General features: G+C 68.8%; 55 protein-coding genes (1 of these 55 running past the window's edge). 35 read left to right on the forward strand and 20 right to left on the reverse strand.

The window, feature by feature from the left end:
• Positions 1 to 242 precede the first annotated feature (242 nt).
• Positions 243 to 1,127, forward strand: a complete 885-nt coding sequence (locus MKK67_RS05025; protein WP_243962571.1) for a hypothetical protein — start codon at positions 243 to 245, stop codon at positions 1,125 to 1,127.
• Positions 1,128 to 1,139: 12 nt separating this feature from the next.
• Here the strand turns inward: MKK67_RS05025 and MKK67_RS05030 are convergent, their stop codons facing one another.
• Both MKK67_RS05030 and MKK67_RS05035 read right to left on the reverse strand, forming a co-directional pair.
• Positions 1,140 to 1,358 (reverse strand): hypothetical protein, encoded by a 219-nt coding sequence (locus tag MKK67_RS05030; protein WP_243962572.1) that lies wholly within the window; start codon positions 1,356 to 1,358, stop codon positions 1,140 to 1,142.
• A 223-nt stretch (positions 1,359 to 1,581) separates the two neighbouring features.
• Positions 1,582 to 1,974: a DUF2267 domain-containing protein gene (locus MKK67_RS05035; protein ID WP_243962573.1), complete on the reverse strand. Its 393-nt coding sequence runs from the start codon at positions 1,972 to 1,974 to the stop codon at positions 1,582 to 1,584.
• Positions 1,975 to 2,275: 301 nt separating this feature from the next.
• Here MKK67_RS05035 and MKK67_RS05040 point away from each other — a divergent pair, with 301 nt between their 5' ends.
• The 10 genes from MKK67_RS05040 (at position 2,276) to MKK67_RS05085 (ending at position 14,338) form a co-directional block, all read left to right on the forward strand.
• The gene (locus MKK67_RS05040) at positions 2,276 to 2,875 is read left to right on the forward strand and encodes a cysteine hydrolase family protein (RefSeq protein ID WP_243962574.1); all 600 of its coding nucleotides are present in this window, start codon (positions 2,276 to 2,278) and stop codon (positions 2,873 to 2,875) included.
• Positions 2,876 to 3,211: 336 nt separating this feature from the next.
• Positions 3,212 to 4,942, forward strand: a complete 1,731-nt coding sequence (poxB, locus tag MKK67_RS05045; protein WP_243962578.1) for a ubiquinone-dependent pyruvate dehydrogenase — start codon at positions 3,212 to 3,214, stop codon at positions 4,940 to 4,942.
• Positions 4,943 to 5,008: 66 nt separating this feature from the next.
• Positions 5,009 to 5,752, forward strand: coding sequence for a (Fe-S)-binding protein (locus tag MKK67_RS05050; protein WP_147854375.1), 744 nt, complete (start codon positions 5,009 to 5,011; stop codon positions 5,750 to 5,752).
• The gene (locus MKK67_RS05055; RefSeq protein WP_243962580.1) at positions 5,749 to 7,347 is read left to right on the forward strand and encodes a lactate utilization protein B; all 1,599 of its coding nucleotides are present in this window, start codon (positions 5,749 to 5,751) and stop codon (positions 7,345 to 7,347) included. The genes MKK67_RS05050 and MKK67_RS05055 overlap by 4 nt, the downstream gene beginning before the upstream one ends.
• Complete coding sequence (locus tag MKK67_RS05060; RefSeq protein ID WP_243962583.1) at positions 7,344 to 7,931, forward strand: lactate utilization protein C; 588 nt, start codon at positions 7,344 to 7,346, stop codon at positions 7,929 to 7,931. The genes MKK67_RS05055 and MKK67_RS05060 overlap by 4 nt, the downstream gene beginning before the upstream one ends.
• Before the next feature lie 69 nt (positions 7,932 to 8,000).
• Positions 8,001 to 8,861 carry a transglutaminase-like domain-containing protein gene (locus MKK67_RS05065; RefSeq protein WP_243946509.1) on the forward strand — a complete coding sequence of 287 codons (861 nt, stop codon included), beginning with the start codon at positions 8,001 to 8,003 and terminating at the stop codon, positions 8,859 to 8,861.
• A gap of 64 nt (positions 8,862 to 8,925) precedes the next feature.
• Positions 8,926 to 10,305: an ethanolamine ammonia-lyase subunit EutB gene (locus MKK67_RS05070; RefSeq protein ID WP_243962587.1), complete on the forward strand. Its 1,380-nt coding sequence runs from the start codon at positions 8,926 to 8,928 to the stop codon at positions 10,303 to 10,305.
• Positions 10,302 to 11,087 carry an ethanolamine ammonia-lyase subunit EutC gene (gene eutC, locus MKK67_RS05075; protein WP_243962588.1) on the forward strand — a complete coding sequence of 262 codons (786 nt, stop codon included), beginning with the start codon at positions 10,302 to 10,304 and terminating at the stop codon, positions 11,085 to 11,087. The genes MKK67_RS05070 and eutC overlap by 4 nt, the downstream gene beginning before the upstream one ends.
• A 631-nt stretch (positions 11,088 to 11,718) precedes the next feature.
• Positions 11,719 to 13,449, forward strand: a complete 1,731-nt coding sequence (ilvD, locus tag MKK67_RS05080; protein ID WP_243962589.1) for a dihydroxy-acid dehydratase — start codon at positions 11,719 to 11,721, stop codon at positions 13,447 to 13,449.
• On the forward strand, positions 13,436 to 14,338 hold the full coding sequence (locus tag MKK67_RS05085; protein ID WP_243962590.1) for a tetratricopeptide repeat protein: 903 nt from the start codon (positions 13,436 to 13,438) through the stop codon (positions 14,336 to 14,338). The genes ilvD and MKK67_RS05085 overlap by 14 nt, the downstream gene beginning before the upstream one ends.
• A gap of 116 nt (positions 14,339 to 14,454) precedes the next feature.
• Here the strand turns inward: MKK67_RS05085 and MKK67_RS05090 are convergent, their stop codons facing one another.
• The 4 genes from MKK67_RS05090 to xth all read right to left on the reverse strand — a co-directional run bounded on the left by MKK67_RS05090 (position 14,455) and on the right by xth (position 17,684).
• Positions 14,455 to 15,078, reverse strand: coding sequence for a glutathione S-transferase family protein (locus MKK67_RS05090; protein ID WP_243962636.1), 624 nt, complete (start codon positions 15,076 to 15,078; stop codon positions 14,455 to 14,457).
• Positions 15,079 to 15,202: 124 nt separating this feature from the next.
• Entirely contained in the window at positions 15,203 to 15,826 is a 624-nt protein-coding gene (locus tag MKK67_RS05095; RefSeq protein WP_243962591.1) for a glutathione S-transferase family protein, read from the reverse strand.
• Between the two features lie 143 nt (positions 15,827 to 15,969).
• Complete coding sequence (locus MKK67_RS05100; protein ID WP_243962592.1) at positions 15,970 to 16,476, reverse strand: peptide deformylase; 507 nt, start codon at positions 16,474 to 16,476, stop codon at positions 15,970 to 15,972.
• A gap of 413 nt (positions 16,477 to 16,889) precedes the next feature.
• Positions 16,890 to 17,684: an exodeoxyribonuclease III gene (xth, locus tag MKK67_RS05105; RefSeq protein ID WP_243962593.1), complete on the reverse strand. Its 795-nt coding sequence runs from the start codon at positions 17,682 to 17,684 to the stop codon at positions 16,890 to 16,892.
• 96 nt (positions 17,685 to 17,780) lie between these two features.
• Between xth and MKK67_RS05110 the strand changes: the two genes are divergently transcribed.
• The 3 genes from MKK67_RS05110 to glpX all read left to right on the forward strand — a co-directional run bounded on the left by MKK67_RS05110 (position 17,781) and on the right by glpX (position 21,011).
• Positions 17,781 to 18,467 carry a ceramidase domain-containing protein gene (locus MKK67_RS05110; RefSeq protein ID WP_243962637.1) on the forward strand — a complete coding sequence of 229 codons (687 nt, stop codon included), beginning with the start codon at positions 17,781 to 17,783 and terminating at the stop codon, positions 18,465 to 18,467.
• Between the two features lie 98 nt (positions 18,468 to 18,565).
• Positions 18,566 to 19,882 (forward strand): homoserine dehydrogenase, encoded by a 1,317-nt coding sequence (locus tag MKK67_RS05115; protein WP_243962594.1) that lies wholly within the window; start codon positions 18,566 to 18,568, stop codon positions 19,880 to 19,882.
• Between the two features lie 145 nt (positions 19,883 to 20,027).
• Positions 20,028 to 21,011 (forward strand): class II fructose-bisphosphatase, encoded by a 984-nt coding sequence (glpX, locus tag MKK67_RS05120; RefSeq protein ID WP_243962595.1) that lies wholly within the window; start codon positions 20,028 to 20,030, stop codon positions 21,009 to 21,011.
• 36 nt (positions 21,012 to 21,047) lie between these two features.
• On the opposite strand, the gene MKK67_RS05125 is transcribed toward glpX, so the two are convergent.
• Positions 21,048 to 22,010: a L,D-transpeptidase gene (locus MKK67_RS05125; RefSeq protein WP_243962596.1), complete on the reverse strand. Its 963-nt coding sequence runs from the start codon at positions 22,008 to 22,010 to the stop codon at positions 21,048 to 21,050.
• Between the two features lie 374 nt (positions 22,011 to 22,384).
• On the opposite strand from MKK67_RS05125, the gene MKK67_RS05130 reads away from it, so the two are divergent.
• From MKK67_RS05130 to MKK67_RS05160, 7 genes are all read left to right on the forward strand, one after another.
• Positions 22,385 to 22,579 carry a hypothetical protein gene (locus MKK67_RS05130; protein WP_243962597.1) on the forward strand — a complete coding sequence of 65 codons (195 nt, stop codon included), beginning with the start codon at positions 22,385 to 22,387 and terminating at the stop codon, positions 22,577 to 22,579.
• Positions 22,580 to 23,071: 492 nt separating this feature from the next.
• Positions 23,072 to 24,316: a nitrate/nitrite transporter gene (locus MKK67_RS05135; RefSeq protein ID WP_243962598.1), complete on the forward strand. Its 1,245-nt coding sequence runs from the start codon at positions 23,072 to 23,074 to the stop codon at positions 24,314 to 24,316.
• 483 nt (positions 24,317 to 24,799) lie between these two features.
• Positions 24,800 to 26,092: an MFS transporter gene (locus MKK67_RS05140; RefSeq protein ID WP_243962599.1), complete on the forward strand. Its 1,293-nt coding sequence runs from the start codon at positions 24,800 to 24,802 to the stop codon at positions 26,090 to 26,092.
• 7 nt (positions 26,093 to 26,099) lie between these two features.
• Complete coding sequence (locus MKK67_RS05145; protein ID WP_243962600.1) at positions 26,100 to 27,320, forward strand: CaiB/BaiF CoA transferase family protein; 1,221 nt, start codon at positions 26,100 to 26,102, stop codon at positions 27,318 to 27,320.
• Between the two features lie 17 nt (positions 27,321 to 27,337).
• Complete coding sequence (locus MKK67_RS05150) at positions 27,338 to 28,153, forward strand: enoyl-CoA hydratase/isomerase family protein (RefSeq protein ID WP_243962601.1); 816 nt, start codon at positions 27,338 to 27,340, stop codon at positions 28,151 to 28,153.
• Between the two features lie 58 nt (positions 28,154 to 28,211).
• Positions 28,212 to 28,427 (forward strand): hypothetical protein, encoded by a 216-nt coding sequence (locus MKK67_RS05155; protein WP_243962602.1) that lies wholly within the window; start codon positions 28,212 to 28,214, stop codon positions 28,425 to 28,427.
• A 47-nt stretch (positions 28,428 to 28,474) separates the two neighbouring features.
• Positions 28,475 to 29,059, forward strand: a complete 585-nt coding sequence (locus MKK67_RS05160) for a PIN domain-containing protein (RefSeq protein WP_243962603.1) — start codon at positions 28,475 to 28,477, stop codon at positions 29,057 to 29,059.
• A 23-nt stretch (positions 29,060 to 29,082) separates the two neighbouring features.
• Here the strand turns inward: MKK67_RS05160 and MKK67_RS05165 are convergent, their stop codons facing one another.
• Positions 29,083 to 29,550 (reverse strand): YbaK/EbsC family protein, encoded by a 468-nt coding sequence (locus MKK67_RS05165; RefSeq protein ID WP_243962604.1) that lies wholly within the window; start codon positions 29,548 to 29,550, stop codon positions 29,083 to 29,085.
• A gap of 283 nt (positions 29,551 to 29,833) precedes the next feature.
• Here MKK67_RS05165 and MKK67_RS05170 point away from each other — a divergent pair, with 283 nt between their 5' ends.
• Both MKK67_RS05170 and MKK67_RS32535 read left to right on the forward strand, forming a co-directional pair.
• Complete coding sequence (locus tag MKK67_RS05170; protein WP_243962605.1) at positions 29,834 to 30,046, forward strand: hypothetical protein; 213 nt, start codon at positions 29,834 to 29,836, stop codon at positions 30,044 to 30,046.
• Between the two features lie 59 nt (positions 30,047 to 30,105).
• Complete coding sequence (locus MKK67_RS32535) at positions 30,106 to 30,237, forward strand: hypothetical protein (RefSeq protein ID WP_279594953.1); 132 nt, start codon at positions 30,106 to 30,108, stop codon at positions 30,235 to 30,237.
• 285 nt (positions 30,238 to 30,522) lie between these two features.
• Here the strand turns inward: MKK67_RS32535 and MKK67_RS05175 are convergent, their stop codons facing one another.
• The 4 genes from MKK67_RS05175 to dctP all read right to left on the reverse strand — a co-directional run bounded on the left by MKK67_RS05175 (position 30,523) and on the right by dctP (position 33,922).
• Positions 30,523 to 30,786, reverse strand: coding sequence for a hypothetical protein (locus MKK67_RS05175; RefSeq protein ID WP_243962606.1), 264 nt, complete (start codon positions 30,784 to 30,786; stop codon positions 30,523 to 30,525).
• Positions 30,787 to 30,861: 75 nt separating this feature from the next.
• Positions 30,862 to 32,214: a TRAP transporter large permease gene (locus MKK67_RS05180; protein ID WP_243962607.1), complete on the reverse strand. Its 1,353-nt coding sequence runs from the start codon at positions 32,212 to 32,214 to the stop codon at positions 30,862 to 30,864.
• Positions 32,214 to 32,903: a TRAP transporter small permease gene (locus MKK67_RS05185; protein ID WP_243962608.1), complete on the reverse strand. Its 690-nt coding sequence runs from the start codon at positions 32,901 to 32,903 to the stop codon at positions 32,214 to 32,216. The genes MKK67_RS05180 and MKK67_RS05185 overlap by 1 nt, the downstream gene beginning before the upstream one ends.
• Positions 32,900 to 33,922, reverse strand: a complete 1,023-nt coding sequence (gene dctP / locus MKK67_RS05190; RefSeq protein WP_243962609.1) for a TRAP transporter substrate-binding protein DctP — start codon at positions 33,920 to 33,922, stop codon at positions 32,900 to 32,902. The genes MKK67_RS05185 and dctP overlap by 4 nt, the downstream gene beginning before the upstream one ends.
• Before the next feature lie 195 nt (positions 33,923 to 34,117).
• Here dctP and MKK67_RS05195 point away from each other — a divergent pair, with 195 nt between their 5' ends.
• Together MKK67_RS05195 and MKK67_RS05200 are read left to right on the forward strand one after the other, a co-directional pair.
• Positions 34,118 to 34,768: a GntR family transcriptional regulator gene (locus MKK67_RS05195; protein WP_243962610.1), complete on the forward strand. Its 651-nt coding sequence runs from the start codon at positions 34,118 to 34,120 to the stop codon at positions 34,766 to 34,768.
• Positions 34,769 to 34,882: 114 nt separating this feature from the next.
• Positions 34,883 to 35,824 (forward strand): class I SAM-dependent methyltransferase, encoded by a 942-nt coding sequence (locus tag MKK67_RS05200; protein ID WP_243962611.1) that lies wholly within the window; start codon positions 34,883 to 34,885, stop codon positions 35,822 to 35,824.
• Here the strand turns inward: MKK67_RS05200 and MKK67_RS05205 are convergent.
• From MKK67_RS05205 to MKK67_RS05225, 5 genes are all read right to left on the reverse strand, one after another.
• The gene (locus tag MKK67_RS05205) at positions 35,800 to 36,480 is read right to left on the reverse strand and encodes a GntR family transcriptional regulator (RefSeq protein ID WP_243962612.1); all 681 of its coding nucleotides are present in this window, start codon (positions 36,478 to 36,480) and stop codon (positions 35,800 to 35,802) included. The genes MKK67_RS05200 and MKK67_RS05205 overlap by 25 nt on opposite strands.
• Before the next feature lie 60 nt (positions 36,481 to 36,540).
• Positions 36,541 to 39,504: an FAD-binding and (Fe-S)-binding domain-containing protein gene (locus MKK67_RS05210; protein ID WP_243962613.1), complete on the reverse strand. Its 2,964-nt coding sequence runs from the start codon at positions 39,502 to 39,504 to the stop codon at positions 36,541 to 36,543.
• 138 nt (positions 39,505 to 39,642) lie between these two features.
• Complete coding sequence (locus MKK67_RS05215) at positions 39,643 to 40,377, reverse strand: SDR family oxidoreductase (RefSeq protein WP_243962614.1); 735 nt, start codon at positions 40,375 to 40,377, stop codon at positions 39,643 to 39,645.
• 90 nt (positions 40,378 to 40,467) lie between these two features.
• Positions 40,468 to 41,235, reverse strand: coding sequence for an SDR family oxidoreductase (locus MKK67_RS05220; RefSeq protein WP_243962615.1), 768 nt, complete (start codon positions 41,233 to 41,235; stop codon positions 40,468 to 40,470).
• Positions 41,236 to 41,308: 73 nt separating this feature from the next.
• Complete coding sequence (locus MKK67_RS05225) at positions 41,309 to 42,010, reverse strand: GntR family transcriptional regulator (RefSeq protein WP_243962616.1); 702 nt, start codon at positions 42,008 to 42,010, stop codon at positions 41,309 to 41,311.
• 118 nt (positions 42,011 to 42,128) lie between these two features.
• On the opposite strand from MKK67_RS05225, the gene MKK67_RS05230 reads away from it, so the two are divergent.
• From MKK67_RS05230 to MKK67_RS05260, 7 genes are all read left to right on the forward strand, one after another.
• The gene (locus MKK67_RS05230; RefSeq protein ID WP_243962617.1) at positions 42,129 to 43,388 is read left to right on the forward strand and encodes an ABC transporter substrate-binding protein; all 1,260 of its coding nucleotides are present in this window, start codon (positions 42,129 to 42,131) and stop codon (positions 43,386 to 43,388) included.
• Between the two features lie 7 nt (positions 43,389 to 43,395).
• Positions 43,396 to 44,271, forward strand: a complete 876-nt coding sequence (locus MKK67_RS05235; protein ID WP_243962618.1) for a branched-chain amino acid ABC transporter permease — start codon at positions 43,396 to 43,398, stop codon at positions 44,269 to 44,271.
• Positions 44,272 to 44,285: 14 nt separating this feature from the next.
• Positions 44,286 to 46,844 (forward strand): branched-chain amino acid ABC transporter ATP-binding protein/permease, encoded by a 2,559-nt coding sequence (locus MKK67_RS05240; protein WP_243962619.1) that lies wholly within the window; start codon positions 44,286 to 44,288, stop codon positions 46,842 to 46,844.
• Positions 46,841 to 47,764, forward strand: coding sequence for a 3-hydroxyacyl-CoA dehydrogenase (locus tag MKK67_RS05245; RefSeq protein ID WP_243962620.1), 924 nt, complete (start codon positions 46,841 to 46,843; stop codon positions 47,762 to 47,764). Before MKK67_RS05240 ends, MKK67_RS05245 begins: the two co-directional genes overlap by 4 nt.
• 2 nt (positions 47,765 to 47,766) lie before the next feature.
• Positions 47,767 to 48,696, forward strand: a complete 930-nt coding sequence (locus MKK67_RS05250) for a 3-keto-5-aminohexanoate cleavage protein (RefSeq protein WP_243962621.1) — start codon at positions 47,767 to 47,769, stop codon at positions 48,694 to 48,696.
• A 69-nt stretch (positions 48,697 to 48,765) separates the two neighbouring features.
• Positions 48,766 to 48,996 carry an antitoxin gene (locus MKK67_RS05255; protein WP_243962622.1) on the forward strand — a complete coding sequence of 77 codons (231 nt, stop codon included), beginning with the start codon at positions 48,766 to 48,768 and terminating at the stop codon, positions 48,994 to 48,996.
• Positions 48,993 to 49,430, forward strand: a complete 438-nt coding sequence (locus tag MKK67_RS05260; protein ID WP_313899000.1) for a type II toxin-antitoxin system VapC family toxin — start codon at positions 48,993 to 48,995, stop codon at positions 49,428 to 49,430. The genes MKK67_RS05255 and MKK67_RS05260 overlap by 4 nt, the downstream gene beginning before the upstream one ends.
• A gap of 16 nt (positions 49,431 to 49,446) precedes the next feature.
• Here the strand turns inward: MKK67_RS05260 and MKK67_RS05265 are convergent, their stop codons facing one another.
• From MKK67_RS05265 to MKK67_RS05275, 3 genes are read right to left on the reverse strand one after another with little or no spacing between them, the layout of a single operon-like run.
• Positions 49,447 to 49,761: a DUF167 domain-containing protein gene (locus MKK67_RS05265; RefSeq protein WP_243962623.1), complete on the reverse strand. Its 315-nt coding sequence runs from the start codon at positions 49,759 to 49,761 to the stop codon at positions 49,447 to 49,449.
• Positions 49,762 to 49,772: 11 nt separating this feature from the next.
• A complete protein-coding gene (locus MKK67_RS05270) occupies positions 49,773 to 51,143 on the reverse strand; it encodes an FAD-binding oxidoreductase (RefSeq protein ID WP_243962624.1) in 1,371 nt (456 codons plus the stop codon).
• A 35-nt stretch (positions 51,144 to 51,178) separates the two neighbouring features.
• Positions 51,179 to 52,372: a fumarylacetoacetate hydrolase family protein gene (locus MKK67_RS05275; protein ID WP_243962625.1), complete on the reverse strand. Its 1,194-nt coding sequence runs from the start codon at positions 52,370 to 52,372 to the stop codon at positions 51,179 to 51,181.
• Between the two features lie 367 nt (positions 52,373 to 52,739).
• On the opposite strand from MKK67_RS05275, the gene MKK67_RS05280 reads away from it, so the two are divergent.
• The 3 genes in view from MKK67_RS05280 to MKK67_RS05290 are tightly spaced (at most 39 nt apart) and all read left to right on the forward strand, a layout consistent with a single transcriptional unit that may run on beyond the window.
• A complete protein-coding gene (locus MKK67_RS05280; protein WP_243962626.1) occupies positions 52,740 to 53,801 on the forward strand; it encodes an ABC transporter ATP-binding protein in 1,062 nt (353 codons plus the stop codon).
• Between the two features lie 33 nt (positions 53,802 to 53,834).
• Positions 53,835 to 55,145, forward strand: coding sequence for an ABC transporter substrate-binding protein (locus MKK67_RS05285; protein WP_243962627.1), 1,311 nt, complete (start codon positions 53,835 to 53,837; stop codon positions 55,143 to 55,145).
• Between the two features lie 39 nt (positions 55,146 to 55,184).
• Positions 55,185 to 55,529: the beginning of a carbohydrate ABC transporter permease gene (locus tag MKK67_RS05290; protein WP_243962628.1), read on the forward strand. 612 nt of this gene lie beyond the right edge of the window; the window shows 345 of its 957 coding nt (coding positions 1–345); it begins with the start codon at positions 55,185 to 55,187; the stop codon falls past the right edge of the window.

The raw sequence follows: 55,529 nt of genomic DNA on the forward strand, positions 1-55,529 counted from the left end.
CCCGCAGAGGGGGGAGGGAGAGCGCACCTGCCCTTCCGGACCAGGATCTGCCGGTACCGGCATGGCACCAAAGGGAGATGTGTGAACGTCGTAGCCCGCACGGGAGAGGGGGTGCGTCGCGGTCTGGGAGAGGTGTTGCGCCTTATAATCCCTATCGCCAGTCCGGGTGCCGGTAAGGGTTTCGTAAACAAACGTCCTTAACGAACGCTTGCAGAGATACCCTGCAGGCGGAGTTGGGGGCGATGACGAAGAGTGATGCCAAGCCGGCCCTCTCTCCCGAGGAATTGCTCAAGGCCGTCGTGGCCGGCAAGGCGGAGCCGAAGCCCGAGCTCGTCGCCGCGCCGGCGGCGCCGCGCTTCGCGATGCCGTCGCTCGCCGGGATCGACCTGCGGCGCTACGCGATTCCCGGTGCCGCCCTCGCGGTCGGGCTCGTGCTCGGCGCGGGCGTCGCCGCCCGTTCCGGATCCGGTGGCGTGCCGAACGATGCCGTCGTGGCGCTGAGCACCACCGTCGATGCCGGACGGACCGAGACCGCCCGGCTCGGCGCCGATATCGCACAGCTCCACCAAGTGCTGGCCGACCTGCGCGCCGCCACCGACATCGCCCGCAAGGAGGCCAGCAGCCGCAGCAGCGCGCTGGGCGAACGCCTGGCGCAGCTCGACAAGAACCTGAACGCCAAGACCGCCGCCCTGGGCGAGCGCCTCGAACAGGGTGAGCGCGAGCAGAGCGGCCGGATCGCCAACCTCGCCACCCAGATCGAGCGCCGCGCTGCCGCGGCACCGGTCGCAAAAGCCGAGCCGACCCAGACCGGAAGCCTCGCCGAGACGCGCGGCGTCGACGCGAAGGTCAGCGACGCGAAGGCTGCCGATCTGAAGAATGCAGAGGCGAAGGCCGCGGACGCGAAGCCGAAGCCCGTCGCGGCGGACAAGCCGCCGGTGATCGACGGCTGGGCGGTCCGCGATGTCTATGACGGCGCTGCGATCCTGGAGAACCGGCGGCGGCGCATCGTCGAGGTCGGGCCGGGCGACGTGCTGCCGGGCGTGGGCCGCGTCGAGGGCGTCGAGCGCCGCGGCCGCGAATGGGTCGTGGTCACGCGCCAGGGCCTCGTGACGCCCCAGCCCTGGTAGCGACAGGAGGGCTCAGCGCCCGTGGAAGGTGGCCGCGGCGAGTTCGTCGTTCGCGGTCGGGAAGCGCGGCTCGATCGTCAACGGATCGGCCAGAGCCGCAGCGCGCTCGGCCCGGCGGCGACCGTGGCGCAGGGCGCGGGTCTGGGCGGCACGGGTCGGGTGCAGAATTGCGGCGAGGAGCGCTTGGCCCTCAAACGCACTGTCCAGATTCTTGGCTTCGAAGACGGGCATGGCCGGCCTGCTTGAGTACGAACCGGTCATCCGCCGATGGCGCCGACCCGGATCGCATCCCGAATAACGGGGATCGCGGGGACGGGTTCCGCCAAGCTTTCGCGGCGAAACCACATTTTTACGATCGATCAGGTGCAGCCCGAAAACAGTGCGGCGGCACACGTGCCGCCAGCCCGAAATGCGTCCCGGAACGTGGTTCCGACCGTTCGGGACGCTGATCTCGTCAGACGAACTGGTTGAGGCCCGGGATCGAGCCAATGATCGGCCCCATCGCATCCTCGCCGACCTTCTCGCGGCCGAAGGCGAACAGCTCCTGACCGAGCGGCTGCATCTGGCCCATGGGCACGCCCGCCGCCATCAGCTTCTGGCCGAGCGCCATGACGCCGCCGCCGCCCATCATGCCGCCGAGCATGCCCATCAGGCCGCCGCCGCCGCTTTCGCCGGCATTCGATTCGGCCACGAGCGCCTCGGAGCCCGGCAGGGCGGCCAGGAGCTGATTGACCTCGGTCTCGGGACCCTCCTTCTGCAGGAAGGCCAGGATGTGCCCGATGGCCGTCTGTGCCGTCGCGGCGTCGAGCCCGGTGCGGGCGGTGACGCGGGCGAGCAGTTCTTCCATGGCGCTGATCTCTTTGACGCTGATCTCTTCGGAACGTTTCCAGACGTCCTTCGACTCTGAGGCGCCGGAAATCAAGCGCGGGTCCCGACTTCCCCGGGGAACAGGGCGGCCGAGTCGCCAGCAGGGGCCGGCCGGCGCAAGCGCAGGTTCGACCTTGCGTCGCGCGGCGCGCCGTGGCCTCGTAGGCGGCGAAGCAGGACGGGTTTAAGGTCTGGTCCCCGGACGCTCCGGTACGGCGATTCACGCCGCCATCGCGGGGTCTCTCCGGCCGATCGACCGCAGGCACATTTGGGAGATACGGGTGAGCGATCTCAAGACCCTTCGCAGCCTGTCCGGGCTAAGCCCGGAGCCCGCCAGCCTGAAGAAGGCCGCGCTCATCCTTATCGACATCCAGAACACCTATCGCGACGGGGTGCTGCGCCTGGCCGGCGTGGAGCCGGCGGTCGCGCAGGCCAAGATCCTGCTGCGACGGGCGCGGGAGGCCGAGACGCCGGTGTTCCATATCCGGCACAATGCCGGGCCGGGTTCGCCCTTCGACATCACGGCGGCGAGCGGGCAGATCTCCGAGGAGGTCGCGCCGCAGGACGGCGAGGCGGTGATCACAAAAGCCTTCCCCAGCGCCTTCGTGGGCACGGACCTGGAGGAGCAGCTCAAGCGGGCCGGGGTCACCGACCTGATCTTGGCCGGCTTCATGACCCATATGTGCGTCAACTCGACGGCCCGTTCCGCCTTCAACCTCGGCTTCCAGCCGACCGTGGTCGCCTCCACCACCGCGACACGGGATCTCCCGGCGCCGGACGGCTCGGTGGTGCCGGCGGCCCAGCTCCAGGCGGCCAGCCTCGCGGCTCTGAGCGACCTGTTCGCTGTCGTCGCGCGGGATGTCGACGCCGTTCGGCACTAGGGTGCCGGCCGACGTTTTAGCTTCGGCGCGCGAACGTATCCCCTCGCCCCGCTTGCGGGGAGAGGGCCGCGACGACCTCGTCGTCGGCGCGGCGAGGCGGCAGCCGAGGGTGAGGGGGCGGCTCAGGAGACGCGCCCCGTTCTGAGCCGCCCCCTCACCGCCGCTCCGGCTTCGCCTGCGCTTCCCACACGGACGACGAGGTCCGTGGGGCCTCTCCCCGCAAGCGGGGCGAGGGGAACCCGCGCATTGTTTCGCGAAGTGTGCATCGCACCATGGATCGGCGGAACATCACCGGTGGCGCAGCGGTTCGGATCCGAAAATGCGGAGTGCCGAACCATGCGCATCGAGAACGTCGCCGATCTCATCGCCGAGACCCTTCAGGCAGCGGGCGTCGCCCGCGTCTATGGGGTGGTCGGCGACAGCCTGAACGGGATCACCGAGGCCCTGCGCGCCCGGGGGCGGATCGATTGGATCCACACCCGCCACGAGGAGGCGGCGGCCTTCGCGGCGAGCGCCGAGGCGCAGGTCACCGGCAAGCTTGCGGTCTGCGCCGGCTCCTGCGGCCCCGGCAATCTGCACCTGATCAACGGCCTCTACGACGCGCATCGCAGCCGGACCCCGGTCCTGGCCATTGCCGCGCAGATCCCCTCGGCCGAGATCGGTTCGGGCTATTTCCAGGAAACCCGGCCGACCGAGCTGTTCCGCGAATGCAGCCATTACTGCGAGCTGATCTCCGACCCGTCGCAGATGCCGTTCGTGCTGGAGAACGCGATCCGCGCCGCCGTGGGGGAGGGGGGCGTCGCCGTCATCGTCATCCCGGGCGACGTGGCGCTGCGTGATGCGCCCAAGCGCGCGCTCGCCCCCCATGCGGGACTGATCCCGGCCAAGCCCGTGGTGCGGCCGGCCGATTCGGAGCTCGACGCCCTGGCGGCCCTGCTCAATGCCGGCAAGCGCGTGACCCTGCTCTGCGGGCGCGGCTGCGCCGGCGCGCATTCCGAGCTGCTCCAGCTCGCCGAGGCGCTGAAGAGCCCGATCGTCCACGCGCTCGGCGGCAAGGAATATGTCGAGTTCGACAATCCCTACGATGTCGGCATGACCGGCCTGATCGGCTACGCGTCCGGCTACGCCGCCATGATGGCCTGCGACACCCTGCTGATGCTGGGCACGGGCTTTCCCTACAAGCAGTTCTACCCGCAGGACGCCAAGATCGCCCAGGTCGACCTCCGCCCGTCCGAGCTCGGTCGCCGCTGCCGGATCGAGCACGGACTGGTCGGCGATGTCGGCGCGACGATCCGGGCGCTGCTGCCCCGGCTCAAGCCCAAGGCCGACCGGTCCTTCCTGGACGCCAGCCTGAAACACTACGCCAAGGCCCGGGCCGGCCTCGACGAACTCGCCACCGGCAAGCCTGGCGGCCCGCTGCATCCGCAATATCTCGCCAAGACGATCAGCGAGTCGGCCGCGGACGACGCAATCTTCACCGCCGATGTCGGCACGCCGACCATCTGGGCGGCCCGCTACCTCGCGATGAACGGCAAAAGGCGTCTGCTCGGCTCCTGGGTCCACGGTTCGATGGCCAACGCCCTGTCGCAGGGCATCGGCGCCCAGGCCGCGGAGCCGAACCGGCAGGTCGTCGCGCTCTGCGGCGATGGCGGCTTCGCCATGCTGATGGGCGACTTCCTGACGCTCCGCCAGCACCGCCTGCCGCTGAAGGTCGTGGTGTTCAACAACGGCACCCTCGGCTTCGTCGAGCTGGAGATGAAGGCGGCGGGCTATCTCGAGACCGGTGTCGCCCTCGACAATCCGGACTTCGCCGCGATGTCCCGGGCCGCCGGCATCTTTGCGATTCGGGTCGAGGACCCGGCCGAGCTGCCCGGCGCCATGCGCGAGTTCCTGGCCTTCGACGGCCCCTCGCTCCTCGACGTCCGCACCGCCCGCAACGAGCTGTCGATGCCGCCCAAGATCGACGGGCAGCAGGTGAAGGGCTTCAGCCTCTACGTGCTGCGGGCCGTGATGGATGGGCGCGGTGACGCAGTTCTCGACCTCGCCAAAACCAACCTCATCCGGTAGACCTGCCTGGGTAATCTAGACCCGTTCCAGTGCAACGGCGCGGGCGATCCAGGGAGGTTCCGGACCATGCGGGTCGGCCTGTTCGTGCCGTGCTACGTCGACGCCTTCGAGCCGGAAGTCGGGATCGCCACGCTGGAACTGCTGGAGCGGGTCGGCTGTACGGTCGAGTACCCGTTCGACCAGACCTGCTGCGGCCAGCCCATGGCCAATACCGGCTGCCACGCCGAGGCCGCCGCCACCGAAGCCCTGTTCGTCAAGAACTTTTCGGATTTCGACTACGTGGTGGCGCCCTCAGGCTCCTGCGTACACCAGGTGCGCGAGCACCTGACCGCGATTCCGCAGACGGACGAGGTCAAGAAGGTCCGGGCCAGCACCTATGAGCTGGTCGAGTTCCTGCACGACGTTCTCAAGATCGAGGCGCTGCCCTGGGCCGAGTTCCCGCACAAGGTGGCGTATCACGGCAATTGCAACGCGCTGCGCGGCATCCACCACGCCCGGCCCTCCGAGATCGTGAAGCCGTATTTTTCAAAACCCCTCGACCTGCTCCGCCTGGTGAAGGGCGTCGAGTTGGTGGACCTCGCCCGGCCGGACGAGTGCTGCGGCTTCGGCGGGACCTTCTCGGTGTTCGAGCCCGCGGTCTCGGCCAAGATGGGCTACGACAAGGTCGCCGATCAGAACCGGGCCGGGGCGCAATACGTGGTCTCGGCGGATTCCTCGTGCCTGATGCACCAGAAGGGCTGCGCCGAGCGCCTCGGCCTGCCGCTCCGGTACATCCACATCGCGCAAGTGCTGAACGGAGCCGCCGCATGAGCGTCGAGGATCTGAACCCGCGCGCCCGCGAGGGCATCATCCACCCCGAGGTCCGCGCCGCCGACGACGAGAGCGAGCGCGGCCAGGATGGCGGCCGCCTCCAGCACGCCGAGGCCGCGACCAAGCCGATCCGCGCCCCGAAGGTCCGGGAGGCCCAGCCCCGGGGCGCCAAGATCCGCGGCGACCGGCCGATCGACCAGGCCGAAGCCGCCGAGCGCTTCCTCGCCGCGCCGCTACACCAGGCCGCCCATGACGAGCGCCTGTGGGACCTGCGCAAGAAGCGCGACGCGTCCGCCCACGGCATCCCGGAATGGGAAGAGCTGCGCGAGCTGGCCTCCGCCATCAAGGCGCACACGCTCACCCATCTCGATCAGTATCTCGAGCAGTTCGAAGCCGCCGCGAAGGCCAACGGCGTGCAGGTCCACTGGGCCGCGGACGGCGCCGACCACAACCGCATCGTCCTGGAGATTCTGCGCAGCCGCGGTGCCAAGACCCTGGTGAAGTCGAAGTCGATGCTCACCGAGGAATGCGGTTTCCGCCACCACATGGCGGCCAACGGCATCGAGATCATCGAGACCGATCTCGGCGAGCGCATCCAGCAGCTCGACAATGAGGAGCCGAGCCACATCGTGGCCCCGGCGGTCCACAAGACCCGCATGGATGTGGCCGAAGTCTTCGCCAAAACGCTCGGCACCGACCCTGACAACGACGACGCCCATTACCTCGCCGAGAGCCAGCGCGAGACCACCCGGCCCTACATCCTGAAGGCCGATGCCGGCATGACCGGCTGCAACTTCGCCATCGCGGAGACCGGCACCGTCGTCACCTGCACCAACGAGGGCAATGCCGACCTCTCCGGCAATGTCCCCCCGTTGCAGATCCATTCGATCGGCATCGAGAAGATCATCCCCAAGGTCGAGCATCTCGGGGTGTACATCCGGCTGCTGTCGCGCTCGGCTTTGGGCTCGCCGATCACCCAGTACACCTCGCATTTCCGCGGCCCCCGTGCGGGCACCGAGATGCACATGGTGCTGGTCGATAACGGCCGCTCGGCCCGGCTCGGGCTGGAGGAATTCTGGACCTCGCTCAAATGCATCCGCTGCGGCGCCTGCATGAACACCTGCCCAGTCTACCGGCGCTCGGGCGGGCTCTCCTACGGGGCGACCTATTCCGGGCCGATCGGGCTGATCATCGATCCGACCTTCAACAAGCGGAAATACTCGACCCTGCCGTTCTCCTCGACGATGAACGGCTCCTGCACCAACGTCTGCCCGGTGAAGATCAACATCCACGAGCAGATTTTTGCCTGGCGCAGGGTCCTGGTCGAGGAGCACCACATTCCGGCGCTCAAGCAGGGGATGATGAAGGCCGCGGGCGCGGTCCTGTCCCGGCCGGCCGCCTACCGGGCGGCGATCGGGGCCGCGGATTCGGCTCTGAAGGTCCTGCCGCGCTTCGCGGTCTACAACCCGCTCAACACCTGGGGAAAGAAGCGCGAGATGCCCGACGCACCGCGCCAGACCTTCCACGCCTGGTACAAGCAGAATCGCATGCAAAAGCCGGCCAAGGACGCGGCCCCGAAGGACACCGCCCGATGAGTGCGCGCGCGGGCATCCTGGCGGCGCTCAAGACCAACCGTCCGGCGGGCGATTACCCGCTGCCGGACGTGCCGACCTTCGTGCCGCTGGTCGGCGACGATCTCGTCGAGGAGTTCGGCGAGCGGCTGAAGCGCATGGGCGGCCGCATCGAAGACGGCCGCACCGGCGAGCCCCTGGCCGGCGTCCAGGAGCGGCTGGCCGAGGCCAAGGTGATCGCCTCCGCGGTCCCGGAGATTGCGGGCAACCGCGACCTGCGGGCAGTGCGCTATCCGCAGGAGGTCGAGGATGTCGACGTTGCGGTGGTGCGCGCGGTGTTCGGCATCGCCGAGACCGGATCGGTGCTGTTCACCGAAGGCGAGCTGATCGTGAACGCGGTCGCCTATCTCGCCCAACACCTGATCGTGCTGCTCGATCCCGCCGACATTTTGCCGAACGTGCAGGCGGCCTACAAGCGACCCGAGTTCGGCTGCTCGGCCTACGCGGTGCTGCATACCGGCCCCTCGGCCACGGCCGATATCGAGGGCGTGCTGATCCACGGGGCGCAGGGCGTGCGCTCGCTGACTGTTCTGCTCATGCCGCGCTGACCGGGAACCGCGATCGGGCGCGCCGCTTGCTTGGGCAGCGATCATCTCGTCGCCCGGCAAGGAGATCCGATGCGTTATACCCTCGGTTGCAGCCTGTCCTATAATATACTCTCGGACACGACCTTCATCTTCAACCTTGAGGTCGCCAAGCTGAGGAGCGTCGAGATCCTCAGCGAGAGCCTGGTGCTCACGCCAAACCTGAAGCGCGACCTGTACACCACGCCTGACCTGCTCAACCGCTATCTCGGCGTCAACGTGCCGATGGGCCAGTTCGCCCTGGAGTATAATGCGGAGGTCGATCTGACCGTCCACCGGGCCGACCCGGCGACGATCAACGAGACGCCGATCGGGGTGCTTCCCCTCGACATCCTGCCGTTCCTTCTGCCGAGCCGGTTCGTCTCCTCCGACCGGCTGACGCCCTTCGCGCAGGCCGAGTTCGGGGCGCTGCCCAAGGGCCACAGCCGCGTGAACGAGATCTGCAACTGGATCCACGATCACATCACCTACCAGCCCGGCACCAGCGACGGCGAGACCACGGCCGACGAGTCGCTGCTGAAGCGAGCCGGCGTCTGCCGCGACTTCGCGCATATCGGCACCGCCTTCTGCCGGGCACTCGGCATCCCGGCCCGGTTCGTGAGCTGCTACGCCCACGGCCTCGTGCCGAGCGATTTCCACGCGGTGTTCGAGGCCTATCTCGACGGGCGCTGGTGGCTGTTCGACGCCACCCGCCAGGCGGATCTCGACGGGCTGGTCCGGATCGGCGTCGGCCGCGATGCCGCCGAGATCGCCTTCTCGACGCCGTTCGGCAACATGCAGCCGGTCAACCAGCAGGTCCGGATCCAGCGCTCGGACGGGCAGGGCAGCCCGATGCCCCGCACGGTCGACGCGATCTCCACCGAGGTCCCGGCGCCGAACGCCGGTGCCGCCTGACCGGACAGCCGCACCGGATCACGCTATCCTGTGATCCTCGGAAGCAAGGACGGGGTGAAACCGCATGGCCTACCGCCACGTCGTCGGCCCGCGCACCCACGTCTTCGCCGATCTCGCCACCCTGATGGCCAAGGCGACGCCGGTGCGCTCCGGCGACCGGCTCGCCGGCATCGCGGCCGAATCCGCCGAGGAGAACGCGGCGGCGCGCTGGTGCCTCGCCGAGGTGCCGCTTTCCGAGATCCTGGCCCGGCCGCTGATCCCCTACGAGCAGGACGACGTCACCCGGCTGATCCTCGACACGCACGATGCCGCCGCGTTCAAAGAAATCGCCCCTCTGACGGTCGGCGATTTCCGCGAGTTTCTGCTGACCGCCACCCCGGAGGTGCTCACCCGGATCGCCCCCGGCGTCACGCCGGAGATCGCCGCGGCCGTCTCAAAAATCATGCGCAATCAGGACCTGATCTCGGTGGCCCGCAAGGTCCGCGTGGTCACCCGCTTCCGCAACACGATCGGGCTGCCCGGTACTCTGGCGGTGCGGTTGCAGCCGAACCACCCCACCGACGATCCGAAGGGCATCACCGCGGCGATCCTCGATGGCCTCACCCTCGGCTGCGGCGACGCGGTGATCGGCATCAACCCGGCTTCCGATTCTGTCCAGGCGCTCGGCGACCTGCTCCAGCTCCTCGACGGGCTGATCCAGAAGCACGCCATTCCCACGCAGGCCTGCGTGCTCACCCACGTCACCACCACACTCGCCGCCATGGAGCGTGGGCTGCCCGTCGACCTCGTGTTCCAGTCGATTGCCGGCACCGAAAAGGCGAATGCCGGTTTCGGGGTAACCCTCTCTTTGCTCAAGGAAGCCCACGAGGCGGCGCTGGCGCTCAAGCGCGGCCCCCTCGGCGACAACTGCATGTATTTCGAGACCGGCCAGGGCTCGGCGCTGTCGGCGGATGCCCATCACGGCATCGACCAGCAGACCTTGGAGGCCCGCGCCTACGCGGTCGCCAGGCCGTTCCGGCCGCTCCTCGTCAACACCGTCGTCGGCTTCATCGGGCCCGAATACCTCTACGACGGCAAGGAGATCATCCGGGCCGGGCTGGAGGACCATTTCTGCGGCAAGCTGATGGGCGTGCCGCTGGGCGTCGACGTTTGCTACACCAACCACGCCGAGGCCGATCAGGACGACATGGACACGCTGCTGACGCTGCTCGGCGCGGCCGGCTGCACCTACATCATGGGCGTCCCGGGGGCCGACGACGTGATGCTCAATTACCAATCCACGTCGTTCCACGATTCGCTCTACCTGCGCGAGGTTTTGGGCTTGAAGCGCGCCCCCGAATTCGAGGCCTGGCTGCACGGCATCGGCCTGACCGACGCGGCCGGGGCGCTGCTGCCGGGATCGGGTGCGCCGCTTCTGACCGCGGCGCCGGACCTCGCCGCGTGAGCGACCCCGGGGAGATCTGGGCGCGGCTCGCCGGGCTGACGCCGGCCCGGATCGGGCTCGGCCGCGCCGGCAGCGGCCTGCCGACCCGGGAGGTGCTGCGCTTCGGCCTCGACCACGCCCAGGCCCGGGACGCTGTGCACGCGCCGATGGATGCGGAGGCGCTGGCCGGCGCCATCGCGGAACTCGGCCTCACCACGATCCCGGTGGCCTCCCAGGCCCCCGACCGGGCGACCTACCTGCGCCGCCCTGATCTCGGCCGCCGCCTCGACCCGGAAGATTTTTTGAGACTCCAGGCCGCGGCCGAGGCCACCGATCTCGCCTTAGTGGTGGCCGACGGGCTCTCGGCCCGGGCGGTGCATGAGAACGCGGCGCCGCTGCTGAAGGCGTTCAAGCCCCTGGCGGAGCAATCCGGCTGGCGGCTCGCCCCCGTGGTGATCGCCAGTCAGGCCCGCGTGGCGCTCGGCGACGCGATCGGCGAGGCCCTGAAGGCTCGGGCGGTGGCGGTGCTGATCGGCGAGCGGCCCGGCCTGTCCTCACCGGACAGCCTCGGCATCTACCTGACCTTCGGGCCGCAGGTCGGCCGCTCGGATGCGGAGCGCAATTGCATCTCGAACGTGCGAACGGCCGGCCTCACCCACGAGAAGGCGGCGTTCAAGCTGCACTGGCTGCTCGCCCGCGCGTTGACCCTAGGCCTCAGCGGCGTGACGCTGAAGGACGAGAGTGACCGCGCGCTGGAAACCGGTGGTGCGTCGGCCGCTTTGCCGGAGCCGGGCGGCGGCTGAACGGGGGCACGTGTTTCGTGCTCTGTGCCGAACGGAGTATCGGCTCAGTCATGCGGATAGCAGTTTAAGGCCCATGTCTGCGGTCCGGAGATTGTCATCGACACCCGATCCATCACCCCCGTCATCCCGGGGCCGCGAAGCGGAGCCCGGGATCCAGAAACGCAAGCAATTCAGTACCTTGCACCGTCGGCGTCTCTGGATTCCGGGTTCGCCTGCGCTGTCTCAGAATGAAAACGGAGCGTTCTGAGCGGCAGGGCTCCAACGATACCGCTCGTCCCTGAGCCTTAGAACCCGTGTCGATTAAGCCTAATCGGCCCGGTCATGCGGCCGAACGATTATCCTTAACCTAATCTCGCGCCGGCAATCGACCCCAAGCGTGGCTGTGGCGGGGTCGCAACACCGTAAAACGATCCCGGGTCTGCCCCGAGACCTGCCCGCAAACGCCGCGATCCCGCCATAGTCCGAGCCCACCTCAACATCCGCGGTAAACGGCAAGTTCGACAACGATTTACCGTTTCGAAACGAGGATTTCCCGAGCACGCGGACGGCCCTCACGGCGCATCGCGAACGGCGACGCGCCGCGGTCTCCTGCACCCTCGGGACTGGCGGCGCGAAGGCTTGGTTCGGGTTGATGGACACGCGTTTGAACGACAAGTCGAAGCTGCCCAGCCGTCACGTCACGGAGGGGCCGGATCGCGCCCCGCATCGCTCGTATCTCTACGCGATGGGCCTGACCCGGGAGCAGATCCACCAGCCGCTGGTGGGCGTCGCCTCCTGCTGGAACGAAGCCGCGCCCTGCAACATCTCGCTGATGCGCCAGGCGCAGGCTGTGAAGAAGGGCGTCGCGGCAGCCCACGGCACCCCGCGCGAGTTCTGCACCATCACGGTCACCGACGGCATCGCCATGGGCCATGGCGGCATGCGCGCCTCGCTGCCGTCGCGTGAGGTCATCGCCGACTCGGTCGAGCTGACCATGCGCGGCCACGCCTACGACGCCCTGGTCGGGCTGGCCGGCTGCGACAAGTCGCTGCCCGGCATGATGATGGCGATGGTCCGCCTCAACGTCCCGTCGATCTTCATCTACGGCGGCTCGATCCTGCCGGGCTCGTTCCGCGGCAAGCCGGTCACCGTCCAGGACCTGTTCGAGGCGGTCGGCAAGGTCGCGGTCGGCGACATGAGCCTGGAAGACCTCGACGAGCTCGAGCAGGTCGCCTGCCCGTCGGCCGGCGCCTGCGGCGCGCAGTTCACCGCCAACACCATGGCGACCGTTTCCGAGGCGATCGGCCTCGCGCTGCCCTACTCGGCCGGCGCCCCCGCGCCCTACGAGATCCGGGACAAGTTCTGCGCCACCGCCGGCGAGAAGGTGATGGAGCTGCTGGCCAAGCAGATCCGTCCGCGCGACATCGTCACCCGCAAGGCGCTCGAGAACGCCGCCACCGTGGTGGCCGCCTCCGGCGGCTCGACCAACGCGGCCCTGCACCTGCCGGCGATCGCCCATGAATGCGGCATCGAGTTCACGCTGTTCGACGTCGCCGAGATCTTCCGCCGCACGCCGTACATCGCCGATCTCAAGCCCGGCGGGCGCTACGTCGCCAAGGACATGTTCGAGGTCGGCGGCATCCCGCTTCTGATGAAGACCCTGCTCGACCACGGCTTCATGCACGGCGACTGCCTGACGGTCACCGGCCGCACCATTGCGGAGAACATGGAACGGGTGACCTGGAACCCGGACCAGGACGTGGTCTACCCGGCCAACCGCCCGATCACCCCGACTGGCGGCGTCGTCGGCCTCAAGGGCAACCTCGCCCCCGAGGGCGCGATCGTGAAGGTCGCCGGCATGCCGACCGAGAAACAGGTCTTCACCGGCCCGGCCCGGGTGTTCGACGGCGAGGAGGCCTGCTTCGAGGCGGTGCAGTCGCGGACCTACAAGGAAGGCGACGTGCTCGTGATCCGCTACGAGGGTCCGCGCGGCGGCCCCGGCATGCGCGAGATGCTGTCGACTACCGCGGCCCTCTACGGCCAGGGCATGGGCGACAAGGTCGCGCTGATCACGGACGGGCGCTTCTCCGGCGCGACCCGCGGCTTCTGCGTCGGCCATGTCGGCCCCGAGGCGGCGGTGGGCGGCCCGATCGGCCTGCTCCGCGACGGCGACATCATCACCCTGGACGCGATCCAGGGCACGCTCAACGTCGCCCTGTCGGACGAGGAGTTGGCCGAGCGCCGCAAGGCGTGGGCGCCCCGGACCAACACCGCAACCTCCGGCTACCTGTGGAAATACGCGCAGGGCGTCGGCCCGGCGCTGTACGGCGCCGTGACCCATCCGGGCGGCGCCAAGGAGATGGAGAGCTATGCGGACGTCTAGGACTGACCTCAGCCGGCGCAGGGCGCCGGCCGGGGCCGATCCCGGTCGGTCCCGCCTGATCGCCAGGATCGCGGCGTCCGCTGGCGTCTTGATCCTGCTCGCCCTGCCCACCGACGCACCGCGAGCGCTCGACGCCAGCGTCCGCACGCCGGTGCAGGTGCCGGTGGCGGACAAGAGCTACCGCTCGGCCAAGGACGCGCTGCGTGCCGGCGTGCGCGAGTACAATGCCGGCGACAAGCAGGGCGCCGCCCGCGCCCTCGAATATGCCGCCGGGCAGGGCCACGCCCTGGCCCTGTGGAAGCTCGGCCGGATGTACGCCGAGGGCGACGGCGTGCCCCATGACGACCTGAAGGCGTTCGAGTTCTTCTCCCGGATCGCCGATGCCAGCACCGATGACGGTCCCGATCCGCAGAACTCGGCGGTGACCGGCAGCGCGTTCACGGCGCTCGGCACCTACTTCCTGGAGGGGATCAAGGGCACCTATGTGCGCCCGAACCCTGAGCGCGCCTACGACATGTTCAATTACGCGGCGTCGTATTACGGCGAGCCGAATGCGCAGTACAACCTCGCCCGCCTCTATCTCGACGGCACCGGCGTCGAGGCCGATCCCCGCCAGGCGGCCCGCTGGTTCAACCTGGCGGCCGAGAAGGGCCACCATCCGGCTCAGGCTCTGCTCGGCGACATGCTCCTGAACGGGCTGGGCGGCGTGCCGATCCAGCGCGTGAAGGGCCTGATGTGGCTCTCGCTCGCCCGCGAGGGCGCGGAGGGCCGCAAGGACGATTGGATCGTGGCGCTCTACGAGAAGAACTGGGCGGCTGCCAACGAGGATGACCGGGCCGAGGCCCAGAGTCAGCTCCAGACCGTCGGCTCGATCCGGCGGCGGCACTAAAGCATCAGGCGGAAAAGCGGACACCGATTTTCTGAAATCATCACGCGATAACAAAGGTCGAGACCATGCCGCTGTTTTCGCGAAACAGCGGCATGGTTTGACGCCGCCGGTCGGGATCAGCCCTTCTTGGCGTCCTGCGCGGCCTTGAACGACGGGCGCGCCAGGGTCTCGGCGACGTAGGCCGACAGCTTCGGCCAGCGGCCGGCATCGACCTGCGCGTCGGCCAGGTGGAAGTTGTAGAAACCCGTGGCGATCGAGATGTCGGCGATGCCGAACGCGTCGCCGACGAGGTACGGCCCCGAAATCTGCCGCTCCAGATAGTCGAACAGCGGCGGCAGATCCTCGTTAAGCGCCTTTGTTACCGCGGCCTCGTCGGTGGGCTTGCCCATCATGTTGGGCTTCATGACCCGCTCGACGAACGGCACGACCAGCTTCCCGAACAGCTCCGTGTCGCCGAACTTGTCGAACCAGACCGCGCGTCCGAGCGCCTGCGGGTCGGACGGGACGAGGGCCGGGGTCGGATGCTTGCGCTCCAGGTACCAGAGGATCGCCGAGGAATCCGCGAGCTTGAAGCCGCCATCCTCGATCGCCGGGATCTTACCCAGGGGGCTGGACGCCTGAAAGTCCTGGTCGGGCGCATGGAACATCACCGGCCTGTGCTCGAAGGGCACGTTCTTCTCGGTGAGCGAGACCAGGACCTTGCGGACGTAGGGCGAGTAACCGGTACCGTAGACGATCATCATAACTCCATCGGGGCAGGGACCGCGGTCTGTCGATCCGCCGGTCCATGACGAGGGAGATAGGGCCGATTGTCGGTCTGCCGACCGGGCCGCACTCACCGGTCCGTGATGAGGCCGCGCGGGCTCACCAGGCCGGGGCCGCGATTGCCGTGACGAAGGACGGTCGGTCGAGGGTCAGGGCGACCCAGCCGGCGAGCTTCGGCCAGCGCGCCGCATCGACCTCGACCTTCGCGAGCCGGAGATTGTGGAACGGCGACGCCACCGCGATGTCGGCGATCCCGAAGGCATCGCCGACGAGGAACGGACCGGTGATCTGCGTTTCGAGATAATCGAACAGGAGCGGCAGGTTCTGGTCGAGCGCCTGCTGCGCCAACGCCTCGTCGCCCGGCACCTTGAAGATCCGCGGCTTCAGGAAGCGCTCCGCGAACACGACCGAAAGTCTCCGGTCGAGCTCGATCTCGCCGAACTTGTCGAACCAGCGGGCGCGGGCGGCACCCTGCGTATCGGCCGGAATCAGTGCGGGCTGCGGGTACAGGCGCTCGAGGTAGTCGAGGATCGCGCTGGAATCGGCCAGCCGAAAGCCGTCGTGGTCGATCGCCGGGATCTTGCCCACGGGGCTCGCCGCCCGGAACGCGGCATCCTCCGCCTGCGGCGACACCGGCCGGTGCTCGTAGCGGATGCCCTTCTCGGCCAGAGCCACGAGGACCTTCCGCACGAAGGGCGAGATGCTGGTGCCGTAGACGATCATGGTCGATTCCCCCGAAAGCTCGGCGGCTTCCTAGACCTGTTGCCGATCGCGTTGCAATCGGCGACGCGTCCAAGCCTTTGATTGCTCATGTTTGCTTGCGCAGCACCGAGATTGACTTCGGCGGCGCGCGATTTGACAATCGCTTACAGGGATGAGGCCGATTTCAGCTTCTCGAAGCGCTTGAGCAGACGATCCCGCTTCAATCGCGACAGGCGGTCGATCCAGAAGATGCCGTTGAGCTGATCGATCTCGTGCTGGACGACGGCGGCGAAAAAGCCTTCCGCCTCCTCCTCGTGGGTTGCTCCGGCGAGGTCGTGGAAGCCGAACCGGATGCGGGCGGGCCGGGTGATCCGCTCGCGCACGCCCGGCATGCTGATGCTGCCCTCGTCATGGACCGCCGTTTCGGGGGACGCCCAAAAGATCTGCGGGTTCACGTAGATCCGCAGATCCTCATCGGGTGACAGCCGGATCACCATGACGCGCTCGGAGATGCCGATATGCGGTGCCGTCAGGCCGATGGCGCTCGCGGCCAGGAGAGTGTCTGCCACATCGTCGGCGAGGGCCTTCAGGCGAGACCCGAATTCATCCACCGGGTTGGCCGGGAGGGACAGGCGACGGTCGGGGAACAGGACGAGGGGGCGGGCCGGCATGGTTGATTGATTCACCTGCGACGGTGCGGGATGCCTTGTCCTCCACCGGAGCGGGGGGGCGCCGTCAACCGGCAAGATGGGCGGGATGTCTTCGGCCGATGACGGAAGGCGGTTCTCAGCAACAGGTATCCCAATCCCTGCCCTCTTCCTGAGGTGCCGGGCGATCGAAGATCGGCTGGCCTCGAAGGAGCCCTCCAGGGGTCGCGGAGCTGTCTGGAGGGCTCCTTCGAGGCCCGCTTGCGCGGGCACCTCAGGATGAGGGCGAGGGTCGGAAAAGCGGATCAAACCGGCTTTGAAAACGAGTTTCGGGGAAGCCTCCCACGTGGGATGACGGTAGCAACGTCGAGAAAGCCGTCCGTCCGCCGCCAAACGCCAGGGGCGTGACCAAAGCTCATGCGATGAGGTTTTCGACCCTACCCCGCCGTCAGCTCCACCGTCACCGGCACGTGGTCGGACGGCTTGTCGAGGCCGCGCAGATGCTTCTGCACGGCGGCCGAGACCAGCCGGTCGGCGGCTTGGGGGGAGAGCAGCAGGTGGTCGATGCGGATGCCGGCGTTCCGCTGCCAGCAGCCGGCTTGGTAGTCCCAGAAGGTGTAGAGCCCGTCGCGCGGGTCGCAGGCGCGCAGGCCGTCGGTGTAGCCCTCGGCCAGGAGCGCGCGGAACGCCGCCCGGGTGCTGGGCAGGAACAGCGCGTCGGAGCGCCACGCCTCCGGGTCGGCCGCATCGGCGGGTTCGGGGATGACGTTGTAGTCGCCCGCCAGCACCACGGCGTTCTCGTCCTCCATGAGGGCGCGGGCGTGGAGCCGCAGCCGTTCCATGAAGGCGAGCTTGTAGGGGTATTTCGGGCTGTCCACCGGGTTGCCGTTCGGCAGGTAGATCGAGGCCACCCGCACCGGCTTGGTGTCGGCGCCGGAGATCAGCGCCTCGATGTAGCGGGACTGCTCGTCGGACGCGTCCCCCGGCAGGCCGCGGCGGATCTCGGTCATCGCCAGCGGCGCCCGCACTAGCATCGCCACGCCGTTATAGGCCTTCTGGCCCAGGGTCTCGACCGCGTAGCCGGCGCCTTCGACCTCGGCGCGGGGGAACGCGTCGTCCTGGCACTTCAGCTCCTGCAGGCAGACCACGTCGGGTTTTGCCTCGTCGAGGAAGCCCAGCAGATGCGGCAGCCGCTGCTTGATCGAGTTGACGTTCCAGGTGGTAATCCGCATCGCCTCGCTTCCGCTCGCCGTCCGGTCGTCATCCGCGCTTCGCGCCGCGCTGACAAGGCCATGGCGGCGCAAGATCGGGGCGGTATGGGCGCCAGGATGACGATGGGGTGGTTCGAGCCGGTCATGGCCTATTGCGAGCGGACCGGGCCGGAGGTCTGGGCCGAGCCGGTCAACGCGGCCTCCAACCTGGCCTTCCTGCTGGCCGCCGCCGCCGCGGCGCGTCGGGCCCGCGCGGTTGAGCCGCCGGATCGCGCCTGCCTGGGTCTGGCGGGGCTGATCGCCGTCGTCGGAATCGGCTCGTTCCTGTTCCACACCCTGGCGGTGACCTGGGCGATGTATGCCGACATCATCCCGATCACGCTGTTCATCGTCGCCTATCTGGCGCTGGCGCTGCACCGCTTCCTGAAGCTGCCGCGTCTCCGGGTCGAGGCGGCCACCGCGGGCTTCGTCCTGTTCAGCTTCACGCTGGTGCCGACCCTCGACGGGCTGACCGGAGCCGACATCTCCGCTCTCACCAACGGCTCGATCGATTACCTGCCGGCGGCATTGGCCCTGTTCACCGTGGCCGTGCTCGATCGCCCGGAGACGCGCTTCGTCGGCACCGGACGGCGGCTCACCGAGATCGGCGTGCTGTTCCTCGTCTCCCTCACCGCCCGCACCCTCGACCGCAGCGTCTGCGCTGTGCTGCCGATGGGCACGCACGCGCTCTGGCATGTTCTGAACGCCCTGGTGCTCTACGCGCTCGTTGCCACGGCCATCCGGCACCGTGCCGTCGCGGGCTGAGCGGGCCAGCGGTTTTCTTGCGGGCCGGACGGAATTCTTGCACAGATGCGCCGCATCGGAGGCCCGGCCTCAAGCGGGCGCCCGGCACGGAAGGAATCATGACAGTGAGCTACCGCATCGGCGTCGCCGGCCTCGGCACCGTCGGCGCGTCCGTCGTCCGGATGATCGCCCGCCGCCGTGACACCCTGTTGGCCTCCGGCCTCGACATCCGCGTCGCCGCCGTGTCGTCCCGCGACCGGACCCGCGACCGCGGCCTCGATCTCGCCGGCGTCACCTGGTTCGACGATCCGGTGGCGCTCGCGCGCTCGGGCGAGGTCGATTGCGTGATCGAGCTGATCGGCGGCGCCGAGGGGCCGGCCAAGGCCGTGGTCGAGGCGGCACTCCAGGCCGGCAAGACGGTGGTGACCGCCAACAAGGCCCTGCTCGCCCGCCACGGCGCAGCGCTGGCGGCGCTCGCCGAGGCGAACGGCGTGGCGCTCGCCTATGAGGCCGCGGTGGCCGGCGGCATCCCGGTGATCAAGACCCTGCGCGAGGGCCTGCCCGGCAACGCCGTCGCCCGCGTCTACGGGATCCTCAACGGCACCTGCAATTACATCCTCAGCCGCATGGAGCGCGAGGGCCTGACCTTCGAGGCCTGCCTCAAGGATGCGCAGGCCCTTGGCTATGCCGAGGCCGACCCGACCTTCGACGTCGAGGGTTTCGACACCGCCCACAAGCTCGCGATCCTGACGAGCCTCGCCTACGGCACGACCATCGACGCCGACGGCGTGTCGGTGGAGGGCATCTCCCGCGTGCAACCCCTCGACCTGCGCATGGCGGACGAGCTCGGCTATCGGATCAAGCTGCTCGGCGTCGCTCAGGCCTCGGAGGCTGGCATCGAGCAGCGCGTCCACCCGACCATGGTGCCGAAATCCTCCGCCATCGCCCAGGTGATGGGCGTGACTAACGCGGTGACCATCGATGCGGACGCGGTCGGCGAGCTGACCCTGATCGGCCCCGGCGCCGGCGGCGAGGCGACCGCCTCCGCGGTGGTGGCCGACATCGCCGACGTCGCCCGCGGCATCGTCCGCCCGACCTTCGGGGTGCCGGCTTCGGCGATGCGCGCCAGCGAGCGGGTCGAGATGCAGCGCCATGAGGGCGGCTACTACATCCGCCTCACCGTGCACGACCGTCCGGGCGTCGCCGCCGGCGTCGCCCAGCGCATGGCCGACCGGGAAATCTCCCTGGAGAGCATCCTGCAGCGCCGCACCGAGGGCGCCGGGACCGATCCGCGTGGGCGCTCGGGACGGCCGGTGCCGCTGGTGCTGATCACCTACGCGGCCACCGAGGGCAGCATCCGGGCCGCCCTCGACGCGATCGACGCCGATGGGCTGCTCGCCGAGCCGCCGCAGGTCATCCGCATCGAGCGTGAATAAGCGTGCACAATGTCGCGCCACGTGCCGCAATTTTGATGCAGGATAAGTGATATTTTTGCGGCGTGCGTAGACTGACAGGTGTTGGTCGACGACGAACGCGCCGGGATCCGACCATAAGATCGGCCCGGGACACAGGCAGGAAACGATGGCCGTGCCCCCCAAGTCCGAACCGCGCGGCGTGCCGCGCACGCTCGCCCTCGAACTCGCCCGCGTCACGGAGCGGGCCGCCATCGCGGCGGCGCGGCTGCGCGGCATGGGCGACGAGAAGGCGGCCGACCAGGCCGCGGTCGACGCGATGCGCGACGAGCTCAACGGCCTGCCGATCCGCGGCACCGTGGTGATCGGGGAGGGCGAGCGCGACGAGGCGCCGATGCTGTTCATCGGCGAGCAGCTTGGGCGCGGCGAGGGGCCCGAGGTCGACATCGCGGTCGATCCCCTGGAGGGCACGACGCTCTGCGCCAAGGACATGCCCGGCGCCATCGCGGTGATGGCGATGGCCGAGCGCGGCTCGCTGCTCGCCGCCCCCGACGTCTACATGCAGAAGATCGCGATCGGTCCGGGCTACAAGCCAGGCCTGGTCGATCTCGACGCCAGCCCCGCCGACAACATCGCCGCGCTCGCCCGGGCCAAGGGCGTCGAGCCCGATCAGATCACGGCGCTGATCCTCGACCGCCCTCGCCACGCGGCCCTGATCGCCGACGTGCGCGCCGCCGGCGCCGCGGTCCGGCTGATCTCGGACGGCGACATCGCCGGCATCATCTTCACGGCGAGCCCCGCCGAGACCGGCATCGACATCTATCTCGGCACCGGCGCCGCCCCCGAGGGCGTCCTGGCCGCCGCGGCCATGCGGTGCATCGGCGGCCAGATGCAGGGGCGGCTGATCCTCGATACGCCCGAGCGCCGTCGCCGCGCCGCCGAGATGGGCATCGACGACTACAACCGGAAATACGATCTGGTCGATCTCGCCAGCGGTGACGTGATCGTGGCCGCCACCGGCGTCACCGACGGAGCCTTGCTGCGCGGCGTCCGCTTCCGGCCCGACCGGATCCAGACCGAGACGGTGGTCTACCGCTCGGAAGCCGGCACGGTCCGGCGGATTTTGGGTGAGCACCGCCGCGGCGTGGCCTGACGGCTCTCCCCAAGTCTCAAACCAAGTCCCAAAAAATCAGTTCAGGACGACGACCTTTGAGCCGACATTGACGCGGCTGAACAGGTCGATCGCGTCCTGGTTGATCATGCGGATGCAGCCCGAGGACACGCTCTTGCCGATCGAGAACGGCTCGAGGGTGCCGTGGATGCGGAACAACGTGTCCTTGTTGCCCTGCCAGAGATACATGGCGCGCGCGCCCAGCGGGTTGCGCAGGCCGCCTTCGACGCCCAGCCCGCTCTGGAGCTTGTCGACCTCGCTGGCGAGCTTCGGGCTGCGGGCGATCATCTCCTTGGGCGGGTACCAATCCGGCCAGGCCTGCTTGGAATTGACCGTCGCGGTCCCGGACCACGAAAAGCCCTGCTTGCCGACGCCGACGCCGTAGCGGCGGGCGCGACCGCCCGTCTCGACCAGGGTGAGCTGGTGGGCGCGCGGGTCGACGATGATCGTGCCCGGCTCGTAGGGCCCGTTATAGGCGATCTCCTGACGGAGGAAGGCCGGGTTCATCTTCTTGTAGTTGAAGGCCTGGATCGGGAACACGTCGTCCGGGATCGGCCCATAAGCCCTGGCGTAGTCGATCGGCCCCTCATCGGGGGTGCGGAGCACGGCCTTCGCCTTGGCGGCCTCGATCGGCGAGAGACCCTCGGCCGGGGGCGCTCCGGCAGCGCGCCGCGGCGGCGCGGTCGGGTCATCGTACTCCGGCGCGTAGACCGGGGATGCCTGCGGTGCTGGGGCAGCCTGCGGCGCTTGGGCTGCTGGCGGGGCGGCGCGGACCACCGGGGCACGGCCGGTATAGGGCAGGTAGCGGTCGCCGCGGCGCACGTAGAAGGCGCCGTTCTGGTCCTGGTAGAGCTGGCCGTCATCACCGAGCCCGTCGATACCGGACTCGGCCACCGGGCCGCGGCCCTGGGCGTGGGCTGTCGAGGCAAGCGCGAGGACGGTGAAGCCAGCCAGGACGAGGCGGCGGATCGGGGCGGACATGGTTCGGTTTTCCCTGGATGGCGCGGCGTCACCGAAAGCGTGCGGCGGCGCGCGATCGAGCAGGCCGGCACGAATACAGGGCCAAGCTCATCCCAGGCCTTAGCAAAGATCGTGCGGTATCGCCAAGTTGCGTGAGTCCCCTACGGTCGAAGTCTGATGATGCGGCCGGTACTTCTCTTGACCTGTGTTGCCTTCGTGCCTCAACCGATGGGCCGCCCGTTCACCCTGCCGCGCGATCATGCGGGACGGCCCCGTTTCCCGACCACCATGGCCTTGCGCCAACCCTCAACGCAAGGTTGATGGCGCTAGCCGGCATCTCCGCCGGACGAGGGGTTCTGGCCGTGCGCGCAAGCGTTTTACGAGGCGCTGCCATCTTGACTGTCGCCCTGGTGCTCGGCCCGCCCGCGCAGGCGCGCCGTGCCACCACCGCGGAGCCGCCCAAGATTGCCGAGCCGGCCGGAACCTGGACCTCCGGCACCCAACCCGACCGCGATTGCGGCCGCGCCCGCCGCAAGTTCTGGCTGCCGCAGGAAGGCTGGATCGTCCGCACCGTCGTGTCGTGCCGGTGATAGGGACGCTTATCGGGAGCGCCCGATTCCCAAGCAGTGCTGCCCGGATCACGGGCAATCCTGCTGCCGGACGAGATCAGGTTTGAAGGCAGGCCGCGCCGTCTCGCGAAGGTGAGAGGCTTGATGAGACTTTGACTGATCATCCCACCCGCCATCTCAAGATGAAGGAGGGAGTGGGATATGCGCGGCACTGGTTGCCGCCCGTCTCGTCATTGCGAGCGCAGCGAAGCAACCCAGGGAAACGCTACGTTCGGATATCGCGCGCCGCCCTGGGTTGCTTCGCTGAGCTCGCAATGACGGTGTAGGTCGATCGGAGGCCGTGATCGTCGCCACCCCGATCGCTTGAAAGCTGGCACGCATGCTGCATTGCCCACTGCGCCGCGCTCGATGCTGCGGCGGAGCAACGGCGCTCCAACAGCGGACGGTGTGAGTCCGGATCCCCGGCATGAGCGACCGCGTGACGGTTCGCCTCTCATAAGACGAGCACCACCTATGGCCAGCTTCAAGACGGTGATGAAGTCGGGGCACCCCCCGACGCTGTTCGCGGCATTCCTCTACTTCGATTTCTGCTTCGCCATCTGGGTCCTGAACGGTGCCATGGGCCCGTTCATCACCGAGACCTACAAGCTGACGCCGGCGCAGACCGGCTTCATGATCTCGCTGCCGATCCTCGCCGGGGCGCTGATGCGCTTCCCGCTCGGGATCCTGGCCCAGTATATCGGCCGCAAGAACGCCGCCATTACCGAGATGACGGTGATCATGCTGGCGATGGCCTACGGATACTTCGTGGTCTCATCCTACAACGACGTGCTCGCCATGGGCGTGCTGCTCGGCATAGCCGGCGCCTCGTTCGGCGTGGCTTTGTCGCTCGGGTCGGGCTGGTTCCCGCCGGAGCACAAGGGCCTGGCGATGGGCATCGCGGGTGCCGGCAACTCCGGCACCGTGCTCGCCGTGCTGTTCGCCCCGCCGCTGGCGCAGGCCTATGGCTGGCAGACCACCTACGCCTTCGCGGGCGTGGTGATGCTGATCCCGCTCGCGGTCATGATCGTGTTCGCCAAGGAGCCGCCGGACAACGCCCACCAGTCGTTCAAGGAGCACATCTCCTGCCTGTTCACCAAGGACGGCTGGGCGTTCTCGCTGATCTACGTCATCACCTTCGGCGGCTTCGTCGGCCTGTCGAACTTCCTGCCGACCTTTTTCTACGAGCAGTTCTCGGTGACCAAGGTCGAGGCCGGGCGGCTGACCATGTTGGCGGCCTTCATGGGCTCGGGCATCCGGATCGTCGGCGGCTACTTCGCCGACCGGATGGGCGGGATCGCGGTCCTGTCGGTGGTGCTGCTCGCCGCGATCGCGACCTTCCTGTCGCTGATGGCGACGCCCTCGCTCGCCGTGACCACGCTGCTGTTCATGCTCTGCTTCGCGGCGCTCGGCGCCGGCAACGGCGCGCTGTTCCAGCTCGTGCCCCTGCGCTGGCCGGCCAACACCGCCGTCGCCGGCTCGATGATCGGCGAGGTCGGAGCCTTGGGCGGCGCGATCCTGCCGAACGTCATGGGCCTGTCGAAGCAGTATACCGGCTCGTTCTCCACGGGCTTCATCGGCTACGCGGTGTTCACCGCCGCGGTGCTGGGCTGCCTGATGCTGTGGCAGCGCAAGTGGGTCGGCAGCTGGGTCGGCCCGCGCGGCAAGGCGCTGGGCTCCGAGACGGAGACCGGACAGCTGCAGCCGGCGACGGTCTGAAGACGCCCGTTACAGGGCCGGTTCCACCGCGTGCGGGGGACCGGCCCCGGACGTGGCGATCACCCTCAGGAGACCGGATATCCCATCTTCGCCCTCATCCTGAGGCGACGGAGCGCAGCGGAGGCCTCGAAGGAGCCCTCCAGCTAGCCGCGCGATCCCTGGAGGCCTCCTTCGAGGCCGCGAACGCGGCACCTCAGGATGAGGGGGTGATTGGGAGATCCACCGGTCTCGAACCCGGGTGGCACGACACGACACGGCTGCTCCGAGCCGCACTCAAAGACGATTCACCTTCATCGAAACGGGAGCCTCGTGGCTCCCGTTTCCCGTTCCCGCCAGCTAATTGAATTCGTGCCGATCCCCTCGACGCACGGTTGCCTTCCGGCGCAAGAGGCGATTGAATAACGAATACCAAAGAGCGCCGGTCCCTGGGACGAGGCGCCCGGCGACCGCGGAACGCGGCGCCTTTGAGCGGAGGAACGGTCGATGCTGAAGCGCGTGAGCGCCACCCAGGGCGTGCTCGGCCTGCTCTGCGTGATGTACTTCATCACCTATCTGGACCGGGTGAACATCGCGACCGCCGGCGCCGAGATCATCCGCGAATTCGGCATGTCGAAGACCGATTTCGGTCTGATCCTCTCGGCCTTCGCCTACCCCTACGCGATCTTCCAGGTGATCGGCGGCTCGGTCGGCGACAAGTTCGGCGCGCGGCGCACGCTCCTCGTCTGCGGCATGATCTGGGCTTCGGCCACGATCCTGACCGGCCTGGTCGGCGGGCTGATCAGCCTGTTCCTGGCCCGGGTGCTGCTCGGCTTCGGTGAGGGCGCGACCTTCCCGACCGCGACCCGGGCGATGCAGAACTGGACGGCGCCGGGCCGGCGCGGCTTCGCGCAGGGCATCACCCACGCCTTCGCCCGCCTCGGCAACGCGGTGGCGCCGCCGATCGTGGCGTTCCTGATGTACCATTTCGGCTGGCGCACCAGCTTCGTGATCCTGGGCGGGATCAGCTTCATCTGGGTGGTAATCTGGTACCTGTATTTCCGCGACGACCCGTCCGACCACCCGACCATCACGGCCAAGGAGCTCGAGGCCCTGCCGCTGCCCAAGAAGGTCGGAGCCAAGCAGTCGGTGCCGTGGGGGCCGCTGACCCGGCGGATGCTGCCGGTGACGGTCACGTATTTCTGCTACGGCTGGACCCTGTGGCTGTTCCTCGGCTGGCTGCCGAGCTTCTTCAAGGAGAATTACGGCCTCGACCTCAAGAACTCGGCCCTGTTCGCCTCGGGGGTCTTCTTCGCCGGCGTCGTCGGCGATACGGTCGGCGGCATGCTGAGCGACTCGATTCTCCATCGCACCGGCAACGTGAAGCTCGCCCGCCTGTCGGTGATCGTCGTCGGCTTCCTGGGCGCGGCCGCGAGCCTGGCTGGGGTGTTCCTCACCCGCGACCTGACCCTGGTGGCTTTGCTGCTCTCCTCCGGCTTCTTCTTCGCCGAGTTGGTGATCGGGCCGATCTGGTCGGTGCCGATGGACATCGCGCCGAAATATGCCGGCACCGCCAGCGGGTTGATGAATACCGGCTCGGCCATAGCGGCGATCGTCTCGCCGATCGTGTTCGGGCTGATCGTCGATCTCACCGGAAGCTGGACGCTGCCCTTCGTCGGCTCGGTGGGCCTGTGCCTGCTCGGCGCTGCGCTCGCCTTCACCATGCATCCCGAGCGCGAATTCGTGGACCCCGTCACCGGGCCGGTCGGCCCCGTGGCGACCGTGCCGGCCGGGGAGTAGCGCCGCGATGGCGGAACAGACGGGACGTTCCGGGCCGCTCGCCGGCATGCGGGTGATCGAACTGGCGCATATCATGGCCGGCCCCGTGTGCGGGCTGATGCTCGCCGACATGGGCGCGGAGGTGATCAAGGTCGAGAAGATGGAGGGCGACGACACCCGCCGCACCGTCCCGCCGGCGCTGGAGGGCGAGAGCGCCGCCTACATGATGATGAACCGCGGCAAGCGCGGGCTCAGCCTCGACCTGAAGAACCCGGACGGCGTCGCGGTCCTGCGCCGCCTGCTCGCCAACGCCGACGCGCTCATCGAGAATTACCGCGGTGGCACCATGGAGCGGCTGGGCATCGGCTACGAGACCCTGCGGCAGGAATTTCCGACGCTGGTCTACTGCTCGCTCTCGGGCTTCGGCCGCACCGGGCCCTATGCCGACCGGGCCGGGTTCGACTTGGTCGCGCAAGGCATGAGCGGGCTGATGTCGGTGACCGGCGAGGGACCGGGCCGGCCGCCGATGAAGTGCGGGCCGCCGGTGACCGACATCACCGCCGGGATCCTGGCCGCCATGGGCGTCCTGGCGGCCTATTCCCACCGGCTGAAGACCGGGCGGGGCCAGGCGGTGGACACCTCGCTGTTCGAGGCCGGGATCACCCACACCTACTGGCAATCGGCCATCGCCATGGCGACCGGGATCGCCCCGGGGCCGATGGGCTCGGCCCACCCGCTGAACGCGCCCTACGAGGCGTTCGAGACGGCGGATGGCTGGATCACCATCGGGGCGGCCAACCAGACCAATTGGCTGCGGATGTTGAAGGCGATCGATGCCGAGGCGCTGGCCGAGGATCCGCGCTTCGCCCTCAACCGCGACCGCATGGCCAACCGCCACGACCTCGCCGCCACCCTGGCGCCGATTTTTCGCGGGGAGACCTCGGAGGTCTGGCTAGGCCGCCTGGAAGCCGGCGGCGTCCCGGCCGGTCCCGTGCTCGACGTCAACGCCATGCACCAGGACCCTCAGGCGCTCGCCCGCGAGATGGTGGTGGAGGTCGAGCACAGCCGGGTCGGCCGGATGAAGACGCTCGGCCTGCCGGTGAAGTTTTCGGACACGCCCGGCCGGGTCCATGGGCCGGCCCCGTTGCTCGGCGAGCATTCCCGGGCGATCCTGGCGGAGGCCGGCTACACCGCTTCCGAGATCGACGGCCTGATCGACAGGGGCGTGGTCCGCGAGACCGTGGCCTGAACCCCAGAGGACCTGCGATGAGTGCCACGCCCGCCGCCACCGACGAGCTGCTGTTCACCACGGACGAGGCCGGGATCGCCCGGATCGTCCTCAACCGGCCGCAGGCCCGCAACGCGCTCACCTTCGCGATGTATCAGGGCCTGATCACCTGCTGCGAGGCGATCGCCGCCAGCCCGGCCGTGAAGGCGCTGATCATCACCGGCGCCGGCGACAAGGCCTTCGCGGCCGGCACCGACATCGCCCAGTTCCGCGCCTTCGAGACCGCCGAGGATGCGCTGGGCTACGAGCGCTTCATGGACAAGGTGCTGGGCACCCTGGAGCGGCTGCGGGTGCCGACCATCGCGGCGATCGCGGGCGCCTGCACGGGCGGGGGCGCGGCCATCGCGGCGGCCTGCGACCTGCGCATCGCGACCCGGGACGCGCGGTTCGGCTTCCCGATCGCCCGGACGCTCGGCAATTGCCTGAGCCAGGGCAATCTCAAGCGGCTCTCCGGGCTGATCGGCCCGGCGCGGGTCAAGGACATCATCTTCACCGCCCGCCTCGTCGGCGCCGAGGAGGCGCTGGCCATCGGCCTGGTCGGCGAGGTCGTGGATGATCGCGCAGCCCTGACCGAGCGGGTCGACGTCCTGGCCGAGCTGCTTGCCGGCCACGCCCCGCTCACGATGCAGGCCACCAAGGAGGGCCTGCGCCGCCTCGCCGAGGAAGACCCCACGGCCGACGGCGCGCCGCATCCCGGCGATGACCTGATCCTCCTCTGCTACATGAGCCAGGATTTTCGCGAGGGCATGGAGGCGTTTTTGGGCAAACGCACGCCGGCCTGGAGCGGTCGTTGAACGCCTGACCACGCGGCGCTACATTCGCGCGGTACACGAGAGACACCACCCTTCGGCGATGGCGCTGTCCGATCTTCCCCGTACCCGACCGACCGAGACCGACGCGCAGACACGTGCGCGGGAGGACGCCGCGCGGGTTGAGACGGCGCGCCGGGACTTTGACAGCATGTCCGCCCGAATCGCCGCCGCCCGCCCGCTGGCACCCGCAAAGGACGACTTGAGCGATCTCGACCTGCTCGAGGCCGCCACCGCGCTCAGCACCGCGAAGAGGTGAGTGCAGGCCCCGGGATTGGCGGCGGCGGCCCGGCGCCGTCACGCACGGTGCTGCGCCTCTGCCTCGATGTGAACGTCTGGATCGCTTACCTTCTAGCCCTGCAGCGCGGCCGGACCGGCACCGCGCCGATGCGCCTGGTTGCGATGGTGCGGGACGCTGCGGCAGGCGACATTCCCCTTCAACTGACGATCTCGCGCGAAATGCTCGGCACCCTCGAACGGGTGCTGAAGCGGCAGGGTCTTCCGGATCGCCTCGCCGAAGGATTTCCCCAGGTTGTCGACGGATTGATGCGCGTCGGACCTGAGAAACTGCATCCGGCCATGCTGACGGCAGGGCGGGATCAGCTCGCCATGGCCGATCGCGAGGATGCCGGCGTGTTGGCCTTCTGCATCGCCGATCGCGTCGACCTGCTGGTCACCGACAACCTCGTCGATTTCGCGACCAACGATTCCGAGCGTCGCGACACGCGGCACGTCAGCCGTTCGGACGGCACGACCCGTCAGCTCTTCGCCCTGCTCCATGAGCGCGCCGACGGTGTATCGCTCGTGGTGGCGCATCCGATCGACGCCGTCGAATGGCTCACAACCGGGTTTCGCCCCACCGCCGCTGCCCTACGCCAGCGCTATCCCTGACAGCCAGATCGGTCCGCCGCCGCTCACACCGGCTCCTGGCAGACATCGACCCAAACCGCCCCGGTCAGCGCGGCCATGCGGTCCGGCGCGATGCGCACGGCGCTGTAGGTGCTGCCGGCGGCGGGGACGACCTCGTCGAAGGCCTTGAGCGAGACGTCGCAATAGATCGGCAGCGGCGCGATCAGGCCGAACGGGCAGACCCCGCCGACCGGGTGGCCGGTGATCGCCTCGACCTCGGCCAGATCGAGCATCCGGACCTTGCCGCCGAACACCGCCTTGGCCTTCTTGTTGTCGAGCCGGGCATCGCCCCGGGTGACCACCAGGGCGACCTGATCGCCGATGCGGATCGAGAGCGTCTTGGCGATCTGCGCCGGCGCGACCCCGTGGCCGGCGGCGGCCTCCGCGACGGTCGCGGTGCTGGTGGTCAGCTCGATCACCGCGATGTCGGGCGCCTTCTCGGCGAAGAACGCCCGGACCGTTTCAAGACTCATGCAAGGTGTCCTCCGAATAAAACAGGCCGCGGCGGCGACGGCCGGAAGATCAGGGACGCATCCCGGTGAAATCGATGCGTCGTTCATAGATGATGCGCGCGGTGGCGCGGAAGTGGCCGTGGACGCCGGGCAGACGGTCCTGAGCCGATCTTCAGCGCCGCGCCACCAAGAGACTATCTTTTACCGCCGCCCGGGCGCAGGATCACCCGATCATCGGAAGAGCGGCCACAGGCTCCGGTGACTGAGGACGGCCTGTCCCCGCCTGTGATCGGCGGCCGGACACATGGCAGACCTCTTCGTTTTCCCGACCGTGTCGCCCAGCGCGGCGGCGACCTATCAGGCCTACCGGTTCTCATCGAACGGCAGCGTCCGCTCGACCGTCCCGGTGAACGCCTCGGACGACGATGCGGCCGAGCGCCACGCCGTCACCCTGCTCGACGGACACCGGATCGAACTCTGGGCGCGCGGGCGCTTCATCGCGCACGTCAAACCGTAGGCGATCGCCGCTCGGACCGCGCCGACACGTCACCCGCATCGAACCGAAGGATCGACAGCATGGCCACCGAGAAGCAACGCGGCAACCGCGAGACGAAGAAGCCGAAGAAGCCGGTGCCGAAGACGAACGCCGCGGCCCCGTCGCAGAAGAACACCGTCTCGGCGGCGGTGAAGAAGTCCGAGGGGCGTTGAGTTCGAGCGGAACGCATTTTTTGCACCGTCGCGCCCGCAGCGACCGGTGGAGGTGCAACGTTCGGAGAACGTGCGCTGCGCTGTGTTGCTTCGCTGCGCTCGCAATGACGGTGTGAGCGGCCGCCGAACCATCGGAAATCCCGCCCACGCCCCCCATCCTGAGGTGCTGCGCCGCAGCCTCGCAGGAGGGCTCCATGGATCACAGCGGCTTCTGGAGAACTTCTTCGCGGCCTCCGCTTAGCGGAAGCTCTCCAGGATGCGGTTCCGAATGAGAGAGTCCGATCCTCACGCCTTCAGCGGTCGCGCCTGCAAGATCGCCGCGCGCACGAACGGCCGTTTCAACTGGGTGCCGACATTCGCCCGGCCGACGAATTCCTGCGCGCCGGGGTGGCTGCGCACCGCCTTCACGAGGTTGACCCGGTGGCCGCTGCGGAACCTGTAGGGCTCGGCCACGGCGCCGTCGAGGAACGCCTCGACGCTCGCGTCGATCTCGTCCTCGGCGATCACGTTCGCCGTGTGCAGCATCTGGATGGTCTGAAGGTCGGTCATGGCGGATAGATAGGGCGGCGGCGCCGGTTACGCAGCCAAGGTTACCGGCGCCGCCGTCCGTGGGGAAGTCCGGTGCTACCGCGTCGTCGCCAGCAGCAGGTCCGGCAGCCAGAGGGCGATGCCCGGCACCAGGCACAGGATCAGGATCGCCACCGCCATCAGCATCACGAAGGGCAGGGTGCCCCAGATGATGTCCGAGAGCGGGATGTCGGGGGCGATGTTCTTGATGACGAAGATGTTGAGCCCCACCGGCGGGTGGATCAGGCCCATTTCCATGGTGATGGTCATCACCACGCCGAACCAGACCAGATCGAAGCCCGCGGCCTTGAGCGGCGGCAGGATGATCGGCGCGGTCATCAGGATGATCGAGACCGGCGGCAGGAAGAAGCCGAGCACGATCACCAGCGCGAGGATCGTCACCAGCAGCACCCAGGGCGAGAGCTGCATCGCCACGATCGCGGCCGCGGCCGATTGCGACAGGTGCAGGTAGCTCATCACGTAGGCGTAGAGCAGCGACATGCCGATGATCAGCATCAGCATGGTCGATTCCCGCAGCGTCGCGATCAGGATCGGGCTGACGTCCCGGAACCGCCAGACGCCGTAGATCGCGGCGATCAAGCCGAGCGCCAGAAGGCCGCCGAGGCCGGCCGTCTCCGAGGGCGTCGCGTAGCCCCCGTAGAGCGCCACCATCACGCCGGTGAGCAGGATCACGAAGGGCAGCACCCGCGGCAGCGTCGAGAAGCGCTGGGCCATGCTGTACTGCTCGTCGGCCAGGATCGGCGAGGTCGGCCCCCCGCCCTCCAGCACCGCCTTGGCGGCCGTGTATTCCGACCGGAACCGATACATCGACCAGGCCGCGAACAGCCCGACCAGCAGCAGCCCCGGCCCGATCCCGGCCAGGAACAGGCGTCCGAGGGACTGCTCGGAGGCCACCGCGTACAGGATCATGGTGATCGAGGGCGGCAGCAGGATCCCGAGCGTGCCGCCGGCCGCGATGATCCCGGCGGCGAAGCCCGGCGAGTAGCCGCGCTTGCGCATCTCCGGGATGCCGGCCGAGCCGATCGCCGAGCAGGTCGCCGGGCTCGAGCCCGCCATGGCGGCGAACAGCGCGCAGGCGAAGACGTTGGCGATGCCGAGCCCGCCCGGGATGCGGTGCATCCAGGCATGCATCGCCGAGTAGAGGTCCTGCCCCGCCCGGGACCGGCCGATCGCCGCGCCCTTCAGGATGAACAGAGGGATCGACAGCAGGGTGATCGAGGCCATCTCCTCGTAGACGTTCTGCGCCACCGTATCGAGGGAGGCGCCCGGCATGAACACGACCATGAAGGCCAGGGCCACGGCTCCGAGCGCGAACGCGATGGGGATGCCCGACAGCATCGCCCCGAGGGTGGCCCCCGCGTAGAGGAAGCCGATCGCCGCCGTGCTCATCACTTCACCCTCGCGTCGACCGTGCGGCCCATCGGATCGGGCCCGCGGGGCGTGACCCCGGGCGCACCTTGCATGTCCGTGTTCACGTCGGCGCCGATGCCGATCTTCGGCTTGGCCCAGCCGGCCGCCCGCGGCCCGTAGAGCGCAGCCTCGGCGATCTGCAGCACGAACTGGAGGCACAGCAGGCTCATGCCGGCGGCCATCAGCGTGTAGGGGATCCAGAGCGGCGGCCCCCAGGTCGATTGCGAGGTCTGGCCGTCGATCCAGGCCTCGTGATCGAGGGTCCAGCTCTTCCAGGCGAAGAACGCGCAGAAGGCGAGGCTGACGATGTCGACGAACAGCAGCCGGATCCGGTTGATTGTGGGCGACAGCAAGCCGGTCAGCGCCTCGATCGCGACATGGCCGCGCTTGGCCTGCACCCCGGCGGCCGAGAAGAACGTCGCGCCGACGATCAGGAAGACCGCCATCTCGTCCTGCCAGTCGGTGGGCTCTTTCAGCAGGTAGCGGACCACGACGCTGTGGCTCAGCACCAGGCAGGCGCCGACCAGGCAGAGCCCGCCCAGCCCGAGGATGACGCGGTTGATGCCGCGCAGCGCCCGGTCGAACAGGCCGAGTAGGCCGGGGAGCCGGGGCTCCTCGGCGCCCTTCGCATCCGGGATCGCGGTAGCCGCGTCGAAGCCGTGGCTCACGCGACCTGCTCCGCCAGCTTCAGCAGCTCCGCGCAGCCGGCATTGCGGCCGGCATAGTCCTTCCAGGCGGTCTCCCGGGCGAGGTCCCGCCACTGGCCGAGGGACTTCTCGTCGAGCTGCGAGACCTTGGCGCCGGCCTTGGAGAAGATCTGCTCGACGCGGGTATCGTCCTCCTTGGCGCCGGTCTGGCCGAAGGCTTCGAGCTCGGCGCCCACGGCCATGATCAGGTCCTGCTGGTCCTTGGGCAGGCCCGAGAACACGGTCTTGGACATCATGATCGGCTCGAGCATGAACCAGTAGGAGCGCTCGCGGCCGGAGGTCAGCGCCTTCGAGAGCTCTTCCAGCCGGAACGAGATCAGGCTGGTCGACGAAGTGATCACCGCGTCGCAGGCGCCGGTCTGCATCGCCGCGTAGGATTCGTTCGACGGGATCGAGAGCGTCGCGGCGCCGGCCTGCTTCATCATCAGGTCCATCTCGCGGGAGCCGCCGCGGACCTTCATGCCCTTGGCGTCGGACGGCGCGATCAGCGGCCGCTCGCGGCTGGCGACGCCGCCGGATTGCCAGACCCACGAGACCAGGACGATGCCCTTGGATTCCAGGATCTCGGTGAGCTTGCGGCCCACGGGGGCCGACTTCCACGCCACCGCCTGCGCGTAGGAGGTCACGAGCGCCGGCATCAGGCCGATGTTCAGCTCCGCCACCTCGCCGCCCGCGTAGGGGCTCGGGTAGAGCGACATGTCGAGCGCACCCTTGCGCATGGCGCCGAACTGGGCGTTCGTCTTCATCAGCGAGGAGCCCGGATAGACCTGAACCTCCAGGGCGCCCTTGGAGCGCTCGCCCACCGCCTGGGCGAATTTCCGGCACATTCGGTCGCGAAAGTCGCCCTCGTCGATCGTGCCGCCCGGGAACTGGTGCGACAGCTTCAGGATCGTGGCGGCCTGGGCCGCGCCGAGACCGAATCTCAGGATGGCGGGCGCCGCGAGGGCGGCCGCGACCAGCGTGCGACGTGTCGGCATCATCGATCTCTCCCGCACCGCCAATAAGAAGGCGGATCTATTTTGTGCATTGCAATATTAGCGATGCAATCCTTGTATGCACGAAAAACTGTCTTGTATATTTTGTCAACAGTCGAGCATATGTGAACGGCGTAAGCCGGGCCGATCCTTCAAGAAGGCTGGCGACGCACCATCCGCCGAGGGGGAAGGACCGGAGGGATGAACCACGCCCAGCGCCTGCGGCAGCGGATCGAGGACGAGATCGTTTCGGGCGAACTCGCCCTTGGGGCCCGCCTCGACGAGAACCAGCTGGCCGAGCGCTTCGGGGTCTCGCGCACGCCGATCCGGGAGGCGCTGCTGCAACTGGCGGTCACCGGCCTGATCCAGACCAAGCCTCGGCGCGGCGCCATCGTCAGCGCGCCGGAGCCGCATCTGCTGCTGGCGATGTTCGAGACCATGGCGGAAATCGAGGCCGCCTGCGGCCGGCTCGCGGCGCGGCGGCTGGTTCCGGAGGATGCGGAAGCCCTGCAGGCGGCCCTGGCGGGCTGCCGGGCGGCGATCCTTACGGATGCCGAGAGCTACTACGCCGAGAACTACGTGTTCCACACGGTGGTCTATCGGGCGAGCCGCAACGCTTTTCTGGCCGAGCAGGCCCTGTCGCTGCACAGGCGGCTCGCGCCCTACCGCAGGTTGCAATTGCGTGCCCGTCAGCGGCTGCCGCAATCGCTGGCCGAGCACGAGGCCATCGTCGCCGCCATCGTCGCCGGCGATGAGGCCGGCGCCGCCGAAGCCCTGCGCAGCCACGTCATCGTCCAGGGTGACCGCTTCACCGACCTCGTGGCCGGCCTCCGGGCACCCAGCGCCGCCTGACGAAACGGAAAGCGCAGCTTAACCGCATTCCCGCGAGGATTGCGTAGGCCCGCGATCTGACTCGACTAGAAGTTGCGTCATCAGCATTGTCGTCGCGTGGAAGCGAGGACGGCCATGCTGAAGGACATCGTGAGAAACGCCGGGCGCCGCGCCGGAATCGACATCTTCCGGGCGAGCACCGAGCCGTTCCGCTGGAGCCATACGGTCCACGATTACCACCCGGTGGTGCCGTCCTCCCGGTGGACGCCCGGCAGCGCGCCGCACGGTCACCTCCGGTCGGTCCTCGCCCGCGAGACGACCGCCTACGCGGCGTTCCTCGATGCGCTGGAGGCGCGGGCCGACCTGCTCCACAGCGTCCCGCATCAATCCGGCGTCATCGACCCGGTCACGCCGCACTGGAACAACACGTGGTTCACCGCGCTCGACGCGGCGGCGCTGATGACCATGCTCGCCTGGAAGCGGCCGGCCCGCTACCTCGAGATCGGGTCCGGCTCCTCGACCTGCTTTGCCCGCTATACGATCGACGCGCTTAAACTGCCGACGACAATCACCTCGATCGACCCGATGCCCCGCCGGGAGATCGACGCGATCTGCGACTGGACGCTTCGCTCGCCCCTCGAAGGCTGCGACCTCAAGATCTTCGAAGAATTGCGCGCCGGGGACATCGTCTTCTTCGACGGATCACACCGGTCCTTCGCGAATTCCGACGTGACGGTCTTTTTCTTCGAAGTGATGCCGCGGCTCGCGCCGGGGGTGATCGTGCAGATCCACGACATCTTCATCCCGGACGACTACCCGGCCGCCTGGAACTGCCGACTCTACAACGAGCAGTACCTGCTGGCCGCCATGCTGATGTGCGGCGCGCCGCCGTTCCGCGTGACCGTGCCGGTGATGTATCTCTGCCAGGATCCGGCCATGAGCGCCCGGGTCAAGGCCGTGTTCGCGGCGCGCCGGCCGGGGCCCGACATCCCGTTCCTCTACCCGAACGATTCCGGCACGCCGGGCGCCTCGTTCTGGTTCGAGATGACGGCTCAGCCGGTCTCCGCGACCCCGTAATTGGCTGCGATCACAGTCTTTTTCCCGCGGATATGCTCGCGCATCAGGGTGGCGAGGGCGGCGCCGTCCCGGGCGCGCAGCAGCACGATCATGTGCTCGTGCTCCGACACGGCCCGGGCCCATTGGTCCGGGGTCTGGTGGGCCGAGTAGCGCGACCGCTGGATCCGGCCCGACAGGCTCTCGTAGATGTTGGCCAGGATGCCGTTGCGGCTCGCCGCCATGATGCCTTCGTGGATCCGCCGGTTGTAGCTGAAATACCCGGCCTCGTCGCCGCCCTTCCAGGCCGCCACCATCGCCCGGTGATCGACCTCGATCGCGTCGATCTCGGCCTCCGAGATCGTCCGGCAGGCGAGATCGCCGGCGGTGGCCTCGAGTCCGGCGATCACCTCCAGCATCTCCTCGAGTTCGACTTCCGAGATGCTGGCGACCCGCGCGCCGCGGTTCGGGAGCAGTTCGAGCAGGCCCTCGGTCGCCAGGATCTTGATCGCCTCGCGCAGCGGCGTGCGCGAGATCCCGAAGCGTTCGGTCAGCTCGCCCTCGTTGATGCGCGCCTTCGGCTCCATCTCGCCGGTGCGGATCAGTTCACGCATCCGGTCGGCCACCTCATCGTGGAGGTAACGACGGCTGATTCCGATGCCGGTGTCGATTTTGTTCATGAGCCGACGGTGCACGCGAGGTCGAAGCGACCTATCCTGCCTGTGTAGGTGCCCAACAATTCAGTGTCGAGGCGGGGGGCCTTGCACGAGCGCGTCATCGAGAACGCGGGCCATATGCTCGGCGCGGATGCCGAGGCCATCGTGGATCTGGTGACGGCAGCTCGTGCCGTCGGCAACCACGAGGTCGCCGGGGGCGGCCGCCCGCAGGGCCGGGAACAGGGACAGCTCGGCCATGGCGAAGGAGGTCTCGATCGTATCGGCCCCGTAGCCGAAGGCGCCGGCCATGCCGCAGCAGCTCGACTCGATGACCCGCACGTCGAGGCCCGGCACGGTCCGCAGCACCGTTTCCACCGAGCCCATCACGCCGAACGATTTCTGGTGACAATGCCCGTGCAGGTGCGCGACCCGGCCGCCCTGGTTCGCCAGCGGCAGCGCGATCCGACCCGATGCGAGGTCGGCGGCCAGCAATTCCTCGAACAGCAGCGATTGCTTCGCCAGCAGCGCCGTGTCCTCGCCCGGCAGCAATGCCGAAAACTCGTCCCGGAAGGTCAGCAGGCAGGACGGCTCCAGGCCGACCACCCGGGCGCCGGCCCGGACGAACGGCAGCAGCGTGTCGAGGGTCCGGCGCGCCTCGGCGCGGGCCCGGTCGGTCTGGCCCGAAGCCAGCCAGGTCCGCCCGCAGCAGAGCGGCCGCCGCCCGCGGGTCGGGTAGACCCGGTGGATGCGATAGCCCGCGGCCAGCAACACCCGCTCGGCGGCTTCCAGGTTCTCCCGCTCGAAGGCGCGGTTGAACGTGTCGCCGAACAGAATGACGTCGCGGAAGTCCCCGGTGACGTCTCCCGGATGGGCCGCCTCGCCCTGCTCGCTCCAGGGACGCCGCCAGCGCGGCAGCGAGCGCTTGGCCGAGAGCCCGACCATCCGCTCCGACAGGGCGGCCAGCGCCGGGTGCCGGTCGCGCAGGTTGAGGAGCGGGGCGAGCTTGGCGGCGAGGCCGGCGTAGTGCGGCATCAGGCCGATCAGCCGGTCGCGCAGGGGCAGGCCGTGGCGGGCGTGGTAGTGATGCAGGAACTCGACCTTCATCTTGGCCATGTCGACGCCCGTGGGGCACTCCCGGCGGCAGGCCTTGCAGGAGACGCACAGGTCGAGGGTGCGCTTCATCGCCTTGCTGGTGAAGGCGTCCGGCCCGAGCTGGCCCGAGATCGCGAGCCGCAAGGTGTTGGCGCGGCCGCGGGTGAGGTGTTCCTCCTCCCGGGTGGCCCGGTAGGACGGGCACATCGCGCCGCCGGCGAGCTTCCGGCAGGTGCCGTTGTTGTTGCACATCTCGACGGCCGAGCCGAAGCCGCCCCAATCCGACCAGTCGAGGGCGGGCTTGAGCGGCTCCGTCACCGCGTAATCGGGCTTGAACCGGAACAGGCTCCGGTCGTCCATGGTCAGCGGCCGGACGATCTTGCCGGGATTGAGCCGGTTCTCCGGGTCGAACGCGTCCTTCACGGTCTCGAAGGCACGGGTCAGGACCGGGCCGAACAGCGGCGCGATGTATTCCGAGCGCGAGATGCCGTCGCCGTGCTCGCCGGAATACGAGCCCTTGTAGCGGCGCACCAGCTCGGAGGTCTCCTCCGCGATGGCGCGCATCCGCTTCACGTCGCCGCCATCCTTCATGTCGAGGATCGGGCGGACATGCAGGCAGCCCACGGAGGCGTGGGCGTACCAGGTGCCGCGGGTGCCGTGCTTGGTGAACACCTCGGTCACCGCATCGGTGTAGTCGGCGAGGTGCTCCAGCGGCACCGCGCAATCCTCGATGAACGAGACCGGCTTCGCGTCGCCCTTCATCGACATCATGATGTTAAGGCAGGCCTCGCGGACCTCCCAGACCGAGCGCTGGCGCGCCGGCTCCAGGATCTCGACGACGGCGCCGGGGAAGCCGTGATCGGCCATGCACGCGTCGAGGCGCTTCAGGTCGCGCTTGAGGGCGGCGAGATCGTCGCCGGCGAATTCCGCCAGCAGCAGGCAGTTCGGCTTGCCGCGGGTGATGTCAGCCAATGTCGCCCGGAACAGCGGGATGTCGGCGCCGAGCACCAGCACGTTGTTGTCGACCAGCTCCACCGCCACGGGATCGAGGGCGACGATGTGCTGCGTCGTCTCCATGGCCGCCCGGAACGACGGGAAGTGGCAGACGCCCATCAACCGGTGCGCGGGCAGGCGCGACAGCTTGAGGGTCACTGACGTGGTGGCGGCCAGCGTCCCTTCCGAGCCGACCAGCAGATGCGCGAGGTTCGGCCGCGGCTCGACCAGGGCGTCGAGGTTGTAGCCGCCCACGCGGCGCTGCACCTTCGGGTAGCGGGCCGCGATCTCGTCGCGATGGAGGAGGGCGAGGGCGCGCATGCGCTCGGCCAGGGATTCGGCGTGCGCCGAGCCGGTGACCCCCGAGGCCGCGTTGCCGGTCAGGCCGAAGCCGAACGCCTCGCCGTCGGGCAGCAGCGCATCCATCGCCAGGACGTTGTCGCTCATCTTGCCGTAGCGCAGGGAGCGGGCGCCGCAGGAATTGTTGCCGGCCATGCCGCCGATGGTGCAGCGGGTCGCCGTCGAGGGTTCGACGGGGAAGAACCAGCCATCGGCCTTCACCCGGGTGTTCAGCCGCTCCAGCACCAGACCGGGCTCGACCGTGATCGTGCCGCCCTCTGGGTCGTAGGCGCGGATGCCGTTGAAGTGGCGCGCGCAATCGACCACCAGCCCCGAGCCGATCGGCTGGCCGTTTTGCGAGGTGCCGCCGCCGCGCAGGATCACCGGCGCGCCGTGATCGGCCGCGATCCGTAAGGTTGCCGCGATGTCCGCGGCCGAGCGCGGCAGGACCACGCCGGCCGGCATGATCTGGTAGATCGAGGCATCGGTGCTGTAGCGGCCGCGGGTGAACGCGTCGAACCGCGCCTCACCCTGAAGCTGTTCCGCGAGCTTGCGGGCCAATCCGCCATCGTGACGTGCCGCCGCGCGCGGCGACACCGCACTCCGAGCCTTGGCTTGCGTCACGGCCGATCCCTCCCGAGGGCGCGTCCCCGCCCATCGGGAGGATTGTATTCAAAATTCACGATCGGGAAAGCCGTGGTCGTGCCGCACCGGCGATGCGGACGATCACTCGACCCCGGGATAACCCCGTCGGGCCGACCGTCAGATCGTCATGCCACCGTCGATGGAATAGCTCTGGCCGGTCACGAACGCGGCCTCGTCGCTCGCCAGGAACACCACCAGCGGGGCGATCTCTTCGGCCTTCGCCAGCCGGCCCATGGGCTGGCGGGCGATGAAGGCCTTGCGGGCTTCTACGGGATCGTCGAACGCGTTGATCCGGTCGGCGAGCGAGGGCGTGTCGACCGTGCCGGGGCAGACGCAGTTGCAGCGGATTCCGCGGCCGACGTAATCCGCCGCCACCGACTTGGTCAGGCCGATCACGGCAGCCTTGGTCAGCCCGTAGACGAAGCGGTTCGGCAGGCCGCGCAGCGACCCGGCGACGCTCGCCATGTTGACGATGCTGCCGGCGCCGGCCTCCAGCATCCGGGGCAGGACGGCGCGGATCGTCCAGAACTGCGACCGGACGTTGAGGTTCACGGCGAAGTCGAAATCGGCGTCGCTGGCATCGAGCACCGTGCCGGCATGGACGTAGCCGGCGCAGTTGAACAGCACGTCGATCCGGTCGAGCCCGCCGGCCACCGCCTCGATCTGCCCCCGGTCCAGCACGTCGAGGGGCGCGGTGGTGACGTTCTCCACCCCGTCGAAGGTCCGGAGCGCCTCCGCCCGGACATCGGTGGCGAGCACCTGCGCGCCTTCACGCGCCATCGCCAGGACGCTCGCCCGGCCGATGCCCTGGCCGGCGGCCGTCACCAATGCTGTCTTGCCCGCGAGACGCATGCTCCGATCCTCCCCATGGTGCGGTCGTCGTGCCGCTTCGGCTCCAGTCTGCCGCGATCCGGGCCGCGGCGTAAGCCAGGGCGCGGTGTTTCAGGAGAGCATCCGGGTGTCGCCGTCGATGGAGATCGCTTGCCCCGAGATGGTCCGGCCCCGGGGCGAGCAGAGCAAGAGGATCTGATCGGCCAACTGGCGGGCGGTGACGTAGTCCTTCACCGACACGAACGAGAAGGCGCGGGCCTCCATCTCGGCAAAGCTCGTGCCCTGCTGCTGCGCCTTGGCCTCCAGGACCCGGCGCTGCCGGTCGCCGGCGACCAGACCGGGCAGGATCGCGTTCACCCGGATGCCGGCCTCGCCCAGCTCGATCGCCAGGGACTTCGTGAAGCCGATCACGCCCCATTTCGCCGCCGCGTAGGGGCTGCGCAGGCCGAAGCCGAACTTGCCGGCCGCCGAGGACAGGTTGACGATCGAGCCGTTGCTGCTCGCGCGCAGGTGCGGCACCGCGAGCCGGGCGCAGTTGAACTGGCTGGTCAGGCAGACCGTCAGGCAGCGGTCCCATTCCTCCGGGGCGATCTCCTCGACCCGCCCGGTCGGCCCGGCGATGCCGGCATTGTTGACGAGCACGTCGAGGCCGCCGAGGTGATCGACGACCTGATCCATCATGGCGGCGACCTGCTCCCGGTCGGCGACGTCGGTCCGGCTGCGCCCGACCTCGGCGGGCAGCGCCGCAAGCGCCGCCTCGTCGATGTCGCAAGCGAAGACCCGCGCGCCTTCCTCAAGGAACGCATCGACGATGCCGCGTCCGATTCCAGCGGCGCCCGCCGTTACGAGCACGCGTAAGCTGGCGATTCCGAGATCCATATCGCTCCTCCCGTTTCAAGCATCGTCCCGAAGGCGCTTGCCGCCTTTCTGACGCAGACGATGCGCACCAAAACTACGCGTCCCGCAGACCCCCGCGGGACAGGATGAAATCCGCCGCTTCGCGGATGTCCGCAGCCAGAGCGGCAGCCGCTGCGGGCCCGTCCTGAGCCTCGATCGCGACGAGCGCTTCGGCATGCCGCCGCAGCGCAAAGCCCTGGAGCAGCCGCTCGGGATGGGCGCGCAGGTCGAGGTTGATCACCGGCCCCGCCTTCAGCCACAGCCGGGCGAGGACCTCTTGGAGCGGCGCCAGCCCGCAGGCAGCGTAGATCGCGAAATGCAGGTCGCGGTTGAGCCGGACCGCCCGGGTGCAATCGGGCTCCGCCGATTCGGCCTCGGCCCGGAACGCCGCCTCGGCCCGGCGGATCGCGGCGAGGTCCGCCTCGCTCCGATGCTCGGCGGTCCGGGCGGCGGCGATGCCTTCGATCGCCATGCGGGTCTCTGCCAAAGCCCGGAAATCCCGCGCGGTCATGACCGGCACCCGAATCGCCCGAGTCGGCGCGACTTCGAGCACGCCGTCGGCCACGAGGCGGCTCACCGCCTCGCGCACCGGCATCACCGAGACGCCGAGCGCGGCCGCGCTCTGGCGCAGGGACAGCCTGTCGCCGGGCGTCAGCCGCCCGGAGGCGAGCAGATCCGCCAGGGCCTCATAGGCGGTGTCGGCGAGGGTGCGCCGCTCCAACTGGGGCAATTCGGCCAGAGCCAATCTAGAACTCATGTGCCGACACTAGACGCATGTGGCACTATCGCGCTAGTGATCTGTGATCACAGTTCGGGTGAGGGCCGCCAGAGCCCGCCAAAAAGCCCAACTGGAGGAAAGGCACGGGAGCGGAACGATGACGGACCGGTTCGGGGATTCTCTCTCTCGCCGCGGCCTGTTGCAGGTCGGCGGCGCGGCGCTCATCGCACCGGCGCTCGCCAGCCCGGCCCTGTCCCAGGGGCAGTCCGACGTGATCCGGATCGGCCACCTGACCCCGCGCACCGGCTTCCTCGGGCCGCTCGGCGAGTTCGCCGTCCAGGCCGCCCAGCTCGCGGTCGAGGAGATCAATGCCGGCGGCGGCATCGCCGGCCGCAAGGTCGAACTTTTGTCGGAGGACAGCGTCAATCCGCAGACCGCCTCGGCCAAGGCCGAGCGCATGGTCCAGCGCGACCGCGTCGCCTGCCTGGTCGGCGAGATCAACTCGGCCTCGGCGCTTGCGATCAGCCAGGTGGCGCAGCGCGAGAAGGTGCTGTTCATCAACACCGGCGCGAACTCGGACGCGCTGCGGGGCGCCGATTGCAAGCGCTACCTGTTCCACGTCGAAGCGCAGAACACCATGATGGTGCGCGCCGCCGGTCGCGCTCTGGTCGAGAAGGGGCTGATCAAGGGCAAGAAGGTCTACGCGCTGACCGCCGACTACGCCTTCGGTCACGACCTGCTGAAGCAGGCAAAAAAGTTTTTCCCCGCCAACGAGGCCACCATCGCGGGCGAGGACCTGATCCCCACCGAGCTCACCGACTTCTCGCCCTTCCTGCTCAAGCTGCGCCAGGGCCGGCCGGATCTCGTGATCTGCAACCTCGCGGGCGCCCAGATCACCAACTTCCTCAAGCAGTACAGCGAGTTCGGCCTGCCGTTCCCGGTCGCCGGCTTCGGGTTCGACACGGCGCTCGCCTGGGGCGCCGGCCCCGGCAACTTCCTCGGCACCTGGCCGGTGATCTGGCACCACCGGATCGACTCGCCCTCGGCCCAGAAATTCGTTGCGGCGTTCCGGGCGAAGTACAAGAAGCCGCCGGAGAACCAGGGGTGGGGCGACTACACGGCGATGAAGATCGTTGCCCAATCCATGAACGAGCTGAAGACGACGGATTCCACCAAGGTCGTCGAGCACCTGGAGAAGGGCGCGACCTTCGACATCGCCAAGACCCGGGAGGGCTATTTCCGCCCCTGGGATCACGAGCTGATGCAGGAGATGTACGCGATCACCGCCCTGCCGGCGGATCAGGTCAAGAATCCCTACGACATCTTCACGGCCACCGGGCCTCTGCCCGGTGCCGGCGAGAACCTCGAGGTCCTCGCGACCACCCGCGACGAGAACGCCTGCACCTTCCCGGCGTGAGGCGGCCATGCAGCTCGTCTTCATCCTGGAACAGGTGCTCAACGGCCTGCTGATCGGCGTTCAGTACCTGCTGATCGCGCTTGGTCTTTCGCTGATCTTCAGCCTCGGCGGGATCGTGAATCTCGCCCACGGCGCGTTCTACGCCATCGGCGCCTACCTGACGGTGGTGCTGACCCCGACGATCGGCTTCGGCGGCGCGCTGGTCGCCTCGCCGTTGCTGGTGGGGGTGCTGGGCCTTGTGATCGAACGGTTCCTGCTCCGGCGGTTCTACCGGGGCGATCCCACCCTCGGCCTGCTCCTGACCTTCGGCCTCGCCATGGTCGCCGAGCAGGCCCTGCGCATGGCCTTCGGGGCGGCGCCTCTGCCTTACGGGATCCCGAGCTGGCTGCGCGGCCAGGTCTTCATCGGCGACCTGATCTACTCGCGCTACCGGCTGTCCATCCTGGTGGTGGCGCTAGCCTGCGTCGGCGGCCTGTGGCTGCTCCTGACCCGCACCAGCTTCGGCCGCGTGGTCCGGGCCGGGGTCCAGGATCCCGACATGGTCGCCGCGCTCGGCATCTCCCTGCGGCCCTACATGACCGCGGTGGTGACGATCGCGGTCGGGCTCGCGGCGCTCGCCGGCACCATGATGGCGCCGGTCACCGGGGTTCACCCCGCCATGGGCGCCGAGATCCTGACCTTCGCCTTCGTGGTGGTGGTGATCGGCGGTCTCGGCTCCTTCTGGGGCGTCGTCCTCGCGGCGCTGATCGTCGGCGTCGTCCGGGGGCTCACCGCCTACGCCTACCCGCCGGCCACGGAGGCCGCCGTCTACGGCCTCATGGTGCTCGTCCTGCTGCTGCGCCCGCGCGGCCTGTTCGGCGAGCAGATCGCCCGATTCGAGTGAGCGGGAGCAGCCCCATGTCCGGAACCGCCGAACCGCTGCCGCTCGCCATCCCCCAGCGCGGCCTGATCCTGCGCGAGAGCCGCCAGCTCTGGGCGGCGCTCGCCGCCCTGATCGTCCTGCCCTTCGCCCTCGACGCGATCGGCCTGACCCTGATCACCGCCACCGATGTGGTGATCTTCGCGCTGGCCGTTCTCGGCCTCAACATCCTGGTCGGCTGGACCGGCCTCGTCTCCTTCGGCCATGGGGCGTGGTTCGGGATCGGCGCCTACGCGGTGGCGATCCTGCAGACCCGCCTGGCCCCCGGCGACATGGCCCTGCCGCTGTTCGGCGCGCTGGCGATCACCGGCCTTGCGGCGCTCGCCGGCGGCGCGCTGATCCTGCGGCGGCGGGGCGTCTACTTCTCGCTGCTGACGCTCGCTTTCACCGCGATGCTCTACGCCATCGCGTTCCGCTGGACCGACCTCACCGGCGGCGAGAACGGCATCGGCAACCTGCACCGCTGGGAGGTGCTACAGCAGCCCGGCGCCTATTACGCGGCGGTCTCCAGCATCGCCTTCGTGGTTCTGGTGGGGCTCTGGCGGTTCCGCCGCTCGCCGATGGGGACGTTGCTGGTCGCGATCCGCGAGAACGAGCAGCGCGCTGGCTTCCTCGGCTACGCCACCAACCGCTACAAGCTCGCCGCCTTCGTGATCTCGGCCTCGATCACCGGGCTCGCCGGGGCGCTCTCGGCCTACAGCCACCGCTTCACCTCGGCCGACCCGATCTCCATCGCGTTCTCGGGCGAATTGCTCGCGATGGTGGTGATCGGCGGGATGCGCTCGTTCCTCGGGCCGGCGCTCGGCGCCCTGTTCTACATCCTGTTCCGGGAGTTCCTGTCGATCTACACCGCCGACTGGCTGCTGTATTTCGGGCTGCTGTTCGTCGCCTTCATCGTGTTCTCGCCGGACGGGCTCGTGGGCATCGCGGCGCGGCTGATGCGGCCGTTCCGGCGCGTGCCGAGCGAGGGCGCCGCCATGTCGGCCCGCCGGGCCGGCGCCTCCGGCCGGGTGCCCGCCCGGTTCATCGCCGAGGGGCGGACCGACGGGCCGGTGCTGATCGCCGAGGACATCAAGAAGAGCTTCGGCCCGGTGGCGGCGGTGCGCGGCGTGTCCTTCGCGGTGGCCGACAGGACCCTGCACGCGCTGATCGGCCCGAACGGCGCCGGCAAGACCACGGCGTTCAACCTGCTCTCCGGGATGTTCCGGCCGAATGCCGGCCGGATCCTCCTCGACGGGCGCGAGATCGCCGGGCTCGAGCCGCACGCGATCACCCGGGCCGGGCTCGGCCGGTCGTTCCAGATCACCAACCTGTTCCCGGGCCTGTCCGTGGAGGAGAACATCCGGCTCGCGGTCCAGGCGCGCCATCCGGCCCATATGAGCCCCTGGCGCGACGCCCTCGGCGTCCGGGAAATCGCCGACGACACGGCCGAGCTGCTGCGCTGGACAGGGCTCGCCGGGATCGAGAAGGCCGAGGCTGGCAGCCTCTCCTACGGCGGCCAGCGGCTCCTCGACATGGGACTGGCGCTGGCGACGCGGCCCCGGGTGCTGCTGCTCGACGAGCCCCTGGCCGGCCTCGCCGCCGCCGAGCGCGAGCGCGTCGGCGACTTGATCAAGGCGCTCTCGGCCGACATCCCGGTGCTGCTGGTGGAGCACGACATCGATCGGGTGTTCCGGCTCGCCGACCGGGTCACCGTCATGGCCGACGGGGCCGTGCTGGTCGACGGATCCGTGGCCGATGCCCGGGACGACGAACGCGTCCAGGCGGTCTATCTCGGCTCGGGCACGGAGGCGATTGCCGCCAAGCCCCGGGCGAGTGCGGCGGCGCCCGAGACGCTGCTCTCCATGGCCGGCGTCGATACCTTCTACGGCAAGTCGCACATCCTCAACGGCGTCGATCTCACCGTGCATAAGGGCGAGGTGGTGGCGCTGCTCGGCCGCAATGGCGCCGGCAAGTCGACCCTGCTGAAGACGCTGATCGGCACCGCGCCGCCAGCCGCAGGCCGGATCGTGCTGGCCGGCCAGGACATCGCCGGGCTGACGCCCGACCGGATCGCCCGGCTCGGCATCGGCTACGTGCCGCAGGGCCGGGCGCTGTTCTCCGGGATGAGCGTCGCCGAGAATCTCGGCCTCGGCCGGCTGCGCCGGCTCACCGGCGCCGGCATCCACTGGGACGAGGACAAGGTCCTGGAGTTCTTCCCGCGGCTGAAGCAGCGCTGGAGCGTCGACGCCTCGCGTTTGTCGGGGGGCGAGCAGCAGATGGTCGCGGTGGCCCGGGCGCTGTCCGGCGATACCCGCCTCCTGCTCCTCGACGAGCCGTTCGAGGGCCTGTCGCCGGCCGTGACCGAGGAACTGTTCGAGGCGTTCGACCGTCTGCGCCGGGAGATCGCGATCATCCTGGTCGACCACCACCTCGACCTCGCGCTGGCCCTTTCGGACCGCACCGTCGCGCTGGAGCGCGGCAGCGTCCAATGGACCGGCGAGTCGCGCCTGTTGCGCGAGGACCAGGAGCTGCGGCGAAAGGTTTTGTGGCTATGACGGACAGCGTCGCGATCATCGGCTCCGGCCTGATCGGCCGGGCCTGGGCGATGATCTTCGCCCGCGCCGGCTGGGATGTGCGCCTGTTCGACGCCGCTGACGGCGTCGCCGAGGCTGCGATCCCGCTCTGTGCCGAGGGCCTGCGGGTGCTCGCCGAGCACGGGCTCTGCCGCGATCCGGACGCGGCGTCCGGCCGTATTCGTGCGCCCAAAAGCCTCGCCGCCTGCCTCGACGGCGTCGGCTTCGTCCAGGAAAACGGGCCGGAACGGCTCGACGTGAAGCAGGCCCTGTTCGCCGAGCTCGATGCGCTGGCGCCGCCGGAGGCGATCATCGCCTCGTCCTCCTCGGCGATCCGCTGCTCGCTGTTCACGGAAGGCCTGCCCGGACGCGGGCGCTGCCTGATCGGCCATCCGGTCAACCCGCCGCATCTGATCCCGCTAGTGGAAATCTCGGGTGCGCCGTGGACGGACGCGGCGGTCCTGGACCGCGCCCGGCTGATCTACGAAGCCATCGGCCAGGTGCCGATCACGGTGCTGAAAGAGATCGAGGGCTTCATCCTCAATCGACTCCAAGGGGCGCTCCTGGCGGAGGCCTTCCGCCTCGCCTCCGAGGGCTACGTCACGCCGCAGGATCTCGACAGGACCGTCGCGGATGGGCTCGGCCTGCGCTGGAGCTTCATGGGTCCGTTCGAGACGATCGAGCTGAACGCCCCCGGCGGCATCGCCGATTACTGCGCGCGCTACACCGGCTTCTACAAGAGCCTCGCGGCCGATCCGGCCCCGCCCGCTGTCTACGAGGCGCCGGCCACCGAGGCGATCCTGGCGCAGTGGCGGGCGCCCGCGGATCTCCCCGCCCGCATGCGCCGCCGGGATGCCCGGCTTGCGTCCCTGCGGGCCCACAAGCTTTCACAGAAGGACTGAGCATGGCCCCCCAGCGGAAAGTCATCATCACCTGCGCCGTCACCGGCGCGATCCACACGCCGAGCATGTCGCCGCATCTGCCGGTGACGCCGGAAGAGATCGCCGACGCCGCCATCGGCGCTGCCGAAGCCGGCGCGGCGATCGTCCACCTGCACGCCCGCGACCCCGAGACCGGGCAGCCCGACCAGACGCCCGAGGCGTTCGCCAAGTTCCTCCCGGTGATCAAGCAACGCTCGGGCTGCGTGGTGAACCTCACCACCGGCGGCGCGCCGACCATGTCGATCGAGGAGCGCGTGCGTCCCGCCGCGACCTTCCAGCCGGAGGTCGCCTCGCTCAATCTCGGCTCGATGAATTTCGGCCTGTTCGGCATGCTCGACCGCTTCAAGGACCTGAAGCACCAATGGGAGCGCGACTATCTCGGCAACAAGGACATCATCTTCCGCAACTCGTTCGGCCAGATCGAGCATATCCTCACCACCTGCGCGCCGAACGGCACCAAGTTCGAGTTCGAGTGCTACGACACCGCCCACCTCTACAATCTCAAATACTTCTTCGACCGCGGGCTGGTGAAGGCGCCGCTGTTCATCCAGACGGTGTTCGGCCTGCAGGGCGGCATCGGCGCGCATCCGGACGACGTGATGCACATGAAGCGTACGGCCGACCGGCTGTTCGGCGATCAGTACCACTGGTCGGTGCTGGGGGCCGGCCGCAACCAGATGAACATCGCCGCCATGGCCGCCGCGATGGGCGGCAACGTCCGCGTCGGCCTGGAGGACAGCCTGTGGGACGGGCCGGGCAAGCTCGCCGAGACCAACGCCACGCAGGTCCGCCGCGTCCGCTCCATCATCGAGGGGCTGGGCCTCGCTATCGCATCGCCCGATGAGGCGCGGGAGATGCTGGCGCTGAAGGGCGGGGACAAGGTCGCGTTCTGAGGAGGGTCCACCCTTGCTTGTGCGGTCGCCGACGTGGGCATATGTTAAGCCATATGCCGGGAGGTGAGCATGGAGCGGATCGCCAAGGTCTTCAGGAATAACCGCAGCCAAGCCGTCCGAATTCCGAAGGAGTTCGAATTGCCTGGCGACGAAGTGTCGGTCTCTCGACAACCCGATGGGAGCCTGATCCTTCGACCACGGCTTCGCCTCGAGGCTCTCATCGCGTCGCTGGAACCACTTCTGCCGGAAGACAGGTTGGACGAAATCCCGGATCTCGAGGCGGAAGACGTCGTTCTGTGAGCGGCATCGTGCGCTATCTACTCGATACCAACATTCTGTCGGATCTCATCAATCGCGGGCGGGACGGCCCAGTCGCCGCCATGCTCGAAGGGCGCACAGCCAATGTGTGCACGAGCATCGTGGCGGCCGCCGAGATCCGGTATGGCGTGGCGCGAAAAGGGGCTCAGTCTCTAGCAGACCGCGCCGAAACAGTGCTCGGAACGATTCCGATCGCCCCTTTGGCGGCGCCGGCCGATCGTTATTACGGTGAGATCCGCGCGCTCCTCACAAAGCGGGGGACGCCGATCGGGCCGAACGACCTCCTGATCGCTGCCCAATGCCTCGCCTTGAATCTATGTCTTGTCAGCGCGAACCTGAGTGAATTCCGCCGCGTTCCAGGGCTGGAAATCGAGAATTGGCTCGACCCACATGCCGTGGGCAACGACGTGCATTAACGTCGCCAGCAAGTGCCTATCCCGGCACGCCAAAGACTTTGGCGAGGGCCTCATCGTCCACGCCGGTGATCTCCAGGCGCTTCATCCGGCCCTGATGGCCGGCAACGATCTGGACGGCGCCGGCCGCGATCCTGAGAGAGCCGGCGATCAGCCGTTCGAGCGCCGTGTTGGCGGCGCCGTCGACCGGCGGGGCGGCGACGCGCACCTTGAGACAGGGGGCGCCGTCCGCGTCGCGGATCCAGCCTTCCACGGCGTCGCGTCCGCCGCGCGGGGTCAGCCGGACGGTCAGCCGCAGCGGTTTGACCGCCGTCTCCGACGGGGCTCGTGCCACCGCACCCGCCTTCAGAAAATCTTGCCCGGGTTCAGCCGGTTGTCCGGATCGAGCGCGCGCTTGATCAGACGCATGGCGCCGATCTCCTCCGGCGAGCGCGACAGGGGCAGCTTGCTGCGCTTCTCCAGGCCGATGCCGTGCTCGGCCGAGACCGAGCCGTTCAGCTCGGCGAGCGGCGCGTAGATCGCGGCGTCGATGGCCGCGTTGCCGGCCGCGTCGAGGCGCGTCGTGTTCCAGTGCAGGTTGTTGTCGCCGATATGCCCGTAGACCACCGCGCGGCAGCCCGGGACCGCCGCTAGGCGTTCGAGGGCACCTTGGACGTAGCCGTTCATCTTCGAGAGCGGCACGCTGATGTCGAAGGCGCGCTCGATCCCGTTGGCGTTCAGGTGCTCGACGCGGTCACGGATGCGCCACATCCCCCGGCGCTGCTCTTCCGAGGAGGCCACGGCCGCGTCGAGGATCGTGCCTTCGCCCATCAGGCCTTCCAGCAGGCCGAGGAAGCGGTCGGATTCCTCCGGCACGCACTCGACCTCGATGATGGCGTAGAACGGGTAGTCGTAGCCCAGCGGCGGCGTCGCCCGGCCGGGCGCGGTCATCAGCTTATAAAAATCCGGCCACAGGCCCTCGAAGGAGGACACGCGCCCCTGGAAGGCACTCTGGGCGGCGCGCAGCACCCGGGCGCTGTCATCGACCCCCGGGCAGGCGATCAGCGCGGTGGCGTACCCGGCCGGCTCAGGCCGCAGCCGTAGGACGGCGCGGGTGACGATGCCGAGCGTCCCCTCGGTGCCGACGAAGATCTGCTTAAGGTCGAGCCCGGTGTTGTTCTTGATCAGCGGCCGCATGGACGAGACCACCGTGCCGTCGGCCAAAACCGCCTCCAGACCCAGCACCATCTCGCGCATCATGCCGTAGCGCAGCACCCGCAACCCGCCGGCATTGGTGGAGATCGCGCCGCCGATCGTGGCCGAGCCCCGGGCGCCGAGATCGAGGGGAAAGAATAGGCCGCTCTCGGTCGCCGCGTTCTGCACGCTCTCGAGGGTGGCGCCGGTGCCGACCACCACGGTCATGCCCAGCGGATCGACCGGCTCGATGCCGGTCATCCGCTCGGTGGACAGGGTGATTTCGTCCGGCGCGCAGAGGGTGCCGTCGACAAGGCCGGTGGCGCCGCCGCGCGGGACCACCGCGACACCGGCTTCGTGGCAGGCGGCCATCACGGCGCTCGTCTCGGCAGTATTGCGCGGCCGGACCAGGGCGAGCGCGGCGCAGGGCTCGGTCGGCCGAGTCCAGTTCGCCGAGCGGCCGCGCAACTCCTCGCCGGTGACGAGGCCGGACGGCCCGACGATGTCGGAGAGACGCGCGAGGATGGATCCGGCTTCTGTCATCGGCTTGTTCCGGGGAGCTTCAGCGCGAGCCTCTGTCACAGAATCCCGCGCGCCGCGAGGTTGCGCATCAGCGCGCGGGCGCCGAACGTCCAGGGCTCGCAGGCATCGCAGGGGCGCATGCGGTTGACGAGCCGGCCGAGTTCCGGGCTCGCCACCACCACGCGGTCGTTCTCCGCGTGGGTGAAGCCGAGGCCCGGCCCGTGCCGGTCCTGGATCGGCGCGAACATCGTTCCGAGCAGCAGGATCGCCCCGTCCGGGTAATCGTGCGTGCGCCCCATCAGGGCGGCGACGAGCTCTTCCGGATCGCGGCTGATCTCGGCCAGCGGCGAGGTGCCCTCCATCCGGAACCCGTCGGTGCCGATGACTTCGAGGGTCACGGTGGTGCGCCGGATGTCGTCGAGGCCAAACGTTTCGTCGAACAGGCGAAGGAACGGCCCCAGAGCGCAGGAGGCGTTGTTGTCCTTCGCCTTACCGAGCAGCAGCGCGGAGCGCCCTTCGAAGTCGCGCAGGTTCACGTCGTTGGCGAGCGTCGCCCCGACGATCTTTTGTTGGGATGAGACGGCCAGCGCGACTTCCGGCTCGGGGTTGTTCCAATGCGATTCCGGATGCAGCCCGGCATCGGCGCCGCAGCCGACCGCGGAGAGCGGCTGCGCCTTGGTGAAGATCTCGGCGTCCGGCCCGATCCCGACTTCGAGATACTGGCTCCAGGCGCCCTGGGCGACCAGCACGTCCTTCAACGCCATCGCCTCGGGCGATCCGGGTTTCAGCTGGCGCAGGTCGCGGCCGACCAGGCGCTCGACCTCGGCGCGGATCGCCGAGGCGGCGGCGAGGTCGCCCCGGGCCCGCTCCTCGATGACCCGCTCCAGCATGGAGGTCGCGAAGGTGACGCCGGCGGCCTTCAGCGCCTGGAGATCCACCGGGGCGAGGAGCCACGGACGCCCGGGATCGCGGCTGTCCGGCGGGGTGTTGGCCACGATCGCGTCGAGGCTGCCGAGATCCGTTCCCTCGGCGGCCCGCAGCGCGGCGGCGGGATCCGGCGCCTCGCACAGGTCGCTGACGGTGGCGAACCGGGCGGTGATGTCCACGACCCGCAGGTCGCCGTCCGAACCCGCGCGGATCGCCACGACACTCGGGCCGTTCACATCCGGGCGCCACACCCGGCCGACCAGGGCACCGCGACCGGCATCGTCGGGCAGGATCTCGCGGGCGCTCAGACCGGATAATGCCATGCTGTCCTCATCCCTCGGGATTTTTTGGTCTTTCGCCTCGCTGGTCCGCGCGCGATCCGTCCTGGACATCGCGCCGCCAGCGGGGCCGACACGACCCGCCTTAACATCCGGCTCCGATTCGAGCGCCGGCAGAGTGTTTCATGCCGGCAGCCTCGTCACCGATCCAAAGCGGTGGTCCGGACGGATCGATCTTCGGGACGGCTCGACGCGTAATCCCATCGGTTGCACAAAAAATCCATAGGGAAGACCCTGACAGAAGCGGGCTATGATTTAAAATTCAGATGCGGTCGGCTTGCTTTCCGGAAGGCGCTCCCGTGTACTGCTTCCAGAGGAGTCGCCGTTAGAGTGACCCTGATCGGGAGGACGCATGGCCTCGGTGGGAATCCGCGAGGTTCGCAAGGCTTTCGGGTCGACGAACGTCCTGCACGGTGTGTCCGTGGACATCCGGGATGGGGAGTTCGTGATCCTGGTCGGGCCTTCGGGCTGCGGAAAGTCGACCTTGCTGCGGATGATTGCCGGTTTGGAGAATATCTCCGGCGGCGAGATCCGTATCGGCGAGCGTGTCGTCAATGATGTTCCGCCCAAGGAGCGGGACATCGCGATGGTGTTCCAGAACTACGCTCTCTATCCGCATCTCACGGTGCGGGAGAACATGGCGTTCTCCATGCGGATCCGGAAGGCGGGTGCTGCCGAGATCGACACGCGGGTCAGCAAGGCCGCGCAGATCCTCGGGTTGACCCATCTCCTCGACCGCTATCCGCGCCAGCTCTCCGGCGGGCAGCGCCAGCGCGTCGCCATGGGGCGGGCGATCGTGCGCGATCCGCAGGTGTTTTTGTTCGACGAGCCGCTGTCCAACCTCGACGCCAAGCTGCGCGTGGCGATGCGGACCGAGATCAAGGAACTCCACCAGCGCCTGAAGACCACGACCATCTACGTCACCCACGATCAGATCGAGGCCATGACCATGGCCGACCGGATCGTGGTGATGCATGACGGCGTGGTCGAGCAGATCGGCCCGCCGCTGGAACTCTACGACCGGCCCGACAACCTGTTCGTGGCGGGCTTCATCGGATCGCCGGCGATGAATTTCGTGCACGGCACGGTCCGGCGAAACGGCCACTTGGTCTTCGCCGCCGATACGGGCCTGATCATTCCCCTGACCCAGGCACCGGCGGGCGTCGAGGGCCGCAAGCTCGTCCTCGGGATGCGGCCGGAGCATTTCGATTTGGCGTCGGACGGGATCGCCGCCGAGGTCGTGGTCGTCGAGCCGACCGGCTCCGAGACCATGCTGGCGGTGCGGGCCCAGGGCCAGGATTTCACCTGCGTGCTGCGCGAGCGCGTGAGCGAGGGGCCGGGCGAGACCGTCCACCTGCGGCCGAACCGCGTGCACTTCTTCGATGCCGAGACGGGCCGGCGCCTGCCGACCTGACCGCCCCCGATCCCTCCAGGGAGTGACGCCACGATGTCCAAACTCGACCGCCGTTCCCTCCTGGCGGGTGCCGCCGCGACCGGCCTCGCCGCCGGCGCCGATCTCCTCGGCTTCGCCCGGGCCTGGGCGCAGACCGCCGAGTGGAAGCCCGAGCCCGGCGCCAGCCTGTCGGTGCTACGCTGGAAGCGCTTCATCCCCAGCGAGGACGAGGCGTTCCTGCGGATGGTCGACGCCTTCACCAAGGCGACCGGCGTCAAGGTCTCGGTCACCAACGAATCCTTCGACGACATCCAGCCGAAGGCCTCCGTCGCCGCCAATACCGGGCAAGGGCCCGACATGGTCTGGGGCCTGTTCTCGTTCCCGGCCCTGTTCCCGGACAAGTGCCTGCCGCTCGAGGACGTCGCCGAGTCCCTGGCCAAGAAATACGGCCCGTGGTTCCCGTCGGCGGAGGCCTACGGCAAGGTTAAGGGCAAGTGGATCGCGATCCCGGTGGGCTTCAACGGCGGATACCCGAACTACCGCATCTCGGCCATGCAGAAGGCCGGGTTCAGCAAGTTCCCCGAGGATACCGCCGGCTTCCTGGAACTGTGCCGGGCGCTCAAGAAGAACAACACCCCAGCCGGCTTCGCTCTCGGGCACGCCACCGGCGACGCCAATACCTGGTGTCACTGGGCGCTGTGGTCCCATGGCGGCAACTTGGTCGACGCCAACGAGAAGATCGTGATCAACTCGCCGGAGACCGCCAAGGCGCTCGAATACGTCAAGTCGATGTACGAGACCTTCGTGCCGGGCACCGTGTCCTGGAACGATTCCTCCAACAACAAGGCGTTCCTGGCGGGCGACCTGTACCTCACCCACAACGGCATCTCGATCTACGCCGCCGCCAAGAAGGATAACCCGAAGCTCGCCGAGGACATGGACCACGCGGTCTGGCCGATCGGCCCCGCCGGCAAGCCCACCGAGTTCCAGCTCGCCTTCCCGATCCTGGCGTTCAAGTACTCGAAGGCGCCCAACGCCTGTAAGGCGTTCATCGCGTTCATGATGGAGGCGTCGAACTACAATCCCTGGATCGAGGGGGCGCAGGGCTACCTGTGTGAGCCGCTGTCGAACTACCCCAAGAACCCGATCTGGACGAGCGACCCGAAGAACGCGGTGTTCGCCGAGGCGGGACGGCGGTCGCTCGCGGCCGGCGGCCAGGCGCCGGTGAGCGAGCGCATCGCCGCGGTGCTCGCCGACTTCGTGGTGGTCGACATGTTCGCGAGCCACTGCACCGGCCGGGAGGACGTGAAGACCGCGATCCGCAATGCCGAGCGCGCCGCCCAGCGCATCTTCCGCAACACCTGACGCGGCGACGCATCCCGGCCCTGTTCCCGAGGCGAACCCATGGCGCACACGGCCCTGACACAGCCTGCCCCGCTCGCGGTCCCGACCCGCTCGGCCTGGCACCGCCTGCGTGCCAGCCGCGGCTGGGCGGGCTTCTGGTTCATGCTGCCGACCGCGCTGATCCTCGGCCTGTTCCTGGCCTATCCGCTGCTGAAGGGCATCTGGCTGTCCTTCACCAACACCCGGATCGGCCGCGAGGGCACGTTCATCGGCCTGGAGAACTACGCCTGGCTCTGGGACGACGACGTATTCTGGCTCTCGGTGTTCAACACCTGCCTGTACACGGCCGTGGCGTCTGTGGTGAAGTTCGCGGTCGGCCTCTACCTGGCCCTGTTGCTCAACAAG

Origin of the sequence: Methylobacterium sp. J-072, from assembly GCF_022829425.1 — a bacterium.
Lineage (GTDB): Bacteria > Pseudomonadota > Alphaproteobacteria > Rhizobiales > Beijerinckiaceae > Methylobacterium.

Coding starts and splice junctions, on each gene's coding strand:
- MKK67_RS05025 (WP_243962571.1), top strand. CDS start 243: ATGACGAAGAGTGATGCCAAGCCGGCCCTCTCTCCCGAGGAATTGCTC.
- MKK67_RS05030 (WP_243962572.1), bottom strand. CDS start 1,358: ATGCCCGTCTTCGAAGCCAAGAATCTGGACAGTGCGTTTGAGGGCCAA.
- MKK67_RS05035 (WP_243962573.1), bottom strand. CDS start 1,974: ATGGAAGAACTGCTCGCCCGCGTCACCGCCCGCACCGGGCTCGACGCC.
- poxB (WP_243962578.1), top strand. CDS start 3,212: ATGCGCATCGAGAACGTCGCCGATCTCATCGCCGAGACCCTTCAGGCA.
- MKK67_RS05050 (WP_147854375.1), top strand. CDS start 5,009: ATGCGGGTCGGCCTGTTCGTGCCGTGCTACGTCGACGCCTTCGAGCCG.
- MKK67_RS05055 (WP_243962580.1), top strand. CDS start 5,749: ATGAGCGTCGAGGATCTGAACCCGCGCGCCCGCGAGGGCATCATCCAC.
- MKK67_RS05060 (WP_243962583.1), top strand. CDS start 7,344: ATGAGTGCGCGCGCGGGCATCCTGGCGGCGCTCAAGACCAACCGTCCG.
- MKK67_RS05065 (WP_243946509.1), top strand. CDS start 8,001: ATGCGTTATACCCTCGGTTGCAGCCTGTCCTATAATATACTCTCGGAC.
- MKK67_RS05070 (WP_243962587.1), top strand. CDS start 8,926: ATGGCCTACCGCCACGTCGTCGGCCCGCGCACCCACGTCTTCGCCGAT.
- ilvD (WP_243962589.1), top strand. CDS start 11,719: ATGGACACGCGTTTGAACGACAAGTCGAAGCTGCCCAGCCGTCACGTC.
- MKK67_RS05085 (WP_243962590.1), top strand. CDS start 13,436: ATGCGGACGTCTAGGACTGACCTCAGCCGGCGCAGGGCGCCGGCCGGG.
- MKK67_RS05090 (WP_243962636.1), bottom strand. CDS start 15,078: ATGATCGTCTACGGTACCGGTTACTCGCCCTACGTCCGCAAGGTCCTG.
- MKK67_RS05095 (WP_243962591.1), bottom strand. CDS start 15,826: ATGATCGTCTACGGCACCAGCATCTCGCCCTTCGTGCGGAAGGTCCTC.
- MKK67_RS05100 (WP_243962592.1), bottom strand. CDS start 16,476: ATGCCGGCCCGCCCCCTCGTCCTGTTCCCCGACCGTCGCCTGTCCCTC.
- xth (WP_243962593.1), bottom strand. CDS start 17,684: ATGCGGATTACCACCTGGAACGTCAACTCGATCAAGCAGCGGCTGCCG.
- MKK67_RS05110 (WP_243962637.1), top strand. CDS start 17,781: ATGACGATGGGGTGGTTCGAGCCGGTCATGGCCTATTGCGAGCGGACC.
- MKK67_RS05115 (WP_243962594.1), top strand. CDS start 18,566: ATGACAGTGAGCTACCGCATCGGCGTCGCCGGCCTCGGCACCGTCGGC.
- glpX (WP_243962595.1), top strand. CDS start 20,028: ATGGCCGTGCCCCCCAAGTCCGAACCGCGCGGCGTGCCGCGCACGCTC.
- MKK67_RS05125 (WP_243962596.1), bottom strand. CDS start 22,010: ATGTCCGCCCCGATCCGCCGCCTCGTCCTGGCTGGCTTCACCGTCCTC.
- MKK67_RS05135 (WP_243962598.1), top strand. CDS start 23,072: ATGGCCAGCTTCAAGACGGTGATGAAGTCGGGGCACCCCCCGACGCTG.
- MKK67_RS05140 (WP_243962599.1), top strand. CDS start 24,800: ATGCTGAAGCGCGTGAGCGCCACCCAGGGCGTGCTCGGCCTGCTCTGC.
- MKK67_RS05145 (WP_243962600.1), top strand. CDS start 26,100: ATGGCGGAACAGACGGGACGTTCCGGGCCGCTCGCCGGCATGCGGGTG.
- MKK67_RS05150 (WP_243962601.1), top strand. CDS start 27,338: ATGAGTGCCACGCCCGCCGCCACCGACGAGCTGCTGTTCACCACGGAC.
- MKK67_RS05155 (WP_243962602.1), top strand. CDS start 28,212: ATGGCGCTGTCCGATCTTCCCCGTACCCGACCGACCGAGACCGACGCG.
- MKK67_RS05165 (WP_243962604.1), bottom strand. CDS start 29,550: ATGAGTCTTGAAACGGTCCGGGCGTTCTTCGCCGAGAAGGCGCCCGAC.
- MKK67_RS05170 (WP_243962605.1), top strand. CDS start 29,834: ATGGCAGACCTCTTCGTTTTCCCGACCGTGTCGCCCAGCGCGGCGGCG.
- MKK67_RS32535 (WP_279594953.1), top strand. CDS start 30,106: ATGGCCACCGAGAAGCAACGCGGCAACCGCGAGACGAAGAAGCCGAAG.
- MKK67_RS05175 (WP_243962606.1), bottom strand. CDS start 30,786: ATGACCGACCTTCAGACCATCCAGATGCTGCACACGGCGAACGTGATC.
- MKK67_RS05180 (WP_243962607.1), bottom strand. CDS start 32,214: ATGAGCACGGCGGCGATCGGCTTCCTCTACGCGGGGGCCACCCTCGGG.
- dctP (WP_243962609.1), bottom strand. CDS start 33,922: ATGATGCCGACACGTCGCACGCTGGTCGCGGCCGCCCTCGCGGCGCCC.
- MKK67_RS05195 (WP_243962610.1), top strand. CDS start 34,118: ATGAACCACGCCCAGCGCCTGCGGCAGCGGATCGAGGACGAGATCGTT.
- MKK67_RS05200 (WP_243962611.1), top strand. CDS start 34,883: ATGCTGAAGGACATCGTGAGAAACGCCGGGCGCCGCGCCGGAATCGAC.
- MKK67_RS05205 (WP_243962612.1), bottom strand. CDS start 36,480: ATGAACAAAATCGACACCGGCATCGGAATCAGCCGTCGTTACCTCCAC.
- MKK67_RS05215 (WP_243962614.1), bottom strand. CDS start 40,377: ATGCGTCTCGCGGGCAAGACAGCATTGGTGACGGCCGCCGGCCAGGGC.
- MKK67_RS05220 (WP_243962615.1), bottom strand. CDS start 41,235: ATGGATCTCGGAATCGCCAGCTTACGCGTGCTCGTAACGGCGGGCGCC.
- MKK67_RS05225 (WP_243962616.1), bottom strand. CDS start 42,010: ATGAGTTCTAGATTGGCTCTGGCCGAATTGCCCCAGTTGGAGCGGCGC.
- MKK67_RS05230 (WP_243962617.1), top strand. CDS start 42,129: ATGACGGACCGGTTCGGGGATTCTCTCTCTCGCCGCGGCCTGTTGCAG.
- MKK67_RS05235 (WP_243962618.1), top strand. CDS start 43,396: ATGCAGCTCGTCTTCATCCTGGAACAGGTGCTCAACGGCCTGCTGATC.
- MKK67_RS05240 (WP_243962619.1), top strand. CDS start 44,286: ATGTCCGGAACCGCCGAACCGCTGCCGCTCGCCATCCCCCAGCGCGGC.
- MKK67_RS05245 (WP_243962620.1), top strand. CDS start 46,841: ATGACGGACAGCGTCGCGATCATCGGCTCCGGCCTGATCGGCCGGGCC.
- MKK67_RS05250 (WP_243962621.1), top strand. CDS start 47,767: ATGGCCCCCCAGCGGAAAGTCATCATCACCTGCGCCGTCACCGGCGCG.
- MKK67_RS05255 (WP_243962622.1), top strand. CDS start 48,766: ATGGAGCGGATCGCCAAGGTCTTCAGGAATAACCGCAGCCAAGCCGTC.
- MKK67_RS05270 (WP_243962624.1), bottom strand. CDS start 51,143: ATGACAGAAGCCGGATCCATCCTCGCGCGTCTCTCCGACATCGTCGGG.
- MKK67_RS05275 (WP_243962625.1), bottom strand. CDS start 52,372: ATGGCATTATCCGGTCTGAGCGCCCGCGAGATCCTGCCCGACGATGCC.
- MKK67_RS05280 (WP_243962626.1), top strand. CDS start 52,740: ATGGCCTCGGTGGGAATCCGCGAGGTTCGCAAGGCTTTCGGGTCGACG.
- MKK67_RS05285 (WP_243962627.1), top strand. CDS start 53,835: ATGTCCAAACTCGACCGCCGTTCCCTCCTGGCGGGTGCCGCCGCGACC.